Below are 57,321 nucleotides of genomic sequence, written 5' to 3'. Positions count from 1 at the left end.
GGTTTATTGTATCCTCTTTTATCGGAAGAAACGTTACTGTAATATAAAATATGGGGCGGAAAATAAAATCGAACGGGCAACCGGGGAAGGTGGTCACCATGAACGAAATCGGGGAAATTCGCACGCTGGAGGGCCGGGAGGCCCTGAGGGCCCTTGCGGGAGCGGCCCGTATCATCCACAGGTTCATCCCCGGCGACATGAGTTTTGCCGTCATCGAGGGCGACGCCTACATCACCTACGTGCCGGGCAGAACGATTAACTTCAACAGGAAACCGGGAGACAGGCTCGCCGAGGGATCGGCCGGGAACCGGTGCATGAAGGAGAAACGGCCCATAGTCAAGGAGTTCGGGAAGGAAGAGTCCCCTTTCGGCATCCCCTACATCGCCCACTCCATGCCTGTGTTCGACGCTGGTGGCGAAGCGGTGGGCTGCGTCATCCTGGCGGAAAACGTGGAACGGCAGAACACACTCAGGGAGACGTCCGAAACCCTTCGGGCCTCCACAAGCCAGATCGCCGACGCCCTCCAGTCCATGAACGGCCGGATGGAGGAGATGCGCGCCGCCGGGGAAACCCTCATTTCCATCACCGGTACGGCGGTGGAGCGGGTTGCCGGCACTGAGCAGGTGGTGGGAATCATCGAAGGAGTGGCCAAGCAGACCAACCTTCTCGGGCTCAACGCCTCCATAGAGGCTTCCAGGATAGGGGAACTGGGAAAGGGCTTCGGTGTGGTGGCCGACGAGGTGAGAAAACTCGCCGTCCGGTCCACGGAATCGGCGAAGCGCATCAGGGAGATCCTCGACTACTTCCGCACGTCAACCTACGAAATCAACGAAAACACGGAGGTCCTGCTGAAAATCATCAAGGAGCAGGCCCGTCTCATCGAGGGGATCGCAGCCTCGGGCGAGGAAGTGGCCTCCGTCTCGGCGGTCCTGGAGGATGTGGCAAGAAAACTTCTCAGCACGGAAGAATGACAGGCTTCCGGAACGAAGAAAAAAGCGGGGCCCGAAGAAAACCGGGCCCCGCCGCGCAGTGCCGGAAAGAGGGCTACATCAGCGCCTTCAGGGCGTTGAGGGCGGCCTCGTAGTCAGGCTCGGTGGTCTGTTCAGGGACGATCTGCACGTACCGGATCACGTTCTCCCTGTCCACCACGAAGACGGACCGGGCCAGAAGACGGAGCTCTTTCATGAGCACGCCCCAGTTGGTCCCGAAGGAAGCGTCCCTGTGGTCGGAAAGGGCCACGGCCTTGTCGATGCCTCCGGTGGCGCAGAACCGCTTTATGGCGAAGGGCAGGTCCATGGAAATGTTCAGCACCGCCACGTCGGCAGGCTGGTTGGCCGCATCCTCGTTGAACCAATGAATCTGCAGGTCGCACACGGGAGTGTCCAGGGACGGGGTGACCGAGATGACCTTGAATTTGCCGTCGAAGTCTTTCAGGGACTTCGGGGTCATGTTCTGGTCAAGCACTGTAAAGTCGGGGGCCTTGTCTCCGACCTTCAATTCGGGCCCCACCAGGGTAATGGGGTTTCCACTCATTGTGATTATTCCTTTTCTTTCCATGATGTATTCACCTCCGAAATAGAATCTTTGTTAGATGAGTCTATCATGACCGGTCAGAAAAGGTCAAGCCGTCAGATTTCCCCTAAATCCGCAGGTTTTTCAGGCAGAGGGAGTGTCGCCGGGCACAGCGCCCGGGCCGAGAAACCGACACGGATGTCGGTTTCAGGTGCAGTTGTCAAGGACGACAATCTGCACCGGCGGCCCAAGCGAGCACTGGTGACACTCCCGCTGCCTGCGGATTTAGGTTTCCTGGGTTTCGTCCGCGGTGCGTGAAATGCGGAAAAAGACCCGCAGACCGGCGAAACCCCTGAGTCTTCCATGCGGGGAATAGTTTTTTCCACCGGCCATTCCGCTCCCTTCCTCCGGAAGGTTCTTCAGGCCTCCTTGCCCCAGCTCTTTGACCGGAGCAGGCCGATGGCGATGACCGGGAGAATGAGCAATGGGAAGGAAAGGGTTCCCAGGTAGCCGTATCCTCGTGCGACCAGCTGGATCAGGCCGAACAGGGCGATGCCCCAGGTGAGGAGGACGTAGACCAGGGATGCGATGATGTTCACCTTCCTGTCCCCCGCGGCGGATGCCCCGCGGGTTCTTCCCCAGAAGGCCACGATGCGCCTGGCGCCGCCGAAGATGAGACTCACGCCGGTGGAGATGACCGCAAGGAAGATGAGCAGGGAGACGATGGCCGTGCCAAAAGCGCCGCCGCCCCCGTGGGCCGCCACGTACAGCACGGGAACGCTCTCCTGGAGGATGTCCGGGTAGTGGAGAAGGACTCCCGCCGTGGCAAGCCAGAGCACCCCGGCGTTGATGATGAATCCCCAGACCGACGTTTTCATGGCGTCCTCCCTGGTTTTCAGCGCGTCGGCCACGGCGATGTAGGCTCCCATGGCGCATGCCTGGAAACCGGCATACTTCATGGACGCCCAGAAAGCCTCTAAAAAGCCCTTCGGGGATGGGGCGGTGCGGATGATCTCAAGCAGCTTGGGGAAGTTCGTCACGAGGTTCGCCACGTAAATGAAAGTCATGCCCGCAATGATGATCACCGCCATCGTGGAGGCGGCCCTGCGCACCATCTCCGCGCCGAAGATAGTCAGAAAGAAGATGAAGACCGCCACGATCACCGTGTTCATAACGTAGGGCGTCCCGAGGATCTGCTTCATCACCGTGCCCCCGGTGGCGAAGGCCACCGCCGACGCGATGAGAAGAATGAGAATGTACATGACTTCGTAGGCGTTGGAGAAGATGGCTTCGAAGGGTTTGAAATACAGATTGCCCCATGCCCTGTAGTCAAACGTTTTGTAGGTTACGGCAAAGCTCCACACATAATAGAGCACCACCGTGACGATGGCGACGGACAGGACGGGGGTGATCAGGGCGTACCATCCGTAGGATACAAAAAAGTCAACGATCTGTCTTCCGCTGGCGAAACCGCCGCCGAAGTGGGTTGTGAACCAGACAAAAGCCACTGCCAGGATTCCAATATCACTCTTCGATTTCATCTCGTTCCCTGCTCCTCTCGTGTCTCCCGTTCAGAACTTTCTTTGTCCGGGGCCCCCGGATCGGGGCCCCGGACAAACCTGTCAGCTGCCGAGCAGTTTTCCGGGGTTCAGGATTCCGTCGGGGTCGAAGGATCGCTTGATTCCTCTCATGATCTCGATTTCCTCTGCGGGCTTGGAGTGGAGGAAGATGGGCATCTTCACGTAGCCGATGCCGTGCTCTCCGCTGCCCACGCCGCCGAGGCGCACTGCCACGGAGGTGAGATCGTCGTAAAAGGCCTCGGCGTACTCCGCCCATTCCATGGGCTCCATATCGGCGGGCTTGAAGATGATGGGATGCAGATTCCCGTCGGCGATGTGGCCAAGGATGCCCACGGTGATACCCCGTTCCTTTCCCGCCCTCCGGATCTCCTCCACCATCTCAGGGACGGCGGACAGGGGAACCACCATGTCGCCGCTCAGGGAGCAGTAGGGATCATGGGCCCTCATGGCCTCGGCGAGGTTCTGCCGGATGTTCCAGACCATGCCCGACTCGGTCCGGCTCTCCGCCACGAAGACCTCCAGGGCCCCGTTCTCGAGGCAGAGGGTTCCCACCTTCTCGTACCCTTCCTCGAGCCGTTCGTCCGTGTCGCCCTCGATCTGGATGAGGAGGAAGGCATCGGCCCTGTCCTGGTAGGGGAGCACCGTGTTCACGTGGGAGGCGGCGATGTTCACCGAAAGCTTGTCCATCAGCTCGCAGGATATGACGCTGATCCCCGTGCGGACCACCTTCGCCACGCTGTCCACCGCCGTATCCAGGTCCGGGAAGGCCACCAGGAGGTTCACCGTCTTCCCGGGCTTCGGCTCGAGGTTTACGATGACCTTGGTGATGATCCCCAGGGTACCCTCGGAACCGACCATGAGCTGCATGAGGCTGTACCCCCATGTGTCCTTCCGGATCCTGCCGCCGAGGTTCAGCACCGTACCCGTGGGGAGGACAACTTCCAGGCCGAGAACGTGCCGCCGGGTGTTGCCGTAGCGGATGACCTTGCCTCCCCCGGCGTTGGTGGCCACGTTGCCGCCGATGAAGCTCGTCTCGGTACTCATGGGGTATCCCGCGTAGAGAAACCCTTCCTCGGCCACCGCCTTGCACAGTTCGTTGGTCACCACGCCGGGCTCCACCACGGCCACCCGGTTCACCGGGTCTATTTCGAGGATGCGGTTCATTTTCTCGAGGGAGAGGACGATGCCGCCGCACAGGGGCACTGCCGCCCCGGCGAGGCCGCTTCCCGCGCCCCTGGGGGTGACCGGGATTCTGTGCTTCGACGCCACCTTCATGACCGCCGCCACCTGTTCGGCGCCTTCCGCCTTCACCACGGCGTCCGGCATGGAGGTGAACATGATGCCCGCCTCGTCGGAGGCGTAGCTCTCCAGGGCATCCGGGTCTCCGGCCACCACGTTCTTCGCTCCGGCAGCCTCCTGTATCTCCCGGAGAATCTCCGGGGTGATTTTTCCGTATCGCTCCCGAAGGGCGTCGGTGTTTCCGAAAAAGGTTCCCGTCATGATTTCAGCCTCCCTATGAGCGCGGGGATCACTTCCAGAGCGTCGCCCACGATGGCCAGGTCCGCCACCCGGAAGATGGGGGCCTCCGGGTCGGTATTGACGGCGATGACCGTATCGGATGCGGACATCCCGGCGAGGTGTTGCACCGCCCCGGAGATGCCGCAGGCGATGTAGAGTTTCGGTGTCACCGATTTGCCCGACAGCCCCACCTGGGAGGAATAGGGCGCCCAGTTAAGGTCAACGGCCGTCCTCGACGCGCCCACGGAGCCTCCGAGAAGGCCTGCCAGTTCCTCGAGCAGGGCGAAATTCGTCCCTTTCTTCATCCCTTTTCCTCCCGCCACGATAACCTCGGCGTCCTGCAGGGGTACGCCCACGTTCTTCTCCGGCAGGAACTCCAGAAGCTTCATCACCGACGAGAGGGAGCCGGGAGCGACCTTTTCGGCGATGATCTTTCCGGTCCGCGACTGGTCCGGAGGAAGGGGTTTCTTCGACCGGGGCCTCACGGTGCACATCTGGGGCCTTCTGAGGGGCGTCTTGATGTCCGCCATAACGTTTCCCCCGATGGCGGGCCTGGTCTGGATCAGCAGGCGTTCCTCCGTGTCGATGCCCAGTTCGGTACAGTCCGCCGTCAGTCCCGTCTCGAGGTCTGCGTAGAGCACTGGCATTACGGTCCTGCCGGCTGATGTGGCCGAGGCGATGAAAATTTCGGGCCTGTGGCGGTTCACCAGCTCGGCCAGGGTCTTGGAAAAGCTGTCCGCCTTGAAATGAGCCAGCCTGGGGTCATCCACCACGTACACCTGGTCCGCTCCGTGGGCCACCAGCTCAGGGGCCTGTTCCGTAACGCCGGAGCCGAGAAGCACCGCCGAAAGGGGCACGCCCAGGGTGTCGGCAAGGTCCCTGCCCCAGGCGAGAAGCTCGTATGAAACGGGATGAATCCGGCCATCCCTCACTTCGCTGAGGGTCCAGACTCCGCGGTATTCTTCGTTCATGGCGGTTTCCTCCTACACGATCCCGCAGCCCCGGAGCACGCTGAGGATCTCCTCTACGGCGCCGTCCACGCTGTCTGCTGCGGATACTTTTTTTCCCGACCGGGTGATCTGGGGATAGGAGACCTTCACCACTTTTGTCGGCGAGCCCAAAAGGCCGAGATGCTCCGCGGGAAGGGGAAGATCGTCCGCCCCGAGAACGGGGATCTCCGTCTTCTTCGCCCGGATCTTTCCTCCCAGGGTGCACAGCCGGGGAGTGTTGATCTCCTTCACCACCGAGAGCATGGCGGGAAGAGGAGCCTCGACCCGCTCGTGCCCTCCCTCCACTGCCCGGCGGACCACAAGGGAGCCCTTTCCGGCCGATTCTACGGCGCTCACGAAGGTGAGCACCGACAGCCCGAGGATCTGCCCGACGGCGGGGCCGACCTGCCCCGTCTCGCCGTCGGTGGCCCGTTCGCCCGAGAGCAGGAGGTCGAAGCCCCCTGCCTTTTTCACTCCCGCAGCGAGGGTCCTGGCGGTGGCCAGGGTATCGGACCCGGCGAACCGCCTGTCGGAGAGCAGCAGCCCCCTGTCGCACCCCATGGCGATGGCGGCCCGCACCGCTTTTTGGGCCTGGGGGGGACCCATGGAGATCACCGTGATCTCCGTCCCTTCTCCGAGGCGGTCCTTCAGCCTGACCGCCTCCTCCACGGCGTGAAGGTCGAGAGGGTTCAGCTCCGCCTCTACGCCTTCCCGCACCATGGTTCCCGTCTCTTCGTCGATCCTGACGTTTTCCGTCGCGGGAACCTGCTTCACCAGCACACCGATCCGCACGGCCGCACCTCCTGTCAAAATAAAAAGCGAATAAAAAAGCATAATACTACGAAATGTCAATATGACAAGACCAATTAAAAGTTGTATTATTATAGAATTACGTGGAATTCACCTCCCATGAGAATGGATTTTTAGGTCTTTCTGACATTTTAGGCACTGCTCCCGGAAAAGAAAACCCCCGGCGGGATGCTTCTCCGCCGAGGGGGGAATAAAATACCGGGGGTGTGTCGGTTCCCGGGGCCTTAGAGTTCTCCGTACTTTTCCCGCAGGTACCGGATGTACGGCCCGATGTCCAGTCCCCTGCCCGTGACCCGTTCGATCAGCTCGGGGGCGGTGTACTTGCTGCCGTGGCGGTAGATATTCTCCCGCAGCCATCCGTGAAGGGCTGAAAAGCTGCCCCGGCGCATGTCGTCATGAATCCCGGGGAGGGCCTTCAGGGCCTCCGCGAAAAACTGGGCGGAGAGGATGTTTCCCAGGGTGTACCCCTGGAAGGCCCCGCCGATATGTCCGCCGAACCAGTGGACGTCCTGCAGGCAGCCGTCGGCATCGTTCTCCGGGGCGATCCCGAGATTCTCCTGGTAGGCGGCGTTCCACGCCTCCGGAAGGTCCTTCACTTCGAGTCTTCCCTCCAGCATCTTCAGCTCCAGCTCGAAGCGGATCATGACGTGGAGGTTGTAGGTCAGCTCGTCGGCCTCGGTGCGGATGAGGGATGGTTCCACCCTGTTCACCGCCCGGTAGAAGGTCTCCAGGGGAACGGTCCCCAGGCGGTCCGGAAAGACTTTCTGCAGTTCCGGGTAGAAGTGCTCCCAGAAGGGCATGCTCCGGGAAACCAGGTTTTCCCACGTGCGGGACTGGGACTCGTGCACCCCGGAGCTGGTCCCCTCCGCCAGGAGGGTTCCCTCCAGGGCGGGGTCCACCCCCTGCTCGTACAGGGCGTGCCCCGACTCGTGGGTGGTGGAGAAGAAACCGCAGGCGAAGTCCCCTTCGTCGATCCGGGTGGTGATGCGCACGTCCCCCACGGAAAACCGCGTCTCAAAGGGATGGTGGGTCAAATCCTGCCGACCCCGGGCGAAATCGTAGCCGAACATCCCGATGACCATCTTCCCGAAGTCGAGCTGCCGGTCTTTGGGGAAATGTCCCTTCAGGCACGAATCATCGGCCGCTTGACGGGACGCGGCTGCCCGCACCAGCGGCACGAGCTGTTCCCTGAGCTCCCCGAAGACCTTCCTGACGCTTCCCGCCTTCATGCCGTAGTCGGAAAAGTCGATGAGCGGGTCTGCGATGTGGTCATATCCCGGGAAAAAGTCCGCCAGGCGGCGGCTCAGGTCCAGGGTCTTCTCCAGCAGGGGAAGAATTCTTTTGAAATCGTCGGCGGAACGGGCTTCGGTCCACACTTGGTAGGAAAGGGCGGAATGCTCCGAGAAAGCCGCCAGGAAATCCGCAGGCACCCGGACGGCCTTTCGGTATTCCCGGTCCGCCGCCCGGACCAGGCAGCCGTCATCCGAATCGGGGGGAAGGCTTCCTGCGTAGGGGAGCAGATCGTCGATCAGCCTGCCCACTTCAGGGGCGGTGAACCTCTCCTGGGCGATCCTGGCCAGCGTGGCCATCTGGCGCCCCCGGGCCTCCGCCCCGCCGGGAGGCATGTACGTGGCCTGGTCCCAGTAAAGCACCGCCCCGGCGTTGTTCAGGTCGTTCACTTCACGGAGCCGTGCTTTCAGCTCCTCCAGCTTTTTTTCCATGCCGGCCATGAAGGGCTTCCCTCCCTACTCGGCCGACCGGAGAACCCGGACGCCCCGGGGGGTCTCGATGCGGGCCTCCAGGTATGGGGCCGCTCCTCCGGGAAGGGACTTCACCGACAAGGGGCCTTCCATGGCCAGGGATTCCAGCAGCCGGGAAACCCGCTTCGGATCGGGGTGATGGATGTCCAGTCCGACGAGGTGAAGTCCATGGTCCTGGAGCTTCGACGCTGGATGAACTCCGGGCTGCCACTGGATGAGGGCGGGGCCCGTTCCAAGCGGGAGAGAACCGTCTTCGGGGATGGTGATGAGCCATTGCAGCGTCCCCCGGGACATGGATTCCACCGGCCCCAGGGGCTCCGGTGACTTTTCCGCCCAGGTCCGGATGTCTTCGGTCCGGGCCACCCACGCGGCGAGGAAGGGGACGGCGTTCCCGGGAAGGGAATCCAGGGCGAACCATCGGGGGCGACCCGGGGCCGGGGCCGCCGGGTTTGCCGCTATGACCTCGAGGTACACCAGGTCGCCCAGACGCAGAAGCAGATTGTGGGTTCCCATGCGGGGATGCTCGCCCCCTGCCTGGGGTGAGACACCCAAAGTTTTCGTGACAAAGGCGGCTCCCGCTTCGAGAGTGGGCGCCGCAACGGCGATATGATCCAGAATGCAGCCCATGACGAATACCTCCTGGTTGAAATAGAGGGACAGGCAGCCGAAATCCGGCCCTGTCCCTCCGCTATTTTCTCCTGTAAACAGATTTTCTTCAATGGCCGGGAAGGGCAGTCTAAATCCGCAGGTTCGTTCCCTTGTTCTACGAACAGTCCAGAGAGGTTTTTTATTTTTTAGGGTGCGGATTTAGGGGAGAGATACCATGTTCGAGATCGTCCATATCGGCATCCCCACCACCCAGAGCAAAGAGGGTGAGACGTACGTCCCCGGAGGGGAGGTCTATGTCACCCCGCCGGAAAAGTCACCCTTCGCCATGGAATACGCCCGTTTCCTTCCCGGGACGGTCTTCCCCGAGACTATGCGCCACGACGTTCCCGTGGCTGCGAAGATCGATTCCATCGAGAAGTGCGCAGCCCCGGCCGACGAGATCATCGTCCCGAAGATGGATGGAGGCGCCTGCCGGCTCTGCTTCGTCCGGAAGGATGGCGCCATCATCGAGCTCATGGAGGAGAAGTAGAAAACCGCCTCATCATCTGCAGCGCAAACGGGGCTGAAAGGGATTTTTCCCCGTCAGCTCCCGTTTTTTCTGACGATGTCGAAAATCGTCACTTCGGGCGGAGCGAAGAACCGAAGCGGCGGTCCCCAGGTTCCCGCTCCATTGCTGACGTAGATGGAACTCTCCCTGGAATTTTCAGCGGCATAGGCCTCTCCACCCCTGGAAGAGGGGGTCAGGGTCCGCAGTCCGGGACGGTATTCGTACACCATGCGGGTGAGCCAGTAGAAGGGCCAGATCTGCCCTCCGTGGGTGTGTCCCGAGAGCTGGAGGTCAAAGAGCCCCACCGATTCCGGCTCCACCTTCGGCTGGTGTTTCAGCAGCACCACGAAGCGGTCGCCGGGCAGGGAGGCCAGAATGGCCTGTTCCGGCGGGGCGGCCTCGCCGTAATGCCGGGCCGAAGGATCATCCATGCCGACGAGGACCAGTCCGCCGACGGAATGGTATTTGTTCCGCAGCACTTTCATCCCGGCCCGCTCGTTGAATTCCACGGCCTGCCTGACGCCCGCGTGGTACTCATGGTTGCCGGTGACGGCATAGATGCCGAGGGGCGGGATCAACCCCCTGAAGAGCGCGATCTCCTCGTCGCGAAACTCCATATTGTCGTCCACGAGATCCCCGGTGCTGACCACCAGGTCCGGTTCCGCCGCCCGGACCACGGAGAGGATGCGGTCGAGCCGTTTCTCCTGGATGATCCATCCCAGGTGAACATCGGTTATCTGGGCGATGCGGATCCGGTCCGTTCCTGCCGGAAGCCTTTTCGTTTCGATGGTGACGTGTCTCGGCTGCACGTTGAGGGCTTCAAACCATCCGTAGGCGCAAACCAGAAGAGCGAACCCCACCGCCGCCCATGCCCGGCCCCTCGGTGAGGGAAGCAGCCCTCTCAGGTCCGTGGAGAACAGGGTGTCGGCCAGCCACGCCAGAAACCGTACCATGTCGATAGCGACGAAGGCCGTGAAAAGGATGAAGAAGAAGGCCAGTCCCATATAGACGGAATAGGACAGCACCTTCCGAAATTCGGGATAATCCCCCAGGTCCACCTGCCAGAGCGCTCGTGACCCGAAAACAAGGAAGAGCGCGAAGGCCGCGTACAGGACCGTCCATTTCCATCCCGGTCCGACGGCGTTGCGCAGCCTGACATAGATATAGGAGTAGTGCGCTGCCAGCGTGACGGTGATCAGTATTCCTATGAGTCTCAATTTATAACCCTCCTGCGAAGCACAGAGCCCGGGGGCCTGCCTGTTGTTTTTTCCGTTCCTCTTTCCGGGGCACGAAGACGCCCCTCCGGAAAGAGGAAATTCTCAATTCGCTAAAGTTACCATTATCGAACATTTGTATTATATCATCCCGGGCAGCAGTTTGAGCGTCATTCTTTCTGTCGTCCTGACGAGAAATACCCTGTTGAGGAGATGTGCCGGGTGCTCGAAACACACATGAGCGGCTACTACGGCCGGCTGAAGGACTCATCCGCCAGGAGAGAACGAAAGAAGCAGAGGGAAAACTTGTGGAGACTGTCCGGCGGATTCATGACAAAAACGAATGTTTCGCGTAGGATTGATGATACAATCGGAAGTATCATGAGCGGGGTGAGGGAAGGATCGCGGTTTTAACGACCTTCAAATCAACCCCGAGATCCTTCGGGCAAGAAGCGCCCTCAGGATGACAGGAATAGTGCCGCAAAAGCGCTCCTCGGGATGGCGGAAATAGTGCCGCAAAAGCGCTCCTCGGGATGGCGGAATCCGAGGACACGTTTCAAGCCTGTTTTTTCAGTAGCTGAGAAGTTCATTACCGAAAGGGGTGGCATTCATGCAGTGTTCCAAGTGCGGAGCGGATCCGGCGGATGGGGCGAAATTCTGCCCTGCCTGCGGGGAGGAGCAGGAGGCCCCGGCCGTCTTCGGGAATGGAAAAAGAGGCGGTCGGGTGGGGTACTCGGAAAAGATCTACGACCCTGCATTTCAGAAATACCTGAAGAACACCAACCGGTGGTCCTCCATCTTTGCAGGCGGGCTGGCCGTCATTGCCGTCGCCGGCTTTTACATCGCCGGAGAGACCGGAGCGGGGGGCATGGAAAACCCCGAGTCCCTCTACATCGGCCTTGGAATCGGGGGCATGTTTCTCGCTATCGCTTTTTTCCAGATTGTGGGCAGAAAGAGAAGCACCACCTGGGACGGCGTGGTCACTGACAAGAAAGTGAAGCAGAAGCGGCGCAAACAGAGCGCGGGCAACAACAAGAACGACTACTACTGGGTGAACTACACGGAATACACGGTGGAGATTCGCTCCGACGGCGGAAAGAAGCACTACATTGTCGTGGACGACGACGACACCCTCTACAACTATTACCAGGTGGGGGACAGGGTACGGCACCACGGCGGGCTGAAATCTTACGAGAAATACGACAAGTCCCGGGACAGCATCATCTTTTGCAATGCCTGTGCCACGAAATGTGACATCGGAGACGACGTCTGCTTCCGCTGCGGCTGCCCTCTGCTGAAATAGAAAAATGCCGCCGCTGTGCGGACTTTTCCGCCACACCTGCGTCTGGTTCTTCGGAAGCCTAAATCCGCACCTCAGCGGGGAGTGTCACCGGGGAACGCTTGGGCCGCCGGTATATTTTCTTCCGTGCCCCTGATCCTCTTTCGAACAAGGAGATAGCTTTCGGGGCCATCTGCCTCCGGGGTCTCCGCCATGTTCAGGTGAGGATACCGGGCAAGATCGTCCCGGGTCACGGACCAGCCGATGATATAGGCCGCTATACAGCCACAGGAACGCTTTTCTTTTTCTCTTGTGCCGCCTCAGTGGAGGAAGGGGGATCACCCGGAAGAAGTCTTGGCCTTTCGGACACATCTTCGATTATTTTCTCCCCGTTCCACCTCACGATCCCGAAAGCCCCGTCCTGGTGTTCGACAAGAGCGGAGCAGCTTTCAACCCAGTCTCCCGTGTTGCAGTAGACCGCATCTTTCAGGTTCCGGATCGCCGGGTGGTGTATGTGCCCGCAGATGACCCCATGAAGATGTTCTCTTCTTGTTTCTGCGAGCAATGTATCCTCGAAGTCCCCCACGAAGGCCACAGCGTCCTTCACCCTGTGTTTCAGGTACTGTGAAAGGGACCAGTAGGGAAGTCCCAACCGGGAGCGCACCATGGTGAGGATATTGTTGAGGTACAGTGAAAATGTATAGGCCGTGTCTCCGAGGAGGGCGAGCCATTTCCTGTATTTGACGACCACGTCGAATTCGTCACCGTGAATGACCATGAACCGCCTTTGGTCCGCAGTGATGTGCACAGCTCTTTTGCAGATCCTGATGCCGCCGAAATCGTAGCCTTCGAACTCGTCCACGAATTCGTCATGATTGCCCGTGATATAAAAAATTTCCGTTTTCTTCGCCATCTTGAGTATTTTCCGGATCACAAGATTGTGGGACCGGGGCCAGCGGGGATTGTTCCTGAGCTTCCAGCCATCGATGATGTCCCCCACCAGGAAGAGTTTTTCGCACCTGATCGAGGAAAGAAAGCATGCAAGCTCCTCGGCCTTGCTCCATCGCGTCCCCAGGTGAACATCGGATACGAACACGCTTCTATAGTCCATCGCCGTCACCGTGTCCCCGTCGCCTGAAGGACGGAATCGGCATCACATCCGCAGCCGGCGGAGTGGAACGATCTTCTTGCCACCTCATCGGCGATGATCTTTGCCGCTCCTGGACGCGCAATCCTTGAACAGGCCGTTCCGGCCTTCGCCAGGAGGCCCCTTTCGCACGACAGGAGGCGCACCATTCGGCCGAGGGAAACCAGGTCCGAAACGGCCCAGCCACCTCCCTGCTTCTGGATGAACTCCGCATTTCTGGTCTCCTGAAACGGTATGGGATAAACGAAAATCATGGGCAGGCCGAAGCAGAGGGCTTCGGCGACCGTCAAACCTCCAGGCTTGGTAACAAGCAGATCGGCTTCAGCGTAATGACGATGGATGTCTTCAGTGAAACCGAGCGCTTCAAAGCCTGCTTTCCCCAGGAGCGGGTGCTTTTCAAGCGTTTTCAGGAGGCTTCTGTTCCTTCCGCAGATGACTTTAAGGTTCAATTCCCCGGGAAGAGAAAGAAGAAGGTCCACGATCTGAACTGCCTTGTCGTCCGCTATGGAGCTCGCCAGAAAGAGAACGGAAAGAGAGGAGCCTGCCGGCCTGGCCATGCCGTGAGCCGCTTCGGCAATCTTTCTCCTGACGGGTATCCCCGAGAGCACAATCCTTTCGGGAGGAACACCCATACCGGTAAGCCTGTTCACGATTTCCCCGCTTCCGGCGAAGTAACAATCGACCTCTTCGGAAAACCACAAGTGATGAAGATCATAGTCCGTGATGACGGCGAACAACGGGCCGCTGTACAGGCCGTGTTTTTTCATCCGGGCGGCAATGGACATCGGCAGAAAGTGAGTGGCTACAAAGGCTTCGGGAGTGGTCTTTTTTATGAAATCGGCGAAAGGTCGTGTTCTGTTCAGGCTGATCCTGTCGATCATCCTGACGATGGGACTCTTGTCGGGGTGAATATCGGTGAGCCTGTACATCGCTCCGCAAATTCCGTGGGAGTGTTTGCCGGCCATCTGGTACACGTCGGAATAACATAAACGAAACACAGGGTCGCAAAAATCGAGAACATCGACCAAAACTCCAATTCTTCCTGCAGCATGGACACTCTCGGCTATGGCCGCTGCGGCCGACCTGTGCCCGTTTCCGGCTGTGGCATACGCTATCAGCATCGGCTTCCTCCTAAAATGCTGTCTTTTTGAACCAAGTGTAGAGGAAATTCGTAACGGAAAAGTTTCCGGGATGTTCCGGTTACGTTGCACATTTTTATGCCGGAAAAAGGGCTCTTCCTCGTCCATGAAAGGATAGCGGTACCACCTGGGGGACGGAGATTTTCCTCCGCCGGGAGGCCCGAAGGATGAGCGCAGGAAGACTTCGCCGCCCCGCAAAAAAACCCGGAAGCCGTGCGCCCCGGGGAAATCGCTGCATTCCGGACTGAAGCCCGCCGCCTTCCGGCGAAGTCACCGGCCGCCGGGCTCCGGTCCCTCCCCGTGGATTCGGGTCACAAGTATCTGGTCGATCCGGTAGTTGTCGATATCCACCACTTCGAATTTGTGGTTTCCGTACTCCACCGAGTCGGTCCGCTTGGGGACCCTCCGGAGCATGTACATGATGAATCCGGCGATGGTCTCGTAATGCTCCCATCCTTCGAACTCGTCGATATCCAGGGCCTGCATCACGTCCTCTATGGGGGTCGTCCCGTCCACCAGCCAGGAATTCTCGTCCCGCTGCACGATAAGCTCTTCCTGGAAGGGGCTGATCAGCTCGCCCATGACGGTGCTCATCACGTCCTGCAGCGTGAGGAGCCCCACGACAAGGGCGTATTCGTTCACGATGACGGCCATGTCCTCCCTGGCGTCGCGGAAACGCTCGAGGGCCTCGAAGAGGGACAGCGTATCGGGCAGGAGAAGGATCTTCCGGACGATGGGGTCGGTCCGCAGGGAGATCTTGTTTCCCTGCGCAATCCGGGGGAGGATGTCCTTCAAATCCACGTACCCCATGACAGTGTCGATGGAGTCCCTCTCGCAGACGGGATACTTGCCGTGGGGCTTCTCCGTTATCTTTGCGTAGAGGCTCTCTTCGGACTCGCCCAGGGTGAGGAAGACGATGTCGTTCCTCGACGACATGGCCGAAGCCACCCCTCTCGTGTCCAGCTCGAAGACGTTGGCGATGAGGTGTTGCTCCTTGTTCAGAAAGACGCCTGCCTGGGCTCCGGCGTCGGCCATGGCCATGACGTCGTCCGACGTGATGTCGTCCCGCCTGACGACTGGAATGCGGAAGAGCCTGAAAATCATGTCGGCCAGGCCGTTGAAGAACCAGACCAGGGGGGCGAAGAGCTTCATGCAGACGGTCATGGGGGCGGTTACGGCGAGGGCGAAGCGCTCGGGCTCTGTCATCCCCGTTCTTTTCGGGATAAGGTCCGCAAAAAGGATAAAAGCCCCCGTCACGAGGCAGAAGGAGATGGCGAAGGAGACCGTCTGGAGTGCCGGACCGTCATAGAAGGGCTGAAGCCAGGAGGAAATGTAGGGGGAGAGGGCGGATTCGCCCATGACGCCTCCGAGGATGGCCACGGCGTTCAGGCCGATCTGGATGACGGTGAAATAGTGTCCCGGGTTCTCCTGCAAATCGAGGACTCTCTGTGCCCGGTGATCTCCTTTCTTCAGCAGGAGTTTGAGCTTGATTTTACGGGCTGCGGCGAGCGAAATCTCCGACACGGCAAAAAAGGCGCTGACAAGAATCAGGGCAAGAATTCCAACTATATTGTAGCGAAAAGACATCAAGGGTACCTCCGGGTACAAACCCCATACACACAAGCCCCGCCCGCTGCTGAAGGCGCAGAAAAGACCCGACGGTTCCGGTCTTCTGACTGAATACGTTCTATTTTACACGATTTCAGGGGAGAGAAACGGCTCAAAGCGCAGGGAGAAAGGAAAGAACAAGAACCGTTTCAGGTGAAAAAAGAGAAGGGCTGCAATTCATCCCGTGCAGACCGGTCACCTTTTTTTCTTTCCCTGCTCGAGCCTCATGCAGGACTGGAGGTCATTGGAGGTGTAGGCGAGGTGATCCGCGAGGGCCTCCAGGGCGGCGGGCAGGTCTCCGGCGGCTACCGCCGCAAGGACGGCCCGGTGCTGCCGCTGGGACTCCTCCCGCATGGAGGCGAGGTGGATGCGGATGTTCCGGTCGGTCTTCTGGCGGAGCCTGGCAAGCATGTCCAGGGTGAGGGGACGGTCGGCGGGCTCGAAGAGGAGGTTGTGGAACATCTGGTTGAGGTCCCGCCAGCGGATGCAGTCCTGCTCATCGTCCATGAGATCGAGAATCTTCCCGGCGTCGTCCACGATGCGTCTGGTGATGCAGGGAAAGGCGATCTTGAGGAGGTTCGTCTCCAGGGCGGAGACCATTTCGTACAGTTCCCTCGCCTCTTCCACCGAGAGGGCGGTGACCACGGCGCCCCGGTATCCCTGGAAGGCCACCAGCCCCTCGGTCTCGAGCAGGCGCAGGGCCTCCCTGAGGGGAATGGGACTCACACCGAGGCGAAGGGCGAGCTGGGCCTGGTGGAGGGGTTTCCCCTCGGGAAGAATCCCCCGGTAGATGGCCTCCCGGAGCACCCCGGCGATATAGTAGGGCGCCGAGCTGTCGCCGCTCATGCGCTCCGCCAGGGCTTCGAGGGTCATTTCTTCGTTCATGGGAATTCCTCCTTGGTACAGTCAAAATAATATATTTTCCCCGCGAAGATTATAGGAATGCCATGGAAATTATACTCCATTGACAGGAACATCCGCTCATCACCATACTTGGGAAAAGGATTCCAAAAAAACGAAAAGGAGTGGTTACCATGGCCGTTCCCATGAAATTCCTCTCGGAAGAGCTTGACGCCATGAAGCAGGCCGGGCTCTACGGCACCATCCGGACGCTTGAAAGCCCTCAGGGGGCGTGGGTTCATATCGACGGAAAGAAATATCTGAATCTCTGCTCCAACAACTACCTCGGCCTCTGCAACGATCCCCGGCTGGTCGCCAAGGTGAAGGAATACACCGACAGGTACGGCGTGGGCCCCGGCGCGGTGAGGACCATTGCCGGTACCATGTCGCCCCACATCGAGCTGGAGAAAAAGCTCGCCGCCTTCAAGGGGGCGGAGGCCGCCATCGTGGTGCAGTCCGGATTCTGCGCAAACCTCACGGTGATCCCCACCCTGGCCGGAGGCGCTGATGACCTGATCTTCAGCGATTCCCTGAACCATGCATCCATCATCGACGCGTGCAGGCTGTCGAAGGCGAAGGTGGTCCGGTACGAGCATTCCGACATGGCCGACCTGAAGAAAAAACTTGAGGAAAACAGTGACGTGAAGGGAAAGAAGCTCCTCATCACCGACGGCGTGTTCTCCATGGACGGTGACGTGGCGAAGCTGCCCGAGATCGTGGAGCTCTGTGAGGCACACGGCGTGATCGTGGCTGTGGACGACGCCCACGGCGAAGGCGTCCTCGGCCGGGGCGGCCGGGGCATCGTGGATCATTTCAACCTCCACGGCCGGGTGGACGTGGAAATAGGCACCATGTCCAAGGCCTTCGGCGTCATGGGCGGCATGGCAGCCGGAAGCGCCGTGCTCGTGGACTACCTGCGCCAGAAAGCCCGGCCGAACCTGTTCAGCAGTGCCCTCACCATTCCCGACGTGGCGGCGAACCTCGCCTCCGTGGAAATCCTCCGGGAGAGCGAGACCCTGGTGAAGAAGCTGTGGAGCAACGGAGATTTCCTGAAGAGGGAACTCGGGGCACTGGGCTTCGACACGGCGCACAGCGAAACGCCCATCACCCCGGTGATCATCGGCGAGGCGTCCGACGCGAAGGCCTTCAGCGCGAAGCTTTTCGAGCGGGGGGTCTTTGCCACCGCCATCGTCTTCCCCACGGTTCCCAGAGGAACCGCCCGCATCCGGGCAATGGTCTCGGCGGCCCATTCCGAGGACGACCTCCGGTTCGCCGTGGAACAATTCGCCGCCGTGGGCAGGGAAATGGGGGTCATATCTTGAAGAGGATCGTCGTCACGGGGGCGGGCGGCCAGATCGGCGTCGAGCTCACCCCCTTCCTGAGGAAAATCTACGGCGCGGAAAACGTGCTCGCCACTGCCAGGAGAAACATTCCCGGCCCCGTCTCCGAGGGGGGGCCCTTCGAGCTGCTCGACGTACGGGACGGAAAGGCTTTTTCTGACCTGCTGGGCTCCTTCCGGGCCGACACGGTGATCCACCTGGCCGGGGTCCTCTCCGCCAAGGGCGAGGGTGATCCTCTTTTGTCGTGGGACATCAACGTATGCGGCTCCTGCACCGCCCTGGAAGCGGCCCGGGAACGGGGGGCGGCCTTCTTCTTCCCCAGCTCCATCGCGGCCTTCGGCCCCACCACGCCGGCGAAGAACACCCCCCAGGACACCATCCAGCGCCCCACCACCATCTACGGCGTGGCCAAGGTGACCATGGAGCTGCTCTGCGACTATTACCACAAAAAATTCGGCATGGACACCCGGGGACTCCGCTTCCCCGGCCTGATCAGCTACGAGGCCCTTCCCGGCGGCGGCACCACGGACTACGCGGTACACATCTACTACGATGCCGTCAGGAAAGGCAGCTACACCAGCTTCATCGCGAAGGGAACCTACATGGACATGATGTACATGCCCGATGCCCTCGCGGCGGTGGTGAAGCTCATGGAGGCCGACCCGTCGAAGCTCGTTCACCGGAACGCCTTCAACGTATCAGCCATGAGCTTCGAGCCTGAGGAGATCGCCGCGTCCATCCGCAAAGTAATGCCCGAATTCACCATGGATTATGACGTGGATCCTCTCCGGCAGAGCATAGCCGAATCCTGGCCGGACTCGCTGGACTGCAGTGCCGCCAGGGAGGAGTGGGGATTCGCCCCGGAGTACGACCTGGACCGCATGACTGAAGACATGCTGTTGAGGCTGAAAGAAAAGAAATGATCTGCAAAAAATACCCCGGGCCCGGACCGGGGTATTTTTTAATCTGAACCGTTTTGCCAAACAAAAAACCCCCGCTTGTGAACCGCTCCACCGGAGCCCGGTAAAACCGGCACGGGAGGCAGTTCATTTCCGGGGGCTTTTTACGCTCTCTCAGAGCGAATGTTTGCTGAACTGTTCGCGGATGCCCTTCACCGCCGCCGCGAGGGCGTCGGGGTCGAGGACCATTTCCATCATGCTGATCTGCGCTTCCCATTCTGCGGGATCGCACTCTTCGCGAATATCCTGTTCGAAAATGTGGTACACGGGGAGTCCCAACGAGACTCCCGCGAGAGGGCCTGCAAAGGTCGGATCGCCGTTGGTTACGGTCTCCGCGTAGATCTCCGCGCCTTCGGCGTCGGAGGAACCGAGGATGACCACAACGTTTTCCGCTCCGAATTTCTCAGCGGCATCCTTGATGCGCTGCTGATTCTGCAGGTCCATCGCTCCGGCGGCGGTTCAGACGAAGCACTCCGTCACGGAGAATTCGATGGAAGCGCCGCTCCCCTTCAGGCATGCCTCCATGGCAGGTCCGGGAACGCCGTCCCGCTCACCGAGGAGTAGCAGTTTCTTTCCTGTCAGTTTGCCCATTTTTCCACCTCCTTTCCGGAATAAGATTACCTCCAAAAAGACGTCCCGTCCAGCGGGGCGGTTCCTTCTTCGTAGACCTCCCGAAGGAGCGAAAGAGGTATGTCGTCCCTGAGGCGGCATGGTTTCCCCTCTTCGGGAATCACCAGCCGGGGGGAACCGCCGGAAAATTTCTTGTCCATGATCAGGTACGGGGCTATTTCGTCCCAGGGGAGATCGGGCATCAGGGGAAGGCCGAAAGAACGGAGCAGTCTCCCGATTCTTCGGGCGGTGCTCTCCTGCAGCTCTCCGAGTCGGGATGCCGCCCTTGCGGCGATCATCAGCCCCGCAGCCACGGCGTCGCCGTGCTTCCAGCGGCTGAACCCCGAGGCCGCTTCGAGGGCGTGCCCCACTGTATGGCCGAGGTTCAGCCGGGCCCGGGCGCCTGACTGCTCCTGTTCGTCTTCCGAGACCACCGCAAGCTTTATCCTTGAGCATTCCGAAACAAGCCGGAGAAGAACCCCGCAGTCGCGCCTCAGGATGGGGCCTGCGCTCTCCTCGAGCCGGGAAAGGAAGCTCCAGTCCTCACCCACCCCGTATTTCACCGCTTCGGCGAGCCCCTGCCGGAAGTCTTCCTCCTTCTGGGAGCGGAGGCACTCTACGTCCGAGAGGACCCATTCGGCGGGATGGAAGGCCCCAACGAGATTTTTCCCCTCCGGGAGATTCGCGCCGGTCTTCCCGCCGATCGCGCTGTCCACTTGGGCGAGGAGGGTGGTGGGACACTGGATGAGCCGGATGCCCCGCATCCAGGTTGCGGCCGCGAAGCCGGCCGCGTCGCCCACGACGCCTCCTCCAAGGGCGAGAATCGTGTCCGTACGCTCCATTCCGCACCCGGCGAGAGATGCGTAGATACCGCCGATACTGGAAAGACTTTTCCCTTTCTCCCCCCGGGGGATGAGGTGCATGCTCTTTCGGTTTCCGGGATAGTCCCCGAAAAGGGGCCCGGTGATTTCATCGGCCACCACGAAGGGGCATTCATCCCGCCCGGTCAGGGAGTTCAGCCGGGGGAGGAGTCCCCTGCCGACGACGACCCTTGTGGGAAAAGAGCCGCACCGGAGTCGGATGTCTCCAGGCTCCGTGGTTTCCGCCCGGCCGGTTATCTGGCGAGCATTCTTTCCCACGGAGTTCCCTCCCCCCGGACCGCTTCCATGATTCTTTTCGCCGCCGTCATGAGCCGGGAGAATTCTTCCGGGTCGAGGGACTGGGGACCGTCGCAGAGGGCGGTCCCGGGGTCGCAGTGAACTTCTACGAGCAGGCCGTCGGCGCCTGCTGCGATAGCGGCGAGGCTCATGGGGAGCACCAGGTCTCTCCTGCCCGTAGCGTGGCTCGGGTCCGCCACAACGGGGAGGTGGGTCAGGGACTTGAGCAGGGGGATGACCCCCAGATCCAGGGTGTTCCGGGTGTTCCGGTCGAAGCTCCGGATGCCCCGCTCACACAATATGACCCGGTCGTTGCCTCCCGCAAGGATGTATTCCGCGGCCTGGAGCCATTCCTCTACCGTGGCGGCCATACCTCGCTTCAGAAGCACGGGCCTGTCCAGTCGGCCGAGCACCCTGAGGAGGCTGAAATTCTGCATGTTTCTCGCCCCCACCTGGAGGATGTCCACGTGGGGGGCCACCCATTCCGCCTCCTCGGGGGACATCACTTCGGTGATCACCGGGAGCCCCGAGGCTTTCCCGGCTTCCTTCAGAAGGGCGATCCCCTCGCTTCCGAGCCCCTGGAAAGCGTAGGGGTGAGACCGGGGCTTGAAGGCACCCCCGCGGAGCACCCCGGCTCCCGCCTTCCGGACGGCCAGGGCCGTTTCCAGAAGCTGGTCCCTGCTTTCGACGGCGCAGGGACCGGCCATGACAATGGGGTCACCTTCTCCGAGAACCACGCCGGGGGCAATCTTCACCGGCGTGGACCCGGGATGCACCGCACGGCTGGCGAGGGGGTAGCAGCAGGGAACGGCATTCACTTTTCGGACTCCGGGAAGGGCGCTGATGCATGATGTGTCCGTTCCGTCGGACGCAACGATATAAGATGTTTCTCTCCCGGACACGACCCGGCAGCTCTTTCCGCCCCGTTCCACGGATTCGCGCACCCGCTCCAGATCAATTCCCGTACTGTTCTGCGCCATTTCGACCACTATCATGATTCTTCCTGCCCCCTTTCAGTATGCGTTCCCGTAAAAAAACGCCGGAACCGGGGTGTAGAAACCCGGTTCCGGCGATTGTTCCTTTTCTTTGTTCCGGTGCTTCCCTAGACTTGCGCTGCTCCAGGGGATGGCGGATACGAAGAGGCCGAAGACGGATCTCTACGGAAAGCCGGGCCGGTGGCGCAATAAAGCCACAGGCCGCCGGTAAACGCGAACCCGAAAAATCCGCCGTCGAAATGGCTGTTCGTGAAAACCGTCAGCTTGGTCATGGGCCGTCTCCTTTTTTTGCAATGTTCCGCAGGATGATGTTGATGGATCATTTTAGCCTTCCGGGAGTATTTGTCAAGGGGAAATGTCGTTCCTAAATCCGCACCCCAGCGGGGAGTGTCACCGGAACTCGCTTGGGCGGAGGGGTGCGGATTGTCGTCCGTGACAACTGCCCAGGCGAGTCCAGCGGCTCCCTGCGTTCGCCGGCTGCCTGCCTGTGAAACCGACATCCATGCCGGTTTCTCTCCCCCTCAGGCGCCCTTCCCCAGGGGATCCATCCGCAAAGAGCGCGGAGCGAGATCGCTTCGCCCCCGGGGAGGGCGAATTCACCACCGGTCTGCTCTGTCTTTCCGGGATCAGCAAAGAATTCCCGCCCAGAGGATCCCTTCGGGCAGGAGCAGCGGGAGCAGGCCGTCCGGTTTTTTCCGGAGGCGGGGATCGTCGCCGGACACCTCTTCCTGAGGCAGAAGGTCGAGCTCGATGCCCCTGTCGGAGCAGTTGACGGTGAAGAGGCCGTTGCTCACGTTGAGAAACTCTTCCACGGCTGCCCGGGCCATTTCGTCGTACGAGCCGGACGCAAGGTCGGAGAATCTCCGGGCCAGGTCGGCCAGGACGGGTTCCTCGGCGGAGATGAAGACGGCAAGCTCCCGGTCACCCTTCATGGGCTGCAGAAAGGTGATGAGTTTCCCGTTCCCTTTCTCGGCCAGGGGATCGAGAGCTGCGGCTGGGTCCACGAAGCGGATGACGTTCCTGACGAAGAGTTCCGCCCAGGTCCTGACGAGGGGGGTTTTCCCGCCGGGCTGTCCGGCGAGGATCGAGGCCACGGCCCTGTCGGTGTCGCCGCCTGTCATGGCTTCGTACCCTTCGGGAGAAAGGCCCGATTTTTCCCTGTACATTTCGAGGGCCCTGACCAGTCCCTCATGGGAGAGAATCCGGTCCTCCACGAGAATCTGCCCCAGGAGGACGTGCTCGTTCTTCTGGGCGGAAAGAAGTTCTTCCAGCTGCTCAGCCGTGAGGTAGCCCTTCTTTATGGCGATCTGGCCGAACCGCTTGTCTTCCGTCTTCTGGATCCTGTTGACTTCCCTCACCTGGGCCGGGGTCATATAGCCCCGTGCCAGGGCGAGAATTCCCACCAGGGGGCGGGCATCGCTCAGCCTGGCGAGCGCCCGGGAAAGAGTCTGCGGAGTGACGATGCCCTCCTGAAGAAGGAATTGGCCGAAATGCCGGGAAAACATCAGTCCAATTCTCCTTTCAGAATTCTCCGGAGGATGGTGTGGATAATGTCCTTCTCGAAGGGTTTCTGGATGAAATCGAAGGCTCCCGCGTCGATGGCGGTCATGAGGTTTTTCTTCGTGCCTGTCGTCGACGCCATGACGACCCGGGCCGAAGGATCCTCCTCCCTGATTTCCACCAGGGCGTCGAGGCCTGATTTTTCAGGCATGACGATATCCATGAACACGAGATCGGGGTGGCGCTCCCGGTAAATGTCCACGGCCTCACTGCCGTTCCTGGCCTCGAATATGTTTCTTACGCCCCACTCTTCAAGAATGAACCTGAGCGTTTTCCGGATCATCGCGGAGTCGTCGCAGATAAGCACGGAATATGTTTTTTCGTTCAAAGGAAAGCCTCCCAGATGGAATTCTCCCGGGGGAGAGGGTATTGTCTGAATTATATCATGACCATTCCCGTTGAAATGATGGTTTTCGGGGGAATTTTCGGCCATTCCTCTCGCATAAAGGGCTGGAAAGATTGGACATCTTCCGGAGAGATGCAATAGAATAGGCCCAAATGGCGTGCACCGGAAGGGGAAAAGAGAGAATGGAGCAGGTTCACAGGCATATTGATGAGCGCTTTGAAAGCCACCTGTCGGCAGGATGAAAAAGCCGCCGGTACACATCTTTCTGGACCCGGAAAAGTGCAGGGGATGCGGCCTGTGCATGGATATCTGCAAGAGGGGTGTGATAGCCTTCCGGGAGGAGGCGAACGCCTGCGGGTGCAGGCCCGTAATCGTTGTTCATCCAGAGAAGTGCGTTCTCTGCGGGTTCTGTATCGCCGTGTGCCCCATGCATGCCATACAACTGAAAAAATGATGAAATCGCAGGATCCGTCCGCGCTTCCCGCAGGGAAGGAATCATGGAAAAACAGTCCCTGAAAGGAAACGAGGCTGTCTCGGAAGCGGCAATGCCGAGGGGATGCCGGTTCTTCTCAGGGTATCCCATAACGTCCCGGAACGAGATTCCGGAGTACGTGTCCCACGAGGACATGCCCGCCGTCGGCGTCTTCTTCCTGCCGAGGGGAGGAACGACGAATTGCTCGGCCGCCGTTTCCGTTGGCGAGATCGGCGATCCGTGTGTCGCGGTACGTGGACGTTCTCCTCGCCATGAACCAGCCTCCCCTGGAGGAGTTCCTCGGCTCCGGCCGGGGGAATCATCCTGCTCAACGGCTCCCTTTGCCGGTGGAAGGGGAAGCGGCCCTTCGGGACCGTTTTTTTCCAGGGGAAGGGGGAGTCCTGACCCGGTTCAGGGGCCGGAGAACTCCTCCAGGGAGTGGGCCGCCTCCAGTTCGAGGAGCCACGTTTTCAGTTCAAGTCCGCCGCCGTAGCCCACGAGCTTTCCGTTCGCCCCTATGATCCTGTGGCAGGGAATGAAGATGGCGATGGGGTTCCTCGCATTGGCCATGCCCACAGCCCTGACCGCCTTCGGGTTTCCCGAGGCGATGGCGAGATCCTTGTAGCTTGCCGTCTTTCCGTAGGGGACCTCCACGAGTTTTTCCCACACCGTTTTCATGAAAGTGGTTCCCTCGGCCTTCAGGGGAAGGTCGAACTTCTTCAGCTTTCCGGCGAGGTAGAGTTCAAGCTGCCGGAAGGCCTCCTTCACTATAGGCGGCTCCTTTTTTTCGAAACCGCCACGTTCCGCCGTGTTTTTCGGCAGGCGGAGGTGGGTGATGAATTCCCCGTCGCTTCCTATGGCCATAGGGCCGACGATCGTTTCCCGCACGTACAGCATGGTTTCTCTCCTCCCATCGTGTTCCAACCCTCTTTATTGTGGCTCAAAGGGCGGAAAAAATCATCCCCGGAGTTTCTTCTTCTCGCTTCGCGTTTTTGTTCCCATTGTGCAGGAAACGGTCTGGACAGGGGGGCGTCCCTGGTGTACAAAAGAACGAAAGGACCGAATAGAATCCGAACGATTACAGGAGAAATCTCAAGGAGAACCAATGAACCCTCTATTTGACCTGCACACCCACACCATTGCGAGCGGGCACGCTTACAGCTCACTGAAGGAGAATATCGAGGCGGCCGTGGAACGGGGGCTCACCGCCCTCGGCATTTCCGATCACGCCCCAGCCATGCCCGGCACGTGCCATTCCTTCTATTTCGGGAACTACAAGGTGATCCGGGAGTCCCTCCTGGGGATCAGGATCGTGAAGGGCATCGAGGCGAACATAATTGACTACGGCGGCTCCCTCGACGCAGGGGAGGATATCCTGGGGAAGCTGGAATATGCCGTCGCGAGCCTCCACCCGCCCTGTATCCCCTTCGGGACCACGGAACAGAATACCAGGGCCCTGGTCGGCGCCATGGCAAACCCTTATGTGAAGATCATCGGCCATCCGGACGATGACCGCTACCCTCTTGACTACGAAGAGCTGGTTTTGGCGGCAAAGCGGGAGAGTGTGGTCCTCGAGGTCAACAATTCCAGTTTCTGCCCGGGCTCGGGGCGGCAAAACGGCGTGAAGAACGCCCGGACCATGCTGGAATTCTGCCGCCGTCATGACGTGCCCGTGGTGCTGGGAAGCGATGCCCACATCTGGTACGACGTGGGGGAGATGAACAACTGCATGGATCTTCTCAGGGAGATGGATTTCCCCCCGGAGCTGGTGCTTAACTTTACCCCGAAGGGGCTGGACTTCATTCTGAACAGGAACGGTGACGGCGCCGCCCTTCCCGTTTCCGGAGGAGCGTCCGCCGGAGAGGCATGATCCCGGCGGGAAAAGAAGGGTTACTACCTTTCCTTGAGCTTCCGGAGGACGGCGCAGATCTTCCGGGCGGATGGAGTTTACCCGCAAAACGGGAAAAGAGCTTCAACCGCCTGAAAAGGAGGGAAAACCGTGGAACGGGGAAACGAAAAGGGTTTATTCCCCCGTTTGAGCGTCTTTCCGCTTCCGTTGGGGGACGGAACCTGCGGATTTAGAAATGCAGAGTTTTATTGTCATTGTCGCGTACCTGTTCATCCTTCTCGGTGTCACGCTCTACAGCGTGAGGTCGCAGAGTGTGAAGAACGTCGAGGGTTTCTTCCTCGCCAATCGCGGCGTCAGCTCCGTGCTTCTCCCCCTGGCGATGATCGTCCCCATGCAGAGTACCTTCGCCGGGAATGACGGTCATGATGCCGATGGCGCCATACTTTTCCACACCGATCAGCGAACACAGCACGTGGCCGGGGTTGCAGATCGTGTGCGCCGGCGTCACCTGCTTTCCCGATATGTACTCATGAATCACCCTCGCCTTGGTCCCGTCCCTCTTGGAGTCGTCTCCTTCAATCTTTCAAGTAAGTTCTGAAAAAAGCGATAAATCATCCATCTTGTTATCGATATAGCGAAATTTTTCATTGGGGGGAGATTTCGCACCCCAGAAGGGCGCCTATCGATGTGGAGATGCGGTGTTGCATCTCCCACCCCGCGTACGAAAGGCCACGGGACGTGACGTACAGAAAGTCCATATCCCATTGCATTGTTTCGAGCCCCGGTATGTAGGCCGGCCCGACGGATCCTTTCCGTAGTTTTTTCCTCACGCCGCTTTCCGAGACGATGCCCGCGCCCAACCCCTCTTCGACGAATTTCACGATAAGGTCAATGGAGTCCGCCTCCACTTTTTTCAACGGCTTGATCCGGTTGTTCATAAGCACCCTGTCAACGAAGTAGGAAAGCGGATGCGGCGCAACGTATCCTATCACGGTGATCGTCTCCAGATCTTTGGGTTCGACGAATTTCCCCTCCAGACGATGCCCCTTGGGAACGATGAAGACGAGCTTTTCGTGGCAGAGCGCCCTGACCGTCAGCTCCGGGTCGTTGGAGCAGGCGAAGTTCTTTCCCGCGATTGCGAACTCCACCTCTCCGGACTTGAGTTTCGCGATCACGTCGATGGTCATCCCGGTGAATACCGAAACGTTGATGTTGGGAAAGTCCTTGTGAAACTCCTTGAGCGTCTCGGGCAGGATCGCATGCGCGATATGGTTGGTGACGCCGATGGACAGGGCGCCGCACTCAAGCAGTTCGAGGGCCCGCAAACGGTTCGGGAGCGAGTCGGCGAGAAGCAGCATTTCCTTCCCGAGCATATAGAGGGCCCTGCCCTCGGGAGTAAGACAGATACCGTTGCGGTTCCGGTGCAGGAGGCGCACCTTGTACTCCTCTTCCAGAGCGGAGACATGGTAGCTCACGGAAGGCTGCGAGAGATACAGGGCCTCGCCTGCAGTCCGAAACGAACCCTTCTCAACGACGCAGCAAAACACTTTCATTCGATCAAGATTCATTGCGAATCCCCTTTCAGCTATATTCGGAAGTCAACTTTCTCAGGATGTTGAAAACCCTAAATCGGTGTGATGACAAGGAAAAAGCAGATAAAACGCCCATCCTGTTCTTCAGGAAGCCGGGTGTTTTTCGTATGAGCATTACGCGTACATCAGCTCCGAAAAAGCTTCCCTCAACTCCATCCCGGCGCGGATTGCCGACTTCAGCATTTCCGGAAGAGCGATCGGTCAAGGACGTGTCGAAGAAGGTCTTCCAGAGGAAGACGAGGACGAAGAGAAAATGCAGGACCCTGGCGTGCGGAATTCCCTTTCCCGCCCCGGCTGAGCAGTTGAAGAGGCAGGAGATGCCGAAGGTGCGAAAAAACGCCGCGGCGGAAAAAAGAGTATCGTCGTCTGAATCGGCATGATGTGAAAAGGAAGTCACGGGAAGGCCTCCTTTTTGTAGTTTTGTTATTTCACGACAACTATTTTACAAAACAGGGGCCTTCCTGTCATTTTATTCAGTCATTCCTAAATCCGCACCTCAGCGGGGAGTGTCACCGGGGAACGCTTGGGCGGGGGGTGCAGATTGTCATCCTTGACAACTGCACCTGAAACCGACATCCGTGTCGGTTTCTCGGCCCGGGCGCCCTCCCCAGGGGATAATCTCTTCGCCCCTGGCGGGGCGAATTCACCTTATGCCCGGCGACATTCCCTCTGCCTGAAAAACCTGCGGATTTAGGTCATTCCAACGGTTTTTTCGGAGGCCAAGGCACTGCGGAAGTTGAGATGCACCGCAAAAGTCATAGGCGGATCAGGAAGGTGCAAGATCCTCCCGCAGAATTTCCAGTCCACTGCGGAGCCGCCGGTAGGTGCGCAGGGGCGATCCGGGGCGTCAGTCGAGCCGGAAAAGACTGCTGAACGAGTCAAGTGAAGCTGGGGGCCGCAGCGCAAGCGAACCGGCGGTGATCTCGAAAACGCGGTTGTCGTCGGTGATCCTGCCTAACAAGGAGAAGCCTGACTCCGATGACCGAAGCAACGGAAAGAAACAGGCATCGCCTCGGCTGTGGTGATTAGGGGCGGCACGCATCGAAGGACGTATATGGAACACGGGAGGCCTCCCTGGTCCGGGATTGCGCCCCGTGGGAAGGAAAAATATAAGGCGGAGGCCGAGATTTACAATGCCCAACCGAAGAGGAGGGTATCACCGGACTCGGACTGAAGATCAACGAGGAAAAGGTGGACATCGGACGATCCGGGTGTTCTTTGCCCCTAAGAGGAAGGGCGGACACTCCGGAAGTGCTTGAGCTGAACGATGTGGGCCTTCTCACTCTACTTTAAGAATAAATCGATATATAGAATCAATTTATTGGCTTAATTGTTTTTTAGTGTGTTGCAATTCAGAGAATCTATGAATAAACTCGACAATGTTTCGTTCGAATGCGCTCCGGATTTTCCTCCCCCGCTTGTCCGTGTGCGGTTCCCCGTACTGGGAGTTTTCCGCGATCGCCTGCGGAACCCCCAAACCAGCCAGTGGTTCTCCGGCGGACGAGCCGGCAGTTCGGAAGAAAGCTTTTGCCGCGTCTATTGTACATCACGGAGTTGAAAAATACGGATTTTTCCCGGAATTTGGTTACGGAGACTCTTTGATTGTATCTCCGGCAACTGTGTGCAAAGGAGGGTTTTTGATGGATGTCGGTATGCTGAAAGACTGGTTTGCCCGAATGTACCCCGTCGGAGCGGCGAAACGGGGCGTCACCCGCTTGGGATACTCCGATGAAGAGGACGAAATGCATGCTCTGCTGCGGAGTTTCGCTGAGGAGCTTGGTTTGATCGCCACGGAAGACTCCTTTGGGAATACCTTTATCTCTTTTCCGGGCGCGAAGGCGGGAGGCAGGGTGCTGATCGGCTCCCATCTCGACTCCGTCCCCGAAGGAGGACGCTATGACGGAGTTGCGGGCGTGCTCGCGGGACTCCTGACGATGGCGGAGTTCGGTGCGGAGAAACGTTCCATCCCGCTGGAGACGGTCGCATTCCGCTGCGAGGAGTCCTCCGCTTTCGGCTTGGCGACGGTGGGAAGTGCGCTTTTTGTTGGGATGATCGACCCGGAGACGCTGCACATCGCGAAAAACGCTGACGGAAAAAGTCTCTACGACGCGATGAAGGAGAAGGGGTATACGCCGGATAATGTTTCTGCTCCCTCGGATATTCTGGCGTATCTTGAGCTGCATATCGAACAGGGACGCGTCCTGGAGGCTGCGGGGAAGAAGCTGGGTATCGTCAGCGCAATCGCCGCCCCCGTTCGTTTCCGTGTGTTCTTTGAGGGACGGCAGGATCACTCGGGGGCCACACCGATGGGAATGCGGAAGGATTCGCTGTGCGCGGCGGGCGAGGCGCTACTCGCCGTCGAACGCTGCGGCGAGGCGGAAAGCGAATTTGCGACGGTGGCGACCGTCGGAATTATTCGAAACGAGCCCAACGCGTTGAACGTCATCCCCGGATGTACGTCCCTTGGGGTCGATGTGCGCGGTATCGACGCGGAGAGCGTGCGGCGCGCTGTTGACGCTATACGGAAGGAAGTCGCGGAGATCGGGAGGAGGCGGGGGGTCCGCTTCCGTTTCGAGGAGATCTCTTCGTCCATGCCGGTGATGATGGATCCGTCCATTGTGCACGGGCTGTGCTCCTCGGCGGAAAGGCTGGGCGCGGATTTCATGACGATGCCCAGCGGGGCCGGGCACGATGCGATGAAGATAGCGCCGTACGCGCCTTCCGGGATGGTCTTCATCCCTTGCCGCGACGGTGTGAGTCATAGTCCGGAAGAGCACGCCGAGATAGACGACGTGTTTCTGGGCGCGCGTCTTTTGCACGAGTTTTTGAGTACGAACTGGAAGGAGAATGACCGATGCTTTTCATTTCCGACGGCTATGTAGTGGACCCGGCGAGCGGTTTGAACGGACGGAGCAACATCCTCACACGGGACGGCAGGGTGGCGGAGATCGGGCCGGATGTGCGCTGCCCCGACGGAGCGCGGAAGGTAGACGCGAGCGGGTTGACCGTCGCCCCAGGCTTCGTCGATATTCACTGTCACTTCCGCGATCCCGGCTTCACGTACAAGGAGGATATCCATTCCGGGGCGCTCTGCGCGGCGGCGGGCGGTTTCACCACCGTGGTCTGCATGGCGAACACTTCGCCCGCGATGGACTCCCCCGAGCTGGTGCGGGAGTTCATGCACAAGGCGGCGGCGGAGAAGATCGAAGTGCTCACAGTCGGGGCGATTACCCGCGGACTCGGCGGGAAGGATCTGGTCGACATGAAGGCACTGCTCGACGCTGGAGCGGTCGGATTCTCCGACGACGGAAAGCCGTTGATGGATGCCGGTCTGGTGTTGCGGGCCATGCGGGCTGCAAGGGAAGCAATGGTCCCGCTCAGTTTTCACGAGGAGGACCCGTCGCTCATCACGGCAAACGGAGTGAACGCCACGTCGCCGCATATCGCGGAGGACGTGCTGGTGGCCAGGGACATCGAATTGGCGCTGGCAACGGGGGCGAAGGTGAATATTCAGCATCTGAGTTCCGCCGCCTCGGTGGAGCTTCTCCGGCAGGGCAAGCGCCGCGGGGCGAGCGTGTTCGCGGAGGTCACACCGCATCATTTCAGCCTGACGGAGGATGCGCTGCGGCAGTTCGGCCCCAATGCGAAGATGAACCCTCCTCTCCGGACGGAAGAGGACAGGCAGGCGTTGATCGAGGGGCTGGCCGACGGAACGATCGATTGTATCGCCACCGACCACGCGCCCCACGCCGCGCACGAGAAGGACGTCCCGCTCGAAAAAGCGATGAGCGGGATCATCGGCCTTGAGACTGCGTTCGCTCTTGCCGTGACCAATCTCGTCGCTCCGGGGCGTCTCTCCCTTCCCGAGCTTGTCCGGAAAATGTCGCTCAACCCGGCCCGCCTGTACGGTTTCGACAGGGGGACTCTCGCACCGGGGAAACGGGCGGATATCGTCGTCTTCGACACGGACGAAGAGTGGACCGTGAGCGGCACGCTGTCGAAGTCGCGCAACTCGCCGTTTATAGGAAGCAGGCTCAAGGGAAAGGTGAAGTATACCGTTTCAGGAGGGGAGATCGTCTATGAGGGTTGAAAGGACGAAGCTCCTGTACAACTACGAGGTGAAACCCGGCTACATGCTGATGGCCTTTCGGGCGGATTCCCTCCGGGATGCCCGTCCGGGTCAGTTCCTGAGCGTTTCCGCTCCGGATGCGCTGAAGGAGGGGATGCTGCTGCGGCGGCCGTTTACGTTCTACCGGCTGGACGGAAATCTGGTGCAGGTGATGTACAAGATTGTCGGCGAGGGGACCCATCTTTTCGCCTCGCTCGAGGCCGGAGCGGGGATCGACGTTCTGGGGCCGAAAGGAAACGCCTTCTCGGTCTCTGAAAAGACGCGTGCGCTGCTGCTTGCCCGGGGGGTCGGACTGGCGTCGCTGGTCTTTCTGGGCGAAACGCTTGCAAAAAAGGGGCGAGAGGTCGTCACCGTAGGAAGCTTCAAGGACAAGAACGCCGATCTGGTCGACGGAGGTGTCGAAGGGTTTTCGAAGAGGCTCTATAAGCTCTTCGATGGCGACGGGAGCAGCGCTCCCGAAAACGTCGAGCGGATTCTTGCCCAAGAAAAGCCGGACGTGGTCTACACATGCGGCTCGAAGCGGTTGATCCGCATGCTCCAGAAGATGGACGTCGAGGCATTTGCAACGCTGGAGGAGCGGATGGGGTGCGGCCTGGGGGCCTGCTACGGGTGTGGGGTGAACACCGTCGAGGGGTACAAGCGTGTCTGTCACGACGGGCCATGTTTCAATGTGAAGGAGGTGATTGTGTGAACAGTGCCGTGGATATGTCGGTGAAAATAGGTTCTCTCGTACTGCGGAATCCGGTCATGAATGGTTCGGGGACGTTCGGTACCGCCCCGTACGGAGAGCATGTCGATTTCTCCAGGATCGGCGCGGTTGTCGCGAAGAGCGTGACGCAAAACCCCAGGCAGGGCAATCCGCCGCCGCGTATCACGGAGGTTCGTTCGGGCGTCATCAACGCAGTCGGTATCCAGAACGCGGGCGTGCGGGAGTTCATCGAGCGGAAACTCCCCGAGATGAGGAATTTTGACGTGCCGTTGATCGTGAGCATCTCAAATACCATGCTCGACGATTTCGGGAGGTCTGTCGCGCTTCTGGAGCGGGCGGAAGGCATTGCTGCTTACGAGATCAACGTCTCCTGTCCGAATCTCGAATGCGGCGGGCGGGCGTTCGGTATGTCCCCCGACGATACACGGAAGGTCACGGAGAGCGTCCGGCGCGAGGTTCGTTCGGCGCGTCCCGTGATCGTCAAACTGACCCCCAACGTCACCGATATCGTGGAAATCGCGAAAGCAGCTGCCGACGGAGGAGCCGACGCATTGACCGTCGCCAATACGTATATCGGCATGGTTGTTGATCTGCGGACGCGCAGACCCGTCCTCGGAAACACGTACGGGGGCGTTTCCGGCCCGGCGATCAAGCCGCTCACGATGCGCCATGTCTTCAACGTGTCGCGGGCCGTGTCGCTGCCTGTGCTCGCCTCGGGCGGCATCTGCACGGCGAAGGACGCGCTCGAATACCTGATGGCCGGGGCGACCGCCGTTCAGGTGGGGTCAGCGAACTTCTCCGATCCGGCCATCATGGAACGTATCGTCGACGGGATCGCCTCGTATCTGCACACGCAGGAAATCGCCTCCGTCTCGGAGTTCATCGGAAGTATCATCGCGTAGGCGTTCAGTCGGAAACCCCGGCAGTCGCCGGGGAGAGTCGCATAAGGAGGTAACGATATGAGCAACAAGAAGGTATTCTGGATCTTTCTGGTGCTTCTCTGCGCCGCCGCACTGCCGTTTCCCTTCACTGCCCGGCCGGAACCGTATCTCTTCGGCTGGCTTCCGTTCCCGCTTTTTTACTGGTGGATTCTTGTTGTCGTCAACTTTGTCTTTTTGTCCCGGGTGACCAAAAGCTGGCTTGCCGAGCAGCGGAAAAAAGAGGAGGGAAAGTAAATGAGCATAGGAATGCAGAGTTTTATTGTCATTGTCGCGTACCTGTTCATCCTTCTCGGTGTGACGCTCTACAGCGTGAGGTCGCAGAGTGTAAAGAACGTCGAGGGTTTCTTCCTCGCCAACCGAGGCGTCAGCTCCGTGCTTCTCCCCCTGACGATGATCGCCGCCATGCAGAGCACCTTCGCCTTCCTGGGCGCCCCCGGCATGTACTATCTGCACGGCGTCGGATTTATCGTGCTCGTACTCTCCCAGGGGTGGTGCGCCCTGATGGTGATCTACTTCGGTTCGAAAATCAACGGGCTCGGCAGGAAGTACGGCTATATGACCATAGGAGACTACTTTGAAGACAGGTTCGACAGCCGCTTCCTGAAAGTCTGGTCCGCAGCGATCTCGGCCCTGATGACTGTTGTCTTCCTCGCCATGCAGTATGTGGGAAGCGCCCGCGCCATAGATGTGATCACGCGCGGCGAGGTGCCCTATATCGCTGGACTTGCTATCATCGCCTTTTTCTCGCTTCTCTATGTCGTTATCGGAGGCGCCAAAAGCGTGGTGCTGACCGACGCCATCCAAGCGGTAATTCTAATTGTCGGCATCGTCATTGCCGCATGGATCGCCGTCGGGCCGTCGGGCGGCATTGTCAAGCTGTTCACCGCAGTTGCCGAAAAATCGCCGGAACTGCTCTCCCGGCCCGGACCCAAGGGGCTCTACAACGACAAGAACTGGATGATGCAGTTTATCGTGCTGCCTTTCGGCATCTGGCTTTGCCCCCACGTCTGGATGCGCTCGCTGATGGCGAAGGACGCAAAGGCGATCGCGAACTCCGCGATGAGCATCCCCCTGTCGCAGATCGTGATTTACGCCACCGCCACGCTCTTCATCGGCCTCTCCGGCCATGTGTTGCTCACCGGGCAGGTCGTTCCCGACACGGTGCTTCCCATGCTGATGAACAAGTACACCAACTGGTTCGTCGCGTCAGTCATCATCGCGGCGTCGCTGGCTGCGGGCCTTTCAACGATCAACTCCATGATCCTGGTCAGCTCGCAGCTCTTCTCGCAGGACATCTACAAGCTCTTCAAGGGAAAGATGGAGGAAGGGCAGAACCTCAGAATATCCCGTATCCTGACCGTGTTCATCGTCCTTCTGGGGGTCGGCATCGCGCTGCGGCCGCCGCAGGCCCTCGTCAGCGTCGTCATCGACGTGGCCTACACCGGGCTGGCGCAGCTTGCACCCGCTTTTATCCTCGGGCTCTACTGGCGCAAGTGCAACCGTGCCGGGGTGACCGCCGGCATGACGGTCGGCATCCTGATTCTCTTCTACACCAGGGTGATGAAGATCGCGCCGATGGGGTATCCTGGATTTCTCTGGGCCTTCTTCGCAAACCTGCTGCTCGTCGTCCTGATCTCCATGATGACGAAGGGCGAAGAAGAAGAACGTCTGAACCGCTTCTTCGCGAAGGCGTAGACAGGACTGAACAAACGAAGGGCGGAGGGAGCGTTTGCTCCCTCCGCCCTTCGTTTGTTCAGTCCGGGAGGCGCAGGATGTTATCCTAAATCCGCACCCCAGCGGGGAGTGTCACCGGGGAACGCTTGGACGGGGGGTGCAGATTGTCGTCCTTGACAACTGCACCCCCCGGGCGCTGTCCCCCAGGGGATAATCTCTTCGCCCCTGGCGGGGCGAATTCACCTTATGCCCGGCGACATTCCCTCTGCCTGAAAAATTTGCGGATTTAGGGTTATCTGTTTCGCGTCTCCGGGCGTTTCTCCAGGAAGTCGTGTTTCTCTTCTGAAAGCAATGAGATTGATTATTCATGGCTCCCGAACAGACGGGCGCTGTGGCGGAGGCCGAAAATTACCATGTCCGACCGAAGAGACTATCGCGGACTCGGACTGAAGATCAACGAGGAAAAGGCGGCACGCCGGAAACGCCTGACCTGGACGATGGGCGCCTTTCCTCTGCTCTCCTATGGAATTATTCCAGCAAGACACTTTTCCGGCGGCGTTCTAACGGTTCGCAGCCGGGAACCGCACTTCCACCGCATGTTCGCGCCGGTCGTTCACGAGCGGCACGATACCGCCGCTCCGCTCGGCGCCATCTACAGTGACCTGCAGTGCCGCGTTTTCATGGTGAGTCGTACCAAAGGGGGAAGAGAGGGCCCCCTCGCGAACGGCGGTGTTTTGCAGCATCCTGATATGATAGACCGTATCCAGATGCCGGTAGTGTATCGTGCATTCCTCCCACTCGGGAGGAAGACACGGAACGAAGCGAAGCGTATCCCCTTCGAGCACGAGTCCCAAAAGCGACTCCACGATCAAACGGTACATCCATGCCGCTGATCCCGTGTACCATGTCCATCCGCCGCGCCCCGCATGCTGCGGAGCGGCGTACACATCTGCCGCGACGACATACGGTTCCACTTTATAGATAGCTACCTCGCCGGGTGTCCGACCGTGGTTTACCGGATTGATCATCGAGAAAATATCCCACGCGCGGCGCGCATCTCCCAGACGGGCGAAGGCCATCGCGACCCAGACAGCGGCGTGGGTGTACTGGCCTCCGTTCTCCCGTACGCCGGGAACGTACCCCTTAATATAGCCTGGATTAGGCTCCGAAGTATCGAAAGGCGGGTCCAGCAGTTGAACCAGACGGTGTTCCCTGCGGACAAGGTGCCTATCCACCGCTTCCATGGCCATGAGCGAGCGGTCAGGATCCCCCGCCCCGGACAGAACCGACCAGCTCTGGGAGATCGAATCGATTCGACACTCGCTGTTTTCCGCCGATCCGAGAGGAGTGCCGTCGTCGAAGTAGGCGCGCCGATACCATTCTCCGTCCCATCCGCTTTTCTCTATATTGAGACGCAGGGCAGCAGCTTCCCGTTCGCACCGTTCGGCGGACAATGCGTCGCCATAAGTGCGGGCAAGCCCCGCGAAACGCGAAAGCACTTCGTAGAGGAAAAACCCAAGCCACACGCTCTCGCCCTTCCCCTGGGCCCCTACCTTGTCCATACCATCGTTCCAGTCGCCGGAGCCCATGAGCGGTAACCCCCGCTCACCGAACGCAAGTCCTTTCTCTATGGCCAGAATACAGTGTTTGTAGAGGCTCGCTGTCTCTTCGGAACGACCGGGCAGGTCGTAATAGGACTCTTCTTCAGCGTTGAGCGGACGGCCTTGTAGGAAACTGACGGTTTCGTCCAGCACCCCGACGTCTCCTGTCACGGCGACGTATCGGGACGTTGACAGTGGAAGCCAGAGATAGTCGTCGGAACAGCGGGTCCGTACCCCGCGCCCGGTCGGCGGATGCCACCAGTGCTGCACATCCCCTTCGGGGAACTGACGAGACGCGCACAGGAGCAGATGATCGCGAACAAGGCGGGGTTCTGCATAAACTAGCGCCATAGCATCCTGCAGTTGGTCGCGAAAACCGAAGGCCCCTCCCGACTGGTATGTCGCGTTTCGCGCCCGCATGCGGCACGCCAGAGTCTGGTACAGGAGCCAGCCGTTGAACAGAATGTCCAGGGAACGGTCGGGCGTTTCGGCGCTGATCACGCCGAGGGTGCGCGTCCAGTACTGCCGGACGGCGTCAAGAGCTTCATCGGCGGTGGTTGTTCCCTTGAAACGGGCAACCAGCCTGGTTGCCTCGTCGGCGTCTTTGCCCGCCCCGAGCCTGAAGATTATTTCGCGCTCCTGTCCGGCGGCCAGATCGAACCGGACCTGAATCGCGGCGCAGGGATCCAGAGCCGCCCCGGTCCTGCCTGAGAGACCGACGCGCTTCATGGCGGCCGGGGCGCTCACCGTGCCGTTGCGTCCAAGGAACTCGGTCCGGCTTCCGGTGACGCTCCGCAGCGGCTCGTCCACGTCGAAGAAAGCTGTTCTGCCGGGAAACTCCGTATTGTACGGATTGCGCGCGAAGAGCGCGCCGCTGCTCGGTTCGAACTTCGTGATTACGTGCATATTCGATTTTGGACGAAGATCGCCCAGCACCCACTCGATATACCCTGTGGCGGAGAGGCGGCGGGGATGCTCCGAGAGGTTGCGTACCCTGAGCACGAAGAACTTGACCGGCGCGTCCAGGGCAACGTACATCCACAGTTCGGAACGGATATCGCGCTCCGTATGCTCGAAGACGCTGTAGCCGAATCCGTGCCGGGTGACGTACGGAGTCGATCGCCGGCACGGGAACGGAGCGGGCGACCAGAAGTGTCCGCGTTCCTCGTCGCGAAGATAGAACGCCTCGCCGCCCGAAGCGCTCACAGGATTGTTCTCCCATGGAGTGATGCGGAATTCGTGGGCGTTTTCGCTCCACGTGCAGGCGGAACCGTTCTCGGTGACGACGCTTCCGAAATCCGGATTGGCCAGGACGTTTACCCATGGCGCCGGGGTCAGCAGTCCGCGGGCGGTCGTGATGACGTACTCGCGCCCGTCGGGAGTGAATCCGCCCAGTCCGTTGCAGAACGAGAGATCGCTGCGCGGGGACGGAACCGGCGGAAGGTGTTCGGGAAGAGGGGGGCGAACGGGAACAAAGAGGGGGACCGAAACGTTCGCGGAAGTTCGGCCGTCGATCTGCTCCTCCAGAGTTCCCCAGGCGTCGGAGACAATGACGCGTGCGACCGTCTGGAATAGGACGCGGTCTTCCTCCGCGATCTGCTCCGCAATCCGGACGAAGATACCGCCCGGCCTATCGGCAAAACTTACTCCGACAACCGAGGAGATAAATCCCATGATGCTGTCGTGAAGAAGCTGCCGGTACCCCCCCTGGTCCTCGTTCCAGATCACGAGATCGACGGCCAGCCCCTTGAGGCGCCAGTACGCATGAGCTTGCACAAGCTGGCGCACAAGGTCGATATTGGCCGGATCGGCTATGCGCAGAAGCACGATCGGGAGATCTCCGGATATAGCGTACCCCCAGAGTCCCGATTGGCCCCTGCGGTTTTTGACGAGGAGACTCTGTTCGGCTCGAAAGGCCGCATTGGCGTAGAGGATCGAACCCGCCAGGCGCGCATAAAGGCCGGCTTCAGCCTCCGAAACATTTAACTGACGCAGCAGCACCTGTCCGTGAGTCCACGCAAGATCGAAGACGCGGTCCGCGAGACGCCTATCCTGATATTTTCCAATCATATCCATCGATTGTTTCCGGGTTTCGCCGATACCCGAGACGATATTCACCGTGACCGACTCTTCCGGGTCGAGGGCTATCCGGCATCGGATGGCGACGATAGGATCAAGCACCGAACCCTCGCTGTTCGAGAGCGGCTCCGGACGGTTGCCGTCGCTCCGTTCCAGCGCCTGCGGATTCTCGACGCTGTTTCCATACCCGATGAACTTCATCCGGTCGGTCTCGTAGGAGGCTTCTCCAGCCGATGCCCCTCGCACCGTCATCATATGAAGCATCCAGGGGGTTTCCTCTCCGTCGACCCGCGGACGGCGGGTGCAGAGAATAGCCCGCTCTCCGCGGAGTATCTCGGTCTGTACAAAAAGATTGCTGAAAGCGGGGTGAAGGGCGTCCGCCGCAGGCGGAGCGAGAACGACCTCCGCATAGCTGGTTACCTCGACCTCGCGGCGCACGCTCGCGCGGTTGGTGATGCGGAGGCGGCGCAGCTCGATATCGTCCTCGGTCGAGACGGCGATCTCGGTATAGATGTCGTATCCGTGATTCCGGACGCGGAACTCCGCACGTTCCTCCGAGAAAATGGCCTCGTACTGCTCAGGGCGTTTCAGCGTCGGCTGATAAGTATTCGACCAGAAGTCGCCGCTTTCCGTGTCGCGGATGTAACAGAAAGCACCCCAGTTGTCCCGGGTGGGGTCCTCCCGCCAACGGGTCACCGCTAATTCCTTCCAGCGGGTGTATCCGCCGCCAGAAGCCGTTATCGCAACGTGGTACCTTCCGTTCGACAGCATCTGCACTTCCGGGCTCGGCGTATCCGGAGTACGGAAAATGCGTATGGTTGTCTCCGGGATACCCGAAACAGTCCGGGACTCGAATCGTTCGATTGCGTCAACATAGAACGACGTCGCTTTGGGAATCTGCTCCTGGAGCAGCAGGAGCGCCGCCTGAAACAGCGGATTGGACTCGAATCGCCTCTGTATTGAACGATCCAGAAGCAGGTTTGCCAGGGAGAGCAGCCCCATTCCCTGATGATGGGTCATGAAGGAGCGAACCGTCGCGCTGGTCTGGTTGCGCTGCAGACGGGACGGAGTGTAGTCGATAGCTTCGTAGAAGCCGAACCGGCTTTCAAAGCCTTCGGCGGAAAGGCGCTCGAGATTGGAACACGCCTCTTCCGGGGCCACCATGAGGGCGAGCATCGAAGCATAGGGCGCGATCACCAGATCCTCGGCAAGTCCCCGCTGTATTCCCAGGCCAGGCACGCCGAACGCCCTGTACTGATAGTTGAGGTGAACATCGAATGCATTGTACCCCGATTCCGAGATACCCCAGGGGACATTTCGCATCTTCCCGTGTTTGATCTGCCTGGCCACGACCGCTTTGTATGTTTCGTCGAGCAGCGTGTGTTCGTAGGTCGGCATCACCAGAAGCGGCATCAGGTATTCGAACATGGAACCGCTCCACGAGAGCAGCGTCGGAAGCCCTCCAGCGACGGTGAGCCGTCGTCCCAGGGCAAACCAGCTCTCCTGCGGCAGCTGTCCCTGCGAAATGGCCACAAACGTGGCGAACCGCGCCTCCGAAGCCAGAAGATCGTAGGAGCCTTCGTCCGGACGCCGTTCATCGACATTGTAGCCGATAGTCAGCAAATGGCGTGTTTGATCGTACAGGAAACCGTATTCCATCCGGGCAAGCTCGTCGCACAGACGAACGATTTCTTCGATGGCCTCCATCCTCTCGAGGGCGCGTTTTCCGGACTCCGCGAGAAGACTTTCGAGCGTATCGAGTTCGTCCCGCTCCTCCGAAGAGCAGGCGGCACGCCGCAGTTCGATGGAAGGGAGAATTTTTTCCTCCATGGCCGCCAGTTCACGCAGTGTAGGAAGAGAATCAAGATCGGAAGGGCCTTCGAGGATATTCCCGAAGGAGGAATTCATCGCCCAGGGAAGGAGAAACGTCAGCTCGTCAAGCGCATCCCGGCACTGTGATGAAAAGGCCTGGAGCCACAACACCCGATGGTTCGCGGCGTCTCTGTCGTTCTCCTCGGAGAGAGCGGCCGCAGCCGATTCCCCCAGCCTTTCCAGGGAACCCCTCAAAGCTGCGGGCGTCCGGGGCCGTGAGGAGAGCACGGATTCCATGTCCAGGCGAAGGCGGGAGAGCCAGGGAGGGGCATCGCTTCCCGAAGGCTCCTCCGCGGCCTCGGCGATGATTTCGAGGGTATCGTTCAACCCATCGAAAAAACGGGGGTCGATAATTTTTTGGTCGGGAAGCTCCAGCATTCCCCGCTGTAACGTCAACAGGTGCCCTGCGAGGTTACCGCTGTCCACCGTTGAAACGTAGAGAGGCGTTAACGGTTTCAGGTCGCGCGTATCGTACCAGTTGTAGAAGTGTCCGCGGTAGCGTTCAAGGCCCTCCATGGTATGAAGAGTCCGCGCCGTCCGTTCAAGCAGCCTCCCGGCAGAAATATAACCGAAATCAAAGGCGGAAAGATTGGCCAGCAGGGCGATTCCCATGTTGGTGGGCGACGTGCGATGCGCGATTACCTCGACGGGGATCTCCTGATAGTTGTCGGGAGGCAGCCAGTTGTCCTCCCGGCCGACAAACGTCTCGAAAAATGACCATGTTTTCCTGGCGATTCTCCGCAGAAATCCTCTCTGTTCCTCTGTCGGAAGCGTACGGCGTCGAGTCAGCGGGCGACTTGTCCACCAGGCGACTGCGGGCGAAGCGCACCAGAGCGTGAGTACGGGACCGGCTGCGATGAACAGCGCCCTCCCTCCGGCCGCAACGGCCGCGAAGAACACGACTGCGGCCATGACCGGCGCAATCCACATGGTCCGATAGGACTCTATGAGATCCTTGCGTCCGGCACGCCCCGGATCTCCCGATGGATTCCATTCGAGCATGGGCCTTTTCGTGACCGCCATCCGGATAAGCGTCCGCATGATCGCATCCACGCTGAAGAATGCCTCGTAAGGCAGACAGATGAACGTGAACGCATCCCGGGCGAAGCCCCTCGCCGTCAAATCCAGAGCTGCCGCAAAGTGCTGCCGGGGTGTAACATCGTCCGGCTTTGAAAAGAGGTTCAGGGCGGAGGAGATCAAGGAAGGGACCAGGATGACGCCCGCCGCCGTCATAGTCCAGAAGAGCGGCGAGGGAGTAAGAAACCAGCCTGCCGCCAACAGGAGCATAAGGGCCGGGGCCATCAGGCTGCGGCGGAGATTGTCGAAGATTTTCCAGCGAGAGAGCATGGAGAGCGGATTCTTCCGCAGCCTTCCGTCCGCTTCCGGAACATAGGGCATAATCCACTGCGCGATCTGCCAATCCCCGCGAATCCATCGATGACGCCGGCTCACATCCGCTTCGTAGCGGGAAGGGTACTCCTCGTAAAGCTGCACATCGCTCAAAAGGCCGGCCCTGGCGTAGCACCCCTCCAGCAGATCGTGGCTGAGAATACGGTTTTCGGGGAAGCGCCCCCGTAAAGCCTGCTCGAACGCGTCAACATCGTAAATTCCCTTGCCGATGAACGAGCCTTCGCCGAACAGATCCTGGTACACATCCGAGACGGCCCTCGTATACGGATCGATGCCGAGTTCGCTTGCCCACAGTCGAGCGTACCTCGACCGGTTCGTGCCGATAATGCTCGCCGCCACGCGCGGCTGCAGAATACCGTATCCGCTTGTTACGCGCCTCCGCTCTTCGTCGTACCTGGGCTGATTGAGCGGATGCGCCATGGCGCTGACAAACTGCCGGGCAGAATCTCTTGGGAGCTGGGTATCGGTGTCGAGAGTGATCACATACTTCACCCCGGAAAGTACCGCCGTCTCACCCACGACGAGGGAGAAAGCCTCCTCGCCCCCGCCGCGGAGAAAGGCGTTCAGCGCGGCAAGCTTTCCCCTTTTTCGCTCATAGCCCATCCATACCCCTTCCTGGGGATTCCATCGGCGGGGGCGATGAAACAGGAAAAAAATGTCTCCCTCCGACCTCCGGTACTTTTTATTCAGCGCTTCGATTTTTTCCCGGGCCGTCTCCAGGAGAAACGCGTCTTCCGGGGACGTTTCTTCCGCGGCATCCCGAAAATCGGTGAGCAGGCCAAAGAGGATGTGATCATCCCTATTGGCCAGGAATCGGACTTCCATTGCCGCGACCAGGTCTTCGACGTTGGACACACTGCTGAGCATCGTCGGGGTCACCGCCAGCGTCAACAGCTCCGCCGGGATGCCCTTGGAAAGATCCATGCGCGGCAGCAGGCGCGGCAAAGACATCAACGTCGCCAGCAAGTTTACAAGAGCGATCGACAGGTGACCGGCGCAGAGGAGGGAGAGCAGTCCAAGCAGAATTGCCGCCCCTGTCGCCGTTCCGTCGAGGAAGGTTTTCGCTGCGAGCCCTCCCGAAAGAGCGGCGCTCAACAACAGGATGCTCCCGAGATAGATCGTCAGGGGATAGCGGCGGCAGAGTCCCGCTGCTCCGCAGGCAGGCGAAAACCGGACCCCCGACTCCCGTTCAAGACGTGCCGTTCCTTCGTCGATCAAATAGAATCCCACGTGCGCCGTTTTGTCACCGACACCTCTTTCGGCCGCTCCTTCGCGGGCAAGACGTATCGCAGTGCGTGCGACGTCAATCTCGGAAAACGGGCTGTTCTTAGCGATCCGCTCCACAACGTGGCGATACCGGTCGCGGGTGGTAAAATCCATCCTGCGGTAAATTCCGGCGGGGTCCTCGGTCAGGACATGCTCAACGATACTCATCTTCTCGACGAACTCGGGCCAGTCCATCGCCCCTAAAAAGCGGAGACTGCCGATGATGTTGCTTATTGAAGCCTGGTCCACCGTCTGGCGCTGATTTTCGGAGCGCACGCACTGCTCGATCGTCAGGCCGCTCTCCGACAACTGCTGTTCCATCCACGTCAAAGGAAGAGCGAGAGCGGCCCCCCGTCCCTGGAGACGACGAGTCAGCTCTGCGACAAACGAGACGTCCATCGGCGGATCCGAACGGGCCATATCGGCGATGGGAAGAATGAGGTTCTTGGGATCCTGCGACGCAACATCTATCATCTGATCGGCCCAGTATTCCGCAAGGTTGTGATACGCCCGTGCGGCGAGTATGCGATCCGCAACCTGCCTGAGGTTATCTATCAGTGCCAGCCGCAGCATGATGGGGATAGCCCAAAGTTCCCCCAGCTTGAGGGGCGTCACCGAAAGATAGGACTCGACGAAACGGACGAGGTTTTCCGGATCCACCCGCCCGTCGGAATGCGAAATCGTCTCCCTGGCTATGTCGTACACACGGGGAAACTCCTCCGGTGAAACGCCTGTCAAATACGGCAGTTCCCGGCTGTACCCCTTCGGCAAATGCCGTCTGGCCGTCCTGATCTGATCCTCTATCAAATGGAAGTTGTCAAGCAGCCATTCCCCGGCCGGCACTATCCTGCGCCCGGCCTCTGCATCATCCGCCAGCTGGGCGTAGGCTTCACGAAGCAGCTTCTCGTTTCCATCCAGCATGGGCAGAAGAGAATCCCGAGGATGTCCGGATTTCACACGATGCCTGTGTGCAAGAATCTTTCCATGCCGCTCCATCTGATCGGCACTTAACAGCTCCGCTCCGAAGGAGGTTTCCTGGGCCCGACGGAAAAGCTGGTTTCCGTCGCCGTCATTCACTGAAGAATCTTCTTCTGCGTCCCGCGCGCAGGAGGCGTGCAAGTCGCGCATACTCATGTAGGACGAGATTTTTTTCCAAAGGTATTTGAAATCCATTTCGATGTCTCCTTCTGCCGAACGTAAGAAAGGAAAGGTGTTCAGAGCATGTTGAATTTTAATCAGAAAATTTCTAAAATTACATTATAATTCTATAACCTTCGCGCGGTATTGTCAAGACTGCGTGCGAAGCCTAAATCCGCTAATTTTTCAGGCAGAGGGAGTGTCACCGGGCATACGGTGAATTCGCCCTCCCCCAGGGGCGAAGAGATTATCCCCTGGGGGAGGGCGTCTGAGGTGAGAGAAACCGACACGGATGTCGGTTTCACAGGCAGGCAGCCGGCGAACGCAGGGAGCCGCAGGACTCGCCCGGGCAGTTGTCACGGACGACAATCTGAACCGGCGGCCCAAGCGAGTTCCGGTGGCGCTCCCCGCTGAGGTGCGGATTTAGAAAGTTTCCGGCACATTGTCTTCCGATCTTATGAAGTAGTAAAATAATGCTGAGGCAGTTGTTTCCAACTCCAGGCCATACAGGGAGATGAGGAGCGATGAACCGCCGGAAAACGCTCGCAAACGCCTTCACCTTCGAAAAATACAAAAAATTCGCGAAGCGGGGAAAATTCCTCGCGGAAATGGACGGGTCGTTCCCTGGAAGAAACTCTATCCCCTTATCGAGCCCTTCTATCCCAAGGCCCGAAAAGGCTGTTTACGGCGACTCGGCCTCCATGGGCAAGACGAAAGAAATCGTGAAAAAGGTGCCCCGGACGCTGGACCTGATCCGGACGAAGGGAACCCAAAACAGAAAGCTCACCGAAGAAGAAAAAGAAACGAACCGCCTGCTGCCCGAAAACGGGAAGCAGCGGGGAGTGCCTCTTTCTTGTCGCGAAAAGGATAGTCGGCTTTTCGAAGGCGGATACAGGGGCCTGGCGAAGAACATGAACTTCGCCTCCGTGCTCTTTGCCCTGCCGAACTTGTACATGGTCAGAAGGGGCCTCCCGGCGTCGCGCGGGACGTAGTGTATTTAGTGTATTCAAAAACAGGCACAAGACCGTCAAAAACAGGAAATAACGCTGAAAGACGCAAAAGGCCGGCCATAGAGCGGGAATATGGGGTGAAAAGAACACAGGAAACGAGCTCAGCCGTCAAGGTTCAGCTGTCGGACGCCGGATCAGTTCTTGTTCAGGAGTTTCTTAAAGCGACATGGAATATCAGTCGTCAGTCTGCGGTGTGGCGGCGCGTAACAACTATTACCTAAGGAGGCGGAAGATTATGAGAGTATCCATTCCTTACGGAACATCGACTCTTTCCTGCGATATACCTGACAGCCGTCTGAAAGCGGTTCTCGTTTCGAGTCTTCATGAACTGAAAGCCGATGCGCCGGAGCGCGAAATCGTCAGAAAATCCCTCGACAACCCGATCGGATCCCCTCGTCTGCGAGACCTCGCGAAGGGGAAAGAGAACGTCGTGATCATCTCAAGCGACCATACGCGCCCCGTCCCAAGCGCCATTATCATGCCTCTCCTTCTCGAAGAGGTGCGGGCGGGAAACCCCGATGCACAAATCACTATCCTGGTCTCTACCGGAGGCCACCGGGCTACCACCCCGGAGGAGCTCCTGAAGAAGTACGGTCCCGAGATCGTGAAGAACGAACGCATTGTGGTCCACGACAGCCATGACGATACGAGCCTCGTTCACGTAGGGACCCTTCCTTCCGGAGGCGATTTGATACTCAATAAACTGGCAGTCGAGGCGGACCTGCTTGTCGCGGAGGGGTTCATTGAGCCGCACTTCTTCGCCGGTTTCTCAGGTGGCCGCAAGAGCGTACTCCCCGGCGTGGCGAGCTACACAACGGTGATGGCGAACCACTGCGCGGAGTTTATCGCGCACGAAAGGGCCAGAACCGGAATCCTCGAGGGCAACCCCATCCACATCGATATGGTCTTTGCTGCCCGCAAGGTCGGGCTGGCGTTCGTCTGCAACGTGGTCATCGACGCGGAGAAGCATATCGTGGCGGCCTTCAGCGGCGACATGGAAGCGGCGCACGAGAAGGGGTGCGAGTTCGTCGCCAAGTACGGCAGGGTCAAGGCCGTTCCCGCCGACATTGTCATCACGAGCAACGCAGGGTATCCTCTGGACCAGAATCTCTACCAGGCGGTGAAGAGCATGACCGCCGGCGAGGCGTCGTGCAGGAAGGGAGGCGTTATCATCGTCGCCGCCGAATGCAGCGACGGGCACGGCGGCGAGGCCTTCTACCGGACGTTCGAGACGATTCCGACGCCGAAGGGGATCATGGAGATGATCATGGCGAGGGGGAGAAATCAGACGGAGCCGGATCAGTGGCAGATCCAGATATTCGCCAGAGTACTGATGGATTTTACCGTGATCATGGTGACCTCAGCCCCCAAGGAGATGGTGGAGTATCTCAACATGCAGTGGGCCCCGTCTCTGGAGGAGGCCTTGTCGATGGCGGAGCGGATTCTCCGGAAACCGGACGCATCGGTCACCGTCATCCCGGACGGCGTGGCAGTGATTGTTGATGCGTTCTCTTCCTGAGAAGAGGAGGTGGACGCGCGTCAGTAAAAAACGAGAGGTAGTTTTTTTATCCTGCAGGGGGAGGGGGGAGGTTGTTTGAAACGGGAAGCCCTTATGACACATGACAAGGACAGTGTCGCCACGGCGCTCACGGATCTGAGCGCCGGGAACGATGTGTCTTTCGAGTGCAACGGACGCATGAAGACCATGAAGCTGGTAGACGCCATACCCTTCGGACACAAATTTGCGCTCGTTGACATTCCTGAGGGAGGGGATGTGCTGAAATACGGCGAGGTGATCGGCCGCGCTACCGAACCTATCAGAGCCGGCGCCCATGTCCATGTGCACAATCTCGAAAGTCTCCGAGGACGGGGTGATCTGGCCGCAGGGAGAACATCCGCGAAAGGAGGCCAAACATCATGAAGTTTATGGGGTATGTCCGTCCGGACGGACGTGTGGGAATCCGAAACCACATTGCGGTCATCCCCGCGTCAGTGTGCGCCTCGACGGTCGCGGCCCGAATCGCGGAACAAGTGGAAGGGGCGATAGCGCTTCCGAACCAGCACGGGTGCGCCCAGATAGGTCCGGATCTTGAAGTCACCGCCCGGACCCTTGCCGGTCTTGGGACGAACCCCAACGTAGCGGCGGTGTTGGTGATCGGGCTGGGGTGCGAAAGCGTGCAGGCGGAGCGTCTCCACAAGGAGATTGCAAAGTCCGGCAAGCGGGTGGAGTCACTGGTCATTCAGGAGTGCGGCGGCACGCTCAAGGCGCAGGAGCAGGGGCTCCGCATAGCCCGTTCGATCAGCCAAGAAGTGGCGATGATGACCCGCGAGGAGGCGGACGTCTCGGAGCTGGTGCTCGCGCTGGAGTGCGGCGGTTCGGACACGACGTCGGGACTCGCGGCGAACCCGGTACACGGCTATGTGTCGGACAAGGTGATAGGCTTGGGAGGAACGTCCATCCTCTCGGAGACTACGGAGCTCATCGGCGCGGAGCATATCCTTGCCCGCAGAGCCGTCTCGAAGGAGGTGGCGGACAAGCTCTTGGAGATCGTCCGCGCCTGTGAGGCGAAGGCGAACGCTATGGGCGTCGACATGCGGGGAAGCCAGCCCACGCCGGGCAACATCCGGGGAGGGCTGACCACCATCGAGGAGAAGTCGCTCGGATGCATCTACAAGGGGGGTTCCAGCCCGCTCGAAGGTGTGCTGGAGTATGGCGTACGACCTCCGGGCAAGGGGCTCTATGTCATGGACACGCCGGGACAGGATATCGAATCCATCACCGGCATGGTCGCAGGAGGCTCCCAGATAGTGATTTTCACTACGGGGCGCGGCTCGCCGACCGGCTTCCCCCTTGCCCCGGTGATCAAGATCACGGGCAATCCCAAGACCTACGTCATGATGGAGGAGAATATCGACATCAACGCGGGGACGATCATCGACGGCGTCGAATCCATACCGGAGGTGGGGGAGCGCGTCTTCGCGGAGATCCTGCAGACCTGCAATGGAAAACTCACCAAAGCGGAAGCGTTGAAACACATGGAGTTCGGTATCTACAAACTGACGTCGACTTTTTGAAGAGGCTCCTATCCCAAATGACTTTTTAAAAGGAAGGTGCATACTATGGGCGGTAAAGTTCCGATTCTCAAGACGATACAGAAGGTGCCCGGCGGACTCATGGTGGTCTTCCTGCTTCTCGGCGCAATTGTGAACACTTTTGCCCCGAAGTCGCTCATGATCGGCAGTTTTACCACCGCGCTCTTTAAACAAGGAGCGCTCCCTCTCATCGCAGTGCTCCTCTTCTGCAGCGGCGCGCAGATCACGATCAAGACGGCCGGGGTCGCTCTCTGGAAGGGGTTCGTGCTGAACACCGTCAAGATCCTTCTTGGCATTTCGATAGGGCTTGTCGTGGGGAAGCTCATGGGGCCGGAGGCTTCTCTTTTCGGTCTTACCCCCCTCGCCCTCATCGCAGCCATGGCGAACTCGAACGGTGGCCTCTACACCGCGCTCGCCCAGAAGTACGGTGACGCCTCCGACATCGGCGCCGTGGCCATCATCTCCACGAACGACGGTCCCTTCTTCACCATGGTGGCCATGGGGATGACAGGGTTGGCCAACATACCCATCATCGCGATGGTGGCGGTTGTCGTCCCGATCGTCATCGGTATGATCCTTGGCAATCTCGACGAGGACATGCGGGAATTCCTCGCCCCGGGTGTCATGCTCTCCATCCCCTTCTTCTCTTTCCCGCTCGGAGCGGGGCTCAACCTGATGGATATCGCGAAGGCCGGAATCCCCGGCATCGCGCTCGGCCTTATGACCCTGCTCGTCACGGGAATAGGCGGCTTCTTTGCCTATAAGTACCTCATCCCGTCGAGAGAGAAGCGGAGCGATGCGGTCGGCGCGAGTATCGGCACAACGGCAGGCAACGCCGCCGGAACGCCTGCGGCGATAGCGGCCGTCGATCCGACATGGGCCCCGTACGCGGCTGCGGCGACGGTGCAGGTCGGTGCGTCGATTGTCATCACCGCGATCCTCTGTCCGCTGCTGGTCGACTTCCTCAGCAGGATCTGCAAGCAGCACAACAACGTCGCTAAAGAAGAAGGCAACTGATTTCAGCGAACCGGTCCGCCCTGCGTCGCGGTTGCCGGGCTCAACCCGTGCGGCGGAGAGAGAGTGGTCTCTTCGCCGCCGAGGAGATCGACGAAATCATGCCGGCCGCAGTCCGCACCGCCGACGGCATGTCGTACAACCGCAAGGAAAGAAACGGGGGGAGACATATGAATGCACGGTATATCGTCGTCGCCGATGACTTCACCGGTTCGAACGACACTGGAATTCAGTTCCTGAAGGCGGGGTACGACGCTTCGGTGATCCTGGATCCTTCGGCGCTCTCCACGATTGAGGGCGAGAGAGTCGTCGTCGTGGATACCGAGTCGCGGAACATTCCCGCTCAGGAGGCGGTCGCCTGTTTGAAGACGGTGGCGGAATACCTGCTGCCTCTGCGAGGGAAGAGAGTGATCTACAAGAAGGTCGACTCGACGCTGCGAGGCAACATAGCCGCCGAAACAGCCGTCTTGCGGGAGACGCTCGGCTTTTCCGTGACAGCGTTCACCCCGGCCTACCCCAGAAATAAACGCACCGTGCGGGAAGGTCTGCTGCTCCTCGACGGAATTCCCGTGGCCGATACCGAGATGGGGAAGGATCCGCGGAAGCCGGTGACTACCTCGTCACTGCAGGAAACGCTGCGCGGCGGCGGTTCGCTCGAGGTCCGGAACGTCTCGCTCGCCGAAATCCGGGCAGGGGAGATTCCGGAGATTCTGAGGGCTGCAGGCAACGCCGGCTCGTACTCCTTCGACGTCGAGACGGACGGCGATCTTGAGCTGATTGTGAATGGCATGTGCGCCGCGCTGCCGCCCGAGGACATCCTCTGGGTGGGGTCGGCAGGGATGGCCGAGGCCCTGGTGAGCCGAAGCAGTCCGGCGTTTTTCGTGGTCGGGAGCATGAGCCCGAGGAGCGCCCTCCAGGCACGGACGCTTCTGCAGGAGAAGGACGTCGCTCCTGTTCTGGTGAATATCCGTGCGCTGCTGCACGACGTCGCCTCCGAGGAGCGGCGCCTCTCCCATACCGTCTCGGGATTGCTTCGGAGCGGCAGGAGCGTCCTTCTGGCGTCATCGCTGGACGAAGAGCAGATCGAGGAGGGGCGGAACGCCAATGCGTCCGAAACAATCTGCCGGAGTCTCGCCGCTGTTGTTCCGTCGGTCCTGAAGTCTGCTCGCGTCTCCGGGATGTTTATCACCGGAGGGGAAGTCGCCATCTGGATCGTCTGGGCGCTGGGAGCCGGGGGGACCGACCTTGTGAAGGAGATTGAGCCTGGAATTCCGCTCGTCCGCCTCAGGGGAGGAGAATACCACGGCCTTCCCGTGGTTACAAAGGCCGGCGCGTTCGGCGGTGAACGGACGATGGCGGAGTGTTTCTCCGTACTGACGGACGCGAAATAAAAACGGAGGAGGAGAATGAATGACGGATGTTCGTCAGGATGCCTTGAAAATTGCACAGAAGGCCATAGAGGCCGTGCTCCCGGAAAACGCTGTGGAGGCGGCGCTGCGCGGTGAGGCTTTTTCAGCCCGTGCGAGGTCCGGAGGGAGGATCGTGCTCACGGCCATCGGCAAAGCGGCGTGGCGGATGGCGAAGGCCGCCGCTGACACACTGGGAGACCGGCTGGACGGAGGCGTCGTCGTGACGAAGTACGGGCACAGCAACGGCCCGATAAAGGGTATCGAGATTTTTGAGGCGGGACACCCGTTTCCGGACGAGAACACGATTAAGGGCACAGCCCGTGCGCTCGAAAGGGTCAGCGGGCTCTCAGCAGAGGATACGGTGCTTTTCCTCGTCTCCGGTGGGGGTTCGGCCCTCTTCGAGAAGCCGAGGGAGGGGATAACCCTCGATGATCTGGTCGGAGTGACCGACCAGCTGCTTGCATGCGGCGCGGACATCGTCGAGATCAATACGATACGGAAACGGCTTTCTTCGGTGAAAGGAGGGCGTTTCGCCCAGTTCGTCGCTCCGGCGCACGTCTTTTCGGTGGTACTCTCGGACGTCCTTGGCGACAGGCTCGACAGCATCGCCTCCGGACCGGCGTATCCTGACGGTTCGACGAGCGCCGATGCGTCGAGGATCGTCGAAAAGTACGGGCTATCGCTGAGCACGGTGCTTCAAGAGGCTTTGGAGAAGGAGACCCCGAAATCGCTTACAAATGTCACAACGGTCATCACCGGGAGCGTGACGGCGCTCTGTAAAGCTGCGGAGCGCGAGGCCGCCGCCCTCGGGTATACGCCGCTCCTGCTGACGACGATGCTGAACTGCGAGGCACGCGAGGCGGGGGCCTTCATCGCCGCCATGGCGAAGGAGATCCGGTTGTCCGGGAATCCGGCGTCGCCGCCGTGCGCCCTGCTCCTCGGCGGGGAGACGATCGTCCGGCTCAAAGGGAAGGGAAAGGGCGGACGGAACCAGGAGATGGCCCTGGCCGCGGCGTTCGGCATCAAGGGGCTTGCGGATACGGTTGTGATCTCCGTCGGTTCCGACGGCACCGACGGACCGACGGACGCGGCGGGAGGCGTTGTGGACGGCGGGACGATCGGTAGACTTGCCGACCTTGGGCTCGACGCGGAGGCGCTGCTCGCCGACAACGACTCCTACCATGCGCTCGACGCCTGCGGCGGCCTTGTCAAAACGGGGCCGACCGGAACCAACGTGAACGACCTCACCATTGTGCTCTGCAGATAGCCGCTCACTGCGAAAGACGGAACGAGGCCCCCTTCTTTTGGGGGCCTCGTATGATTTTCTCTTGCAGTCGCCGGGGAGAGACTGCCTGTCGGGCTTTTCCCTGGAATCTGCAGCAGTCGCCTCCCCGTCGGCCTTGCCTGCGGAAAGGCCGGCGTCGCTCCCGTTCTCTGTGCCTCTACGAGGGAGAAGAGGAAGGCCTGTTGAAATATGTCCTGTTCGAGATCCCGTCGATAGGGTTGTGTCTCCCTAAATCCGCAGGTTTTTCAGGCAGAGGGAGTGTCACCGGGGAACGCTTGGGCGGGGGGTGCAGATTGTCGTCCTTGACAACTGCCCAAGCGATCAACACGGCTCCCTGCGTTCGCCGGTTGCCTGCTTGTGAAACCGACATCCGTGTCGGTTTCTCTCCCCCGGGCGCTGTGCCCGGCGACACTCCCTCTGCCTGCGGATTTAGGGTCTCGTTTAAGGAGAATCTCCTCTTCGAGCTCTTTCTGTGCGCTGACGTCGAGCGCGACGCGGATCACGGCCCGTTCGTCCCGGTCGGGCCCGGCACCTGGGCGCTTTTTCGTGATCTCCTCCGTCTTGCTTGTCCATGGCGGTGGTCGGTGACTCTTCTCAAATTCCTATTTTGGACAAGAGTGATTCATGATATAGTCTTTGTCATTCCGGAAAGCCCCGGGGCGCCCCCGGCGCGGGGGAAAAGGGTCCTTCCGCCATCCTTCTTCTTCGAGGTGAGACGTTTGCTGAAGAACATGAAAATAGGAACAAAGCTCACTGCCGGATTCGCAGCTGTGCTCGTCATTTTTTCCGCGGCCGGGTGGTTTGCCTGGCGCAATATGGACAACGTGATATCCGAGGTGGGCACTCTCGAACAGCGGTACGTCCCCGGAATCGAACTTTCCAATGAAATTGAGAACATTGTTCAGAGCCTCATGCTCCACATCCGCACCTACGTCCTGGCGGACAGCTATCGGGACCTCCAGGCAGCCCTCGGGGATTTCGAGGCCCTTGACGGGATTCTGAAGAAAGCCTGGGAGCATGCCTCAGCCCATCCCGGCCTTGAACGTCTTGCCGAAGGCGTGAAGAAATCCGGCGAGCAGGTTGCCGAATACCGGAGACTGCTTGAGGAATCTCAGAAGATGATCGCCTCTATGGCCGCCCAGAGAAGGAAGGCAGCCGAGTCGGGAGAATCCATGCGAAAGATTGCCTACGACCTGCTGTATGATGAAAAGGACGCCATGGAAAAAGATCTGAACGACCCCGTCTCCCGGGGCAACGCGCCCGCCAGGCTTGAGAACATTGCCCTTCTCGACACGCTGGTGGAGGCCGTCCACAGGGCGGAATACGTGACCCTTACTGCCATAGCGAACAAAAAAACGGAGATGATCGGCCAGGCGAAAAAGGAACTCAAGGACGTTCGCGACATTCTGTCCGAAGTCAGGAAGACCGCCTTTGAGGAAAAACTGATCAGGAACCTCGAAAAAGCGACGAAAGACGCGGAAGAGTACGAGCAGGCCCTCGACGACTTTTCAATGGCCTGGGCAAACCTCGAGAACCTGGGCCAAGAACGCACCGCCGCTGGGGAAGCTGTCCTTGCGGCGGCGGGAGACGTGATGAAGTTCAGCGTCGACAGAACGCTTGAAATATCGGGAGTGGTGACCGACCAGGCCCGGAGCGTCTCGAACATGCTCCTCCTTTCCGTTTTTATCGCCGTTCTTGTCGGAATGGTGGTGGCGGTGATCATCACCCGCATGATCACCCGTCCTCTCGGCAGGGCCGTGAGCCTGGCCGAGCGGGCGGGGAACGGCGACCTGACCGTGGCGAGGGATGATTTTCAGTATGATTCGGCTGACGAGATAGGCGCGCTGGCCGACGCGCTGGCCAGGATGACGACGAGCCAGGCTGAAGCCGTGAGGGAGATCGTGGCTGCGGCAGAAGAGGTGGCCAGGGGAGCGGAAACCCTCGCAGCCCTTTCACAGGAGACCAACGCCTCGGTGGAGGAAGTGAGGGGTTCCCTCGAGCAGGTGGCCTCCATCTCCGAGAGCAACTCCGCCGCCCTCGAGGAGTCGAATGCCGGTGTGGAGGAAATGGCTGCGGGCGCCCAGGCGGCGGCCAAGGCTTCGTCCGACTGCGCGGCTGCGGCGAACCAGACGGCGGCCATGGCGAAGGAAGCGGTTGAAAGAGTGGAGGAAGTCATCCGGGAAGTGCGCGCCGTCGGGGGGAAGTCCGGAACGAACATGGAGAAGATCCGGGCCCTCGCAGATTCCGTAGAGGAAATCTCCGGTTTTGTCACGGTAATCACCTCCATCGCCGACCAGACGAACCTCCTGGCGCTGAACGCCGCCATAGAGGCAGCCCGGGCCGGGGAAGCGGGCCGCGGATTCGCCGTGGTGGCCGACGAGGTGCGGAAGCTCGCCGAAGACTCCAGCAAGGCGGCCCGGGAAGTGGCGGCCCTCATCACCACCCTCCACGGAAATGCCCGGGAATCCATGGATGTGACCGAAGAGACCGGCAGGGTGATGCAGTCCACCGTGGCCGAAGCGGCGGACGCCCAGGGCAGGCTGTCCGGCGTGCTTGGCGAAATCGCCGGGATCGAGGAAGCAATCGCCCACATCGCAGGGCTTTCAAGGTCCCAGGCTTCCGCAAGCGAGGAAATGGCCGGGGCTATCGACCAGCTCTCCAATGCCACCATCGACGTAGTCCAGAGGGTGGATGCCATCCGGGGAGCCTCGGCGGAGACGGCATCGGCGTCGGAGGGGGTGGCCAGGGAAGCGTCGGTCATGGCGGACAGGGCCGAGCGCATGCGGAAGCTCCTGTCCCGGTTCATCCTGTCGAAAGAAGGGGAGCCGGAAAAGGGGCCGGAAGGGGAAGCTGCGGGGCTCGTCCCGACCGAGTAAACTGAAGCGGCGGACCGGTTTGTACAGGTCCGCCGCTTCAGTTTACTTCAGGACAGAATCCATTCTCTGGGCGAAAAAGTTGGAAAGCGGTGTGACCCTGCTCAGTTCCACGAGAGTGTCGATGGTGAACTTCAGGTGGAGCCTGGCGGCCTCCCGGGCACGGAGGAGGTCTTGATCCCGGATGGCCGACACGAGATCTCTGTGCTGCTCGAGAATTTTCTCCGTTCTATCCGGGGCCGCCGAATCGAGGACTTCCATCCTCATGGCGGAAATTCCCTTTTCGGACATCTCGAGGAGAGATTCGTAGAGCCTGAAAAGGAGGGTGTTCCCCGTTGCCTTGAAGATGGTGGCGTGGAGGACTGTGTTCCAGTAGGCTCCGAGAGGGGCCTCGTGAGGATCCTGCTCTTTGTGGATTTTTTCGAGCATGGAGATGCATTCGTCCATTTTCTCCAGGTCCCGCTCCTTCCGCCGCAGGGCTGCCAGCGCGGCGGCGCCGGGGTCCAGGAGCTGCCGCACCTCCATGACCTGGGAGAGCGCTTCCATGGGCCACACCTGGGCCCGGCCGAGAACTCTCCTGATCTCGTCCGGGTTTCCCTCGGCGAGGAAGATTCCCTGCCTGTCCCTGATCTCCAGCAGGCCGAGGGCTTCGAGGGCGATAAGCCCTTCTCTCAGAAGGGGCCTGCTGGTACCGAGCAGCGCGGCGAGCTCCCGTTCCGAAGGCAGTTTGCCCTCCGAGACCACGTCGCCCTGTGACACGAGGTCCGTCAAGCGCCTGATAAGGTCCTTTCGCGTTTCGTTCATGGAGTCCTCCCTGCAGTTCAGAATGGTTTTTGGGCCCGACAATAAGTTAAAAAAAGAACTTGAAGTTTTCTGTTGATTCCCCTTGTCTTCCTTCCTGATACCATGATAATATAAAATCGGTTTGATTGGAATACCTTGGTCGACCAGAAGCTTTTCCGAAAGCGGGTGTTACAGGGTGGCTTGGGAGTACGACGTTCTTGTCATTGGAGGAGGAGTAGTGGGCTGCGCCATAGCCAGGGAACTTTCAAGGTTCCGGGTGAGGGCGGCCGTCGTCGAGAAGGAGATGGATGTCGGCCTGGGGACGAGCTGCCGGAACAGCGGCGTGCTCCATGCGGGCTTCAACTACACTCCTGGGACGCTCAGGGCGGTTCTCGACGTGAAAGGCAATCATATGATGGACGATCTCTGTCGGGATCTCAAGGTGAAGATCAAGCGGATAGGCAAGCTGACGGTGGCGCTGGACGACGAGGACGAAGCCGCCCTCCACAGGCTGAAGGAGCAGGGGGAGGCCAACGGTGTCCCGGGACTGGAGCTCGTCGGCAGGGAGCGGATGCAGCAGATCCAGCCCGGCGTGGAAGGATCCCTTGCCCTTCATTCCCCGAGCAGTTCCATCATTTCCCCCTACGGGCTCACCATCGGCCTTGCGGAGAATGCCCTCGCCAACGGGGTGAACTTTCACCTCGGGCAGCGGGTGACCGCCCTTTCCTCCCTCGCGGGGGGCGGCTGGTCTGTGGGAACCGGGTCAGGGGAAACTTTCACGGCGAAAGTTCTGGTGAACGCCGCCGGACTCTTCTCCGCAGAGGTGTGCCGCATGGCGGGGATCACCGATTACGTGATCTACCCCTGCCGGGGCGAGTATTACGTCCTGGACAGGCGCCTCGACGGCACCCTGAAGGCCCTGATCTACCCCGCGCCGAAGAAGAACGCACCCGGGCTGGGAATTCACCTTACCCCCACCGTGGACGGCAACATCCTCATCGGGCCCAGCGCCGAATACCTCAACGACCCGGAGGACTACGGATGCACCGCCGACGTGATGCAGGAACTCCGCAGGGAGGGACGGGAACTCCTTCCCGAGATCCTCATGACGGATTATATACGGAATTTCGCCGGCATCCGCCCGAAGCAGACGCCCCCCGAAGAGGGGGGGAACAAGGATTTTGTCATCGAGGACCGGAAGGACGTCCGGGGATTCATCAACCTGGTAGGCATCGAAAGTCCCGGCCTGACGTGCGCTCCGGCCATAGCCGAGATGGTCCGGGCAATGGTGGAGAAGCACATCCCTCTCGTCCCCGACGCCTCCTTCAATCCCGTGCGGCCGGGCAGTCCCCTCCTCTTCTCCGAGCTGCCGGCGGACGAGAAAGCGGCCCTCATCGCAGACAACCCCAACTACGGCGAGATCATCTGCCGGTGCGAAAAGATCACCAAGCAGGAGATCCTGGACGCCATCGCCAATCCTCTCGGCGCCAGGACGCTGGTGAGCATAAAGTACAGGGCCCGGGCCTCCATGGGCCGCTGCCAGGG

Annotated in this window: 47 protein-coding genes; 24 read left to right on the top strand and 23 right to left on the bottom strand. The window is 59.9% G+C overall.

Features of this window, described 5'->3' with window-relative positions; genetic code table 11:
* The first annotated feature begins 98 nt into the window (after positions 1-98).
* Positions 99-971 (top strand): methyl-accepting chemotaxis protein, encoded by an 873-nt coding sequence (locus JMJ95_RS11525; protein ID WP_290685446.1) that lies wholly within the window; start codon positions 99-101, stop codon positions 969-971.
* A gap of 73 nt (positions 972-1,044) precedes the next feature.
* Here JMJ95_RS11525 and tpx read toward each other — a convergent pair whose 3' ends face one another.
* From tpx to JMJ95_RS11490, 7 genes are all read right to left on the bottom strand, one after another.
* Positions 1,045-1,557, bottom strand: coding sequence for a thiol peroxidase (gene tpx / locus JMJ95_RS11520; RefSeq protein ID WP_290685445.1), 513 nt, complete (start codon positions 1,555-1,557; stop codon positions 1,045-1,047).
* 374 nt (positions 1,558-1,931) lie between these two features.
* Positions 1,932-3,053 (bottom strand): hypothetical protein, encoded by a 1,122-nt coding sequence (locus JMJ95_RS11515; protein ID WP_290685443.1) that lies wholly within the window; start codon positions 3,051-3,053, stop codon positions 1,932-1,934.
* 81 nt (positions 3,054-3,134) lie between these two features.
* Entirely contained in the window at positions 3,135-4,592 is a 1,458-nt protein-coding gene (locus JMJ95_RS11510; protein ID WP_290685441.1) for an FAD-binding oxidoreductase, read from the bottom strand.
* Positions 4,589-5,581, bottom strand: coding sequence for an electron transfer flavoprotein subunit alpha/FixB family protein (locus tag JMJ95_RS11505; RefSeq protein WP_290685439.1), 993 nt, complete (start codon positions 5,579-5,581; stop codon positions 4,589-4,591). The genes JMJ95_RS11510 and JMJ95_RS11505 overlap by 4 nt, the downstream gene beginning before the upstream one ends.
* A 12-nt stretch (positions 5,582-5,593) precedes the next feature.
* Positions 5,594-6,391 carry an electron transfer flavoprotein subunit beta/FixA family protein gene (locus JMJ95_RS11500; RefSeq protein WP_290685437.1) on the bottom strand — a complete coding sequence of 266 codons (798 nt, stop codon included), beginning with the start codon at positions 6,389-6,391 and terminating at the stop codon, positions 5,594-5,596.
* A gap of 242 nt (positions 6,392-6,633) precedes the next feature.
* A complete protein-coding gene (locus tag JMJ95_RS11495) occupies positions 6,634-8,139 on the bottom strand; it encodes a carboxypeptidase M32 (protein ID WP_290685436.1) in 1,506 nt (501 codons plus the stop codon).
* A gap of 15 nt (positions 8,140-8,154) precedes the next feature.
* Positions 8,155-8,796, bottom strand: a complete 642-nt coding sequence (locus tag JMJ95_RS11490; RefSeq protein WP_290685435.1) for a VOC family protein — start codon at positions 8,794-8,796, stop codon at positions 8,155-8,157.
* A gap of 196 nt (positions 8,797-8,992) precedes the next feature.
* On the opposite strand from JMJ95_RS11490, the gene JMJ95_RS11485 reads away from it, so the two are divergent.
* A complete protein-coding gene (locus JMJ95_RS11485; protein WP_290685433.1) occupies positions 8,993-9,307 on the top strand; it encodes a hypothetical protein in 315 nt (104 codons plus the stop codon).
* Between the two features lie 53 nt (positions 9,308-9,360).
* On the opposite strand, the gene JMJ95_RS11480 is transcribed toward JMJ95_RS11485, so the two are convergent.
* Positions 9,361-10,542, bottom strand: a complete 1,182-nt coding sequence (locus JMJ95_RS11480) for a metallophosphoesterase (protein ID WP_290685432.1) — start codon at positions 10,540-10,542, stop codon at positions 9,361-9,363.
* A gap of 219 nt (positions 10,543-10,761) precedes the next feature.
* Here JMJ95_RS11480 and JMJ95_RS11475 point away from each other — a divergent pair, with 219 nt between their 5' ends.
* Positions 10,762-10,953, top strand: a complete 192-nt coding sequence (locus JMJ95_RS11475) for a hypothetical protein (protein WP_290685431.1) — start codon at positions 10,762-10,764, stop codon at positions 10,951-10,953.
* Positions 10,954-11,149: 196 nt separating this feature from the next.
* Positions 11,150-11,842 (top strand): zinc ribbon domain-containing protein, encoded by a 693-nt coding sequence (locus JMJ95_RS11470; protein ID WP_290685430.1) that lies wholly within the window; start codon positions 11,150-11,152, stop codon positions 11,840-11,842.
* A gap of 253 nt (positions 11,843-12,095) precedes the next feature.
* Here the strand turns inward: JMJ95_RS11470 and JMJ95_RS11465 are convergent, their stop codons facing one another.
* From JMJ95_RS11465 to JMJ95_RS11450, 4 genes are all read right to left on the bottom strand, one after another.
* Positions 12,096-12,929: a UDP-2,3-diacylglucosamine diphosphatase gene (locus tag JMJ95_RS11465; protein WP_290685428.1), complete on the bottom strand. Its 834-nt coding sequence runs from the start codon at positions 12,927-12,929 to the stop codon at positions 12,096-12,098.
* 5 nt (positions 12,930-12,934) lie between these two features.
* On the bottom strand, positions 12,935-14,086 hold the full coding sequence (locus JMJ95_RS11460) for a glycosyltransferase (RefSeq protein ID WP_290685427.1): 1,152 nt from the start codon (positions 14,084-14,086) through the stop codon (positions 12,935-12,937).
* Between the two features lie 288 nt (positions 14,087-14,374).
* Positions 14,375-15,691: a hemolysin family protein gene (locus JMJ95_RS11455; RefSeq protein ID WP_290685426.1), complete on the bottom strand. Its 1,317-nt coding sequence runs from the start codon at positions 15,689-15,691 to the stop codon at positions 14,375-14,377.
* 216 nt (positions 15,692-15,907) lie between these two features.
* On the bottom strand, positions 15,908-16,597 hold the full coding sequence (locus JMJ95_RS11450; protein ID WP_290685425.1) for a GntR family transcriptional regulator: 690 nt from the start codon (positions 16,595-16,597) through the stop codon (positions 15,908-15,910).
* Between the two features lie 149 nt (positions 16,598-16,746).
* Between JMJ95_RS11450 and JMJ95_RS11445 the strand changes: the two genes are divergently transcribed.
* Together JMJ95_RS11445 and JMJ95_RS11440 are read left to right on the top strand one after the other, a co-directional pair.
* Positions 16,747-17,934, top strand: a complete 1,188-nt coding sequence (locus JMJ95_RS11445; protein WP_290685424.1) for a glycine C-acetyltransferase — start codon at positions 16,747-16,749, stop codon at positions 17,932-17,934.
* Entirely contained in the window at positions 17,931-18,875 is a 945-nt protein-coding gene (locus tag JMJ95_RS11440; protein ID WP_290685423.1) for an NAD-dependent epimerase/dehydratase family protein, read from the top strand. Before JMJ95_RS11445 ends, JMJ95_RS11440 begins: the two co-directional genes overlap by 4 nt.
* A gap of 150 nt (positions 18,876-19,025) precedes the next feature.
* Here JMJ95_RS11440 and grdA read toward each other — a convergent pair whose 3' ends face one another.
* From grdA to JMJ95_RS11410, 6 genes are all read right to left on the bottom strand, one after another.
* Positions 19,026-19,502, bottom strand: coding sequence for a glycine/sarcosine/betaine reductase complex selenoprotein A (gene grdA / locus JMJ95_RS11435; RefSeq protein WP_290685421.1), 477 nt, complete (start codon positions 19,500-19,502; stop codon positions 19,026-19,028).
* A gap of 26 nt (positions 19,503-19,528) precedes the next feature.
* Positions 19,529-20,659: a 3-dehydroquinate synthase family protein gene (locus tag JMJ95_RS11430; protein WP_290685420.1), complete on the bottom strand. Its 1,131-nt coding sequence runs from the start codon at positions 20,657-20,659 to the stop codon at positions 19,529-19,531.
* On the bottom strand, positions 20,635-21,672 hold the full coding sequence (gene aroF, locus JMJ95_RS11425) for a 3-deoxy-7-phosphoheptulonate synthase (protein ID WP_290685418.1): 1,038 nt from the start codon (positions 21,670-21,672) through the stop codon (positions 20,635-20,637). The genes JMJ95_RS11430 and aroF overlap by 25 nt, the downstream gene beginning before the upstream one ends.
* A gap of 107 nt (positions 21,673-21,779) precedes the next feature.
* The gene (locus JMJ95_RS11420) at positions 21,780-21,944 is read right to left on the bottom strand and encodes a hypothetical protein (protein WP_290685416.1); all 165 of its coding nucleotides are present in this window, start codon (positions 21,942-21,944) and stop codon (positions 21,780-21,782) included.
* 354 nt (positions 21,945-22,298) lie between these two features.
* The gene (locus JMJ95_RS11415) at positions 22,299-23,177 is read right to left on the bottom strand and encodes a hypothetical protein (RefSeq protein WP_290685415.1); all 879 of its coding nucleotides are present in this window, start codon (positions 23,175-23,177) and stop codon (positions 22,299-22,301) included.
* Entirely contained in the window at positions 23,177-23,560 is a 384-nt protein-coding gene (locus tag JMJ95_RS11410) for a response regulator (RefSeq protein ID WP_290685413.1), read from the bottom strand. The genes JMJ95_RS11415 and JMJ95_RS11410 overlap by 1 nt, the downstream gene beginning before the upstream one ends.
* A 256-nt stretch (positions 23,561-23,816) precedes the next feature.
* On the opposite strand from JMJ95_RS11410, the gene JMJ95_RS13945 reads away from it, so the two are divergent.
* On the top strand, positions 23,817-24,032 hold the full coding sequence (locus tag JMJ95_RS13945) for a 4Fe-4S binding protein (protein WP_367153801.1): 216 nt from the start codon (positions 23,817-23,819) through the stop codon (positions 24,030-24,032).
* Positions 24,033-24,147: 115 nt separating this feature from the next.
* Here JMJ95_RS13945 and JMJ95_RS11405 read toward each other — a convergent pair whose 3' ends face one another.
* Together JMJ95_RS11405 and JMJ95_RS11400 are read right to left on the bottom strand one after the other, a co-directional pair.
* Positions 24,148-24,324, bottom strand: a complete 177-nt coding sequence (locus JMJ95_RS11405; RefSeq protein ID WP_290685412.1) for a hypothetical protein — start codon at positions 24,322-24,324, stop codon at positions 24,148-24,150.
* A 137-nt stretch (positions 24,325-24,461) separates the two neighbouring features.
* Positions 24,462-24,947, bottom strand: coding sequence for a methylated-DNA--[protein]-cysteine S-methyltransferase (locus JMJ95_RS11400; protein ID WP_290685410.1), 486 nt, complete (start codon positions 24,945-24,947; stop codon positions 24,462-24,464).
* Positions 24,948-25,155: 208 nt separating this feature from the next.
* On the opposite strand from JMJ95_RS11400, the gene JMJ95_RS11395 reads away from it, so the two are divergent.
* On the top strand, positions 25,156-25,920 hold the full coding sequence (locus tag JMJ95_RS11395) for a phosphatase (protein ID WP_290685409.1): 765 nt from the start codon (positions 25,156-25,158) through the stop codon (positions 25,918-25,920).
* 214 nt (positions 25,921-26,134) lie between these two features.
* Entirely contained in the window at positions 26,135-26,497 is a 363-nt protein-coding gene (locus tag JMJ95_RS11390) for a hypothetical protein (protein WP_290685408.1), read from the top strand.
* Positions 26,498-26,543: 46 nt separating this feature from the next.
* Here JMJ95_RS11390 and JMJ95_RS11385 read toward each other — a convergent pair whose 3' ends face one another.
* A complete protein-coding gene (locus JMJ95_RS11385) occupies positions 26,544-27,467 on the bottom strand; it encodes a LysR family transcriptional regulator (RefSeq protein WP_290685406.1) in 924 nt (307 codons plus the stop codon).
* 1,664 nt (positions 27,468-29,131) lie between these two features.
* Between JMJ95_RS11385 and JMJ95_RS11380 the strand changes: the two genes are divergently transcribed.
* Genes JMJ95_RS11380 through JMJ95_RS11355 form a run of 6 tightly spaced genes read left to right on the top strand, consistent with a single transcriptional unit; the run spans position 29,132 to position 34,965 of the window.
* Positions 29,132-30,373 carry a M20 family metallo-hydrolase gene (locus JMJ95_RS11380; RefSeq protein ID WP_290685404.1) on the top strand — a complete coding sequence of 414 codons (1,242 nt, stop codon included), beginning with the start codon at positions 29,132-29,134 and terminating at the stop codon, positions 30,371-30,373.
* Complete coding sequence (locus JMJ95_RS11375) at positions 30,346-31,581, top strand: dihydroorotase (protein WP_290685402.1); 1,236 nt, start codon at positions 30,346-30,348, stop codon at positions 31,579-31,581. Before JMJ95_RS11380 ends, JMJ95_RS11375 begins: the two co-directional genes overlap by 28 nt.
* Positions 31,571-32,311: a hypothetical protein gene (locus JMJ95_RS11370; protein ID WP_290685401.1), complete on the top strand. Its 741-nt coding sequence runs from the start codon at positions 31,571-31,573 to the stop codon at positions 32,309-32,311. The genes JMJ95_RS11375 and JMJ95_RS11370 overlap by 11 nt, the downstream gene beginning before the upstream one ends.
* The gene (locus JMJ95_RS11365; RefSeq protein WP_290685399.1) at positions 32,308-33,231 is read left to right on the top strand and encodes a dihydroorotate dehydrogenase; all 924 of its coding nucleotides are present in this window, start codon (positions 32,308-32,310) and stop codon (positions 33,229-33,231) included. The genes JMJ95_RS11370 and JMJ95_RS11365 overlap by 4 nt, the downstream gene beginning before the upstream one ends.
* A gap of 57 nt (positions 33,232-33,288) precedes the next feature.
* A complete protein-coding gene (locus tag JMJ95_RS11360; RefSeq protein ID WP_290685397.1) occupies positions 33,289-33,504 on the top strand; it encodes a hypothetical protein in 216 nt (71 codons plus the stop codon).
* On the top strand, positions 33,505-34,965 hold the full coding sequence (locus JMJ95_RS11355; RefSeq protein ID WP_290685396.1) for a sodium:solute symporter family protein: 1,461 nt from the start codon (positions 33,505-33,507) through the stop codon (positions 34,963-34,965).
* A 539-nt stretch (positions 34,966-35,504) separates the two neighbouring features.
* Here JMJ95_RS11355 and JMJ95_RS11350 read toward each other — a convergent pair.
* Positions 35,505-44,093: a glucoamylase family protein gene (locus JMJ95_RS11350; protein ID WP_290685394.1), complete on the bottom strand. Its 8,589-nt coding sequence runs from the start codon at positions 44,091-44,093 to the stop codon at positions 35,505-35,507.
* Positions 44,094-44,833: 740 nt separating this feature from the next.
* Here JMJ95_RS11350 and JMJ95_RS11345 point away from each other — a divergent pair.
* The 8 genes from JMJ95_RS11345 to JMJ95_RS11310 all read left to right on the top strand — a co-directional run bounded on the left by JMJ95_RS11345 (position 44,834) and on the right by JMJ95_RS11310 (position 54,996).
* Complete coding sequence (locus tag JMJ95_RS11345) at positions 44,834-45,301, top strand: hypothetical protein (protein WP_290685392.1); 468 nt, start codon at positions 44,834-44,836, stop codon at positions 45,299-45,301.
* A 253-nt stretch (positions 45,302-45,554) separates the two neighbouring features.
* On the top strand, positions 45,555-46,838 hold the full coding sequence (gene larA / locus JMJ95_RS11340) for a nickel-dependent lactate racemase (RefSeq protein WP_290685391.1): 1,284 nt from the start codon (positions 45,555-45,557) through the stop codon (positions 46,836-46,838).
* A gap of 75 nt (positions 46,839-46,913) precedes the next feature.
* Entirely contained in the window at positions 46,914-47,240 is a 327-nt protein-coding gene (locus tag JMJ95_RS11335; protein ID WP_290685389.1) for a UxaA family hydrolase, read from the top strand.
* Positions 47,237-48,394 (top strand): UxaA family hydrolase, encoded by a 1,158-nt coding sequence (locus JMJ95_RS11330; RefSeq protein WP_290685388.1) that lies wholly within the window; start codon positions 47,237-47,239, stop codon positions 48,392-48,394. The genes JMJ95_RS11335 and JMJ95_RS11330 overlap by 4 nt, the downstream gene beginning before the upstream one ends.
* Before the next feature lie 45 nt (positions 48,395-48,439).
* Positions 48,440-49,429: a 2-keto-3-deoxygluconate permease gene (locus JMJ95_RS11325; RefSeq protein ID WP_290685387.1), complete on the top strand. Its 990-nt coding sequence runs from the start codon at positions 48,440-48,442 to the stop codon at positions 49,427-49,429.
* A gap of 98 nt (positions 49,430-49,527) precedes the next feature.
* Positions 49,528-50,817, top strand: a complete 1,290-nt coding sequence (locus JMJ95_RS11320) for a four-carbon acid sugar kinase family protein (protein WP_290685386.1) — start codon at positions 49,528-49,530, stop codon at positions 50,815-50,817.
* Between the two features lie 19 nt (positions 50,818-50,836).
* Positions 50,837-52,102, top strand: a complete 1,266-nt coding sequence (locus JMJ95_RS11315) for a glycerate kinase (protein WP_290685384.1) — start codon at positions 50,837-50,839, stop codon at positions 52,100-52,102.
* Between the two features lie 749 nt (positions 52,103-52,851).
* Entirely contained in the window at positions 52,852-54,996 is a 2,145-nt protein-coding gene (locus JMJ95_RS11310) for a methyl-accepting chemotaxis protein (protein WP_290685382.1), read from the top strand.
* 42 nt (positions 54,997-55,038) lie between these two features.
* Here JMJ95_RS11310 and JMJ95_RS11305 read toward each other — a convergent pair whose 3' ends face one another.
* Positions 55,039-55,797, bottom strand: coding sequence for a FadR/GntR family transcriptional regulator (locus JMJ95_RS11305; RefSeq protein WP_290685380.1), 759 nt, complete (start codon positions 55,795-55,797; stop codon positions 55,039-55,041).
* 175 nt (positions 55,798-55,972) lie between these two features.
* Here JMJ95_RS11305 and JMJ95_RS11300 point away from each other — a divergent pair.
* On the top strand, positions 55,973-57,321 hold a 1,349-nt coding region (locus JMJ95_RS11300; RefSeq protein WP_290685378.1), incomplete at its 3' end, for an NAD(P)/FAD-dependent oxidoreductase.

Source organism: Aminivibrio sp. (assembly GCF_016756745.1).
GTDB lineage: Bacteria > Synergistota > Synergistia > Synergistales > Aminobacteriaceae > Aminivibrio.
Note: the sequence above shows the minus strand (reverse complement) of the source record. Positions and strands in the feature narration are given on the sequence as shown.

Excerpts from the sequence above, each read along its gene's own strand:
- JMJ95_RS11525 (WP_290685446.1), top strand. The coding sequence starts at position 99 with ATGAACGAAATCGGGGAAATTCGCACGCTGGAGGGCCGGGAGGCCCTG.
- tpx (WP_290685445.1), bottom strand. The coding sequence starts at position 1,557 with ATGGAAAGAAAAGGAATAATCACAATGAGTGGAAACCCCATTACCCTG.
- JMJ95_RS11515 (WP_290685443.1), bottom strand. The coding sequence starts at position 3,053 with ATGAAATCGAAGAGTGATATTGGAATCCTGGCAGTGGCTTTTGTCTGG.
- JMJ95_RS11510 (WP_290685441.1), bottom strand. The coding sequence starts at position 4,592 with ATGACGGGAACCTTTTTCGGAAACACCGACGCCCTTCGGGAGCGATAC.
- JMJ95_RS11505 (WP_290685439.1), bottom strand. The coding sequence starts at position 5,581 with ATGAACGAAGAATACCGCGGAGTCTGGACCCTCAGCGAAGTGAGGGAT.
- JMJ95_RS11495 (WP_290685436.1), bottom strand. The coding sequence starts at position 8,139 with ATGGCCGGCATGGAAAAAAAGCTGGAGGAGCTGAAAGCACGGCTCCGT.
- JMJ95_RS11490 (WP_290685435.1), bottom strand. The coding sequence starts at position 8,796 with ATGGGCTGCATTCTGGATCATATCGCCGTTGCGGCGCCCACTCTCGAA.
- JMJ95_RS11485 (WP_290685433.1), top strand. The coding sequence starts at position 8,993 with ATGTTCGAGATCGTCCATATCGGCATCCCCACCACCCAGAGCAAAGAG.
- JMJ95_RS11470 (WP_290685430.1), top strand. The coding sequence starts at position 11,150 with ATGCAGTGTTCCAAGTGCGGAGCGGATCCGGCGGATGGGGCGAAATTC.
- JMJ95_RS11465 (WP_290685428.1), bottom strand. The coding sequence starts at position 12,929 with ATGGACTATAGAAGCGTGTTCGTATCCGATGTTCACCTGGGGACGCGA.
- JMJ95_RS11460 (WP_290685427.1), bottom strand. The coding sequence starts at position 14,086 with ATGCTGATAGCGTATGCCACAGCCGGAAACGGGCACAGGTCGGCCGCA.
- JMJ95_RS11455 (WP_290685426.1), bottom strand. The coding sequence starts at position 15,691 with ATGTCTTTTCGCTACAATATAGTTGGAATTCTTGCCCTGATTCTTGTC.
- JMJ95_RS11450 (WP_290685425.1), bottom strand. The coding sequence starts at position 16,597 with ATGAACGAAGAAATGACCCTCGAAGCCCTGGCGGAGCGCATGAGCGGC.
- JMJ95_RS11445 (WP_290685424.1), top strand. The coding sequence starts at position 16,747 with ATGGCCGTTCCCATGAAATTCCTCTCGGAAGAGCTTGACGCCATGAAG.
- aroF (WP_290685418.1), bottom strand. The coding sequence starts at position 21,672 with ATGATAGTGGTCGAAATGGCGCAGAACAGTACGGGAATTGATCTGGAG.
- JMJ95_RS11420 (WP_290685416.1), bottom strand. The coding sequence starts at position 21,944 with ATGACCAAGCTGACGGTTTTCACGAACAGCCATTTCGACGGCGGATTT.
- JMJ95_RS11415 (WP_290685415.1), bottom strand. The coding sequence starts at position 23,177 with ATGTTTTCCCGGCATTTCGGCCAATTCCTTCTTCAGGAGGGCATCGTC.
- JMJ95_RS13945 (WP_367153801.1), top strand. The coding sequence starts at position 23,817 with ATGAAAAAGCCGCCGGTACACATCTTTCTGGACCCGGAAAAGTGCAGG.
- JMJ95_RS11405 (WP_290685412.1), bottom strand. The coding sequence starts at position 24,324 with ATGGCGAGGAGAACGTCCACGTACCGCGACACACGGATCGCCGATCTC.
- JMJ95_RS11400 (WP_290685410.1), bottom strand. The coding sequence starts at position 24,947 with ATGCTGTACGTGCGGGAAACGATCGTCGGCCCTATGGCCATAGGAAGC.
- JMJ95_RS11395 (WP_290685409.1), top strand. The coding sequence starts at position 25,156 with ATGAACCCTCTATTTGACCTGCACACCCACACCATTGCGAGCGGGCAC.
- JMJ95_RS11390 (WP_290685408.1), top strand. The coding sequence starts at position 26,135 with ATGCAGAGTTTTATTGTCATTGTCGCGTACCTGTTCATCCTTCTCGGT.
- JMJ95_RS11385 (WP_290685406.1), bottom strand. The coding sequence starts at position 27,467 with ATGAATCTTGATCGAATGAAAGTGTTTTGCTGCGTCGTTGAGAAGGGT.
- JMJ95_RS11380 (WP_290685404.1), top strand. The coding sequence starts at position 29,132 with ATGGATGTCGGTATGCTGAAAGACTGGTTTGCCCGAATGTACCCCGTC.
- JMJ95_RS11375 (WP_290685402.1), top strand. The coding sequence starts at position 30,346 with ATGCTTTTCATTTCCGACGGCTATGTAGTGGACCCGGCGAGCGGTTTG.
- JMJ95_RS11370 (WP_290685401.1), top strand. The coding sequence starts at position 31,571 with ATGAGGGTTGAAAGGACGAAGCTCCTGTACAACTACGAGGTGAAACCC.
- JMJ95_RS11360 (WP_290685397.1), top strand. The coding sequence starts at position 33,289 with ATGAGCAACAAGAAGGTATTCTGGATCTTTCTGGTGCTTCTCTGCGCC.
- JMJ95_RS11355 (WP_290685396.1), top strand. The coding sequence starts at position 33,505 with ATGAGCATAGGAATGCAGAGTTTTATTGTCATTGTCGCGTACCTGTTC.
- JMJ95_RS11350 (WP_290685394.1), bottom strand. The coding sequence starts at position 44,093 with ATGCTGGATGGAAACGAGAAGCTGCTTCGTGAAGCCTACGCCCAGCTG.
- JMJ95_RS11345 (WP_290685392.1), top strand. The coding sequence starts at position 44,834 with ATGAACCGCCGGAAAACGCTCGCAAACGCCTTCACCTTCGAAAAATAC.
- larA (WP_290685391.1), top strand. The coding sequence starts at position 45,555 with ATGAGAGTATCCATTCCTTACGGAACATCGACTCTTTCCTGCGATATA.
- JMJ95_RS11330 (WP_290685388.1), top strand. The coding sequence starts at position 47,237 with ATGAAGTTTATGGGGTATGTCCGTCCGGACGGACGTGTGGGAATCCGA.
- JMJ95_RS11325 (WP_290685387.1), top strand. The coding sequence starts at position 48,440 with ATGGGCGGTAAAGTTCCGATTCTCAAGACGATACAGAAGGTGCCCGGC.
- JMJ95_RS11320 (WP_290685386.1), top strand. The coding sequence starts at position 49,528 with ATGCCGGCCGCAGTCCGCACCGCCGACGGCATGTCGTACAACCGCAAG.
- JMJ95_RS11315 (WP_290685384.1), top strand. The coding sequence starts at position 50,837 with ATGACGGATGTTCGTCAGGATGCCTTGAAAATTGCACAGAAGGCCATA.
- JMJ95_RS11310 (WP_290685382.1), top strand. The coding sequence starts at position 52,852 with ATGAAAATAGGAACAAAGCTCACTGCCGGATTCGCAGCTGTGCTCGTC.
- JMJ95_RS11305 (WP_290685380.1), bottom strand. The coding sequence starts at position 55,797 with ATGAACGAAACGCGAAAGGACCTTATCAGGCGCTTGACGGACCTCGTG.